The following is a 54,005-nucleotide window of genomic DNA, read 5'->3' as shown; positions in this document are numbered from 1 at the left end:
ATCCGGGACAACCGGAATTTGCCCCATAAATAATTCCAAGCATCTGATTTATATCAATAAAACTTATTCTCTATTTCTGCGACATTGCGCGACACATGGCACGAAACGATCCTTCAACGACCAAGGCTACCCGGTTTCCGGTCGGGTATCCCATGGCCCCGATACATACCGAATGCTCACGGCCTGACCGAACCGGCATGTGGAAACATGGGGCGATGTTTTCCGTGGCCTGCAGGGCCTATACCGGTGCCTGCATGATCTTCCGGCATTTTGCAAAACCGCTGAAACCACGCTAAACACCTGCGAGTACAACGCCATAACCCAAAGGGCACCCGATGGACCCACGCCTGCGCCTGCGCCATCTGCGCTGCTTTCTGGAAACGGCTCGGCTGGAAAGCCTGAGTGCTGCGGCAATCGCCTTGCATGTGTCGCAGCCTGCGGCGTCAAAAACCATTCGCGAGTTGGAAGACATTCTTGGCGTCGCGCTGTTCGACCGCACAGGCCGCCGTTTGGTTCTGACACCATCGGGCAAGCTGTTCCAGCAACATGCAGGCGGGGCGATGCTGGCGCTGGAACGCGCCCAAAGCCTGGCGCGCAACGCACCTGAACGTGTCACCAGACTGGTGGTCGGCATTCTGCCCACCGTCGCAACAGATGTATTTCCGCGCGCAGCACTGGCCTTTCGTCAGGATATGCCAAACTGCACCTTGCGTGTAAGCACCGGGCCGAACTGGTTGCTGCTGTCGCAACTGCGCGAGGGATCGCTTGACCTGACGATCGGGCGCATGCCCAACCCCGAACAAATGACCGGGCTGGCGTTTCAGCAGCTTTATGCAGAACAGGTGGTGCTGGTGGTGCGCCCCGACCACCCACTGACCCGAAGTGGCGCAACTGCCGACGGCTTGGGCAAATTTCCACTGCTGTTACCGCCAAGCGGCGCGGTCATTGCCCCGGCGGTGCGGTCCTACCTGCTGAGCATCGGGTTGCAGCATGAACCCGCCGCGTTTGAAAGCGTGTCGCTGGCGTTCGGGCGCAAGGTGGTGCAACTGTCAGATGCGGTCTGGTTCATTTCCGCAGGCGTGGTGGAAGATGAAATCCGTCAGGGCAGTTTATGCGCGCTGGAACTGGGAACCAGCCTGATGGCAGGGCCAGTAGGCATTTGCACTCGCGCTGATACCCCGCCTACCCCAGAAAGCACCGCGATGATGCACGCCTTGCAGGGCCTGTTTCCGGTGTCGGACGCCAGCACCACCTGACCGCGCCTAGGCCCCGCCACCCGCCAGTTGCACCATGATCCGCGCCTGTGCCGCCAAATGCGCAATCTGCCCCGGCAGCAAAGAACAGCGCCCCTTCGCAAGGGCGCATATCCGCACTGGTGTCGCATCATCATCCGCCACCCGCAACCAGAAGCCCAGTTCCGCCAGCGCTATGGTTACTTGCATGAATAGCGGCGCAATATCGCGCGGGGCAGAAGCCGTCACGCCACGCAGGTCCGTCCATTCGCGCAATGCATCATGCAATATGTCGCCATTCAAGGTATCGGCAATCTGGCCGATCCATGCGGCAAATGCATCCGCCTGAACACCGCCGCCATGGCTCAACCCGCGTGTCGCAAGTGTGGCTGCGTGAATGCCATTCGCGCCTTCGTAAATCGCACAGATACGGGCATCGCGATAGGTTTGTTCAACACGGTATTCGTGCAAGTAGCCATAGCCCCCCAATACCTGCACCGCCAGTTCGGCGGCCTGTGTTCCCGCATCGGAGCCGCAGACCTTGGCAACCGGGGTCAGGAAATCCGCCAGCGCCTGGTTGCCGGTTTCCAATGCCACCAACGCAGAATGCGTCAGCGCACGCGCGGACAGGGCCAGCGCATCGGCCTCGTCGATCATGCGGCGCACATCGGCATGTTGATCCAGCGTGACCGCCTGCCCGTCCGCACCACGTCCCTGCACCCGCCCTGCCGCATAGGCAGATGCAACCGCATGCGCGCGCGCCGCATGGGCCACCCCCTGCAAGGCAACGTCCAGACGGGCATGGTTCATCAGCGTGAACATGGCCGCCAGCCCCTGTCCCGGCGCACCGATCAGTTCACCTTGCGCGCTGTCAAACGCCATCTGGCATGTGGGCGAGGCATGCAGACCCATCTTTTCTTCAATCCGCGTGACACTCACGGCGTTGCGCACCCCATCCGCCAGCACGGCAGGACAGGCAAACAGGCCAAGATCCCTGGTTCCGTCAGGGCCAGTGCGCGCCAGGACCAGATGCAGGATATTCCCGCTCAGGTTCTGATCCCCGCCAGAGATGAAGATCTTTTCACCCGTGACACGCCAGCCCTGCGCGGTGCTTTCCGCCTTCGTGCGGATGGCAGACAGGTCCGACCCCGCGCCGGGTTCTGTCAGGCACATGGTTGCCAGCCAGTCACCGGACACCAATGGCGGAATGAACCGCGCCTGCTGATCGGCACTGCCGAAATGCATAAGCAAACGGATGGCACCGGGCACAAGCCCTGTCACCATCTGCAGGGAATGGCACGCGCCCGAAAATATTTCCGATGTTGCGGCCTGAACAGCCGCACCCATTCCCTGCCCGCCAAATTCTTCCGGCGCGGTCAGGCCCAGCCAACCATCATCCGCCAGATCACGAAATACCGCGTCGAACCCGTCAGGCATAAATACGCGGCCATTGTGCAAACGGCACCCCTGTCGGTCGCCCGCCTCATCCAGCGGCGCAATGCGCCCTTGGGCGAATGCCGCAAAATGCCGGGTTATTTCGGCCGTCAGCGTGCCATCCCAATCGGGAATGCGGGCGGCACCGGCGAATTCAAGCGACCACAGAATGTCATCAACAGGCGCTGCAAACGGGAGCATTGCCAATGTCCTTATTTGGGGGCCAGACGAACGGCGCTGTCCAGGCGAATGATTTCGCCGTTCAGAATGGGGTTTTCGACGATCTGCTGCACCAGCATGGCAAATTCGTCAGGGTGCCCAAGGCGCGACGGGAAGGGCAGGCTTGCTTCCAGCGATGCGCGGATTTCGGGCGTTAGTCCCGCACTCATCCCGGTTTCAAACAGGCCCGGTGCGACGGCCATGACGCGAATGCCCACCCGCGCCAGTTCGCGCGCGGCAGGCAGGGTCAGCGACGCAACGCCGCCCTTGGACGCGGCGTAGGCCGCCTGTCCGATCTGCCCGTCCTGCCATGCCACAGATGTCGTGTTGACGATTACGCCGCGCGCGCCGTCGTCATCAACCGGGTCCATGGCGGCCATGCCCTTGGCGGCATGCGACAGCACGATATAAGTGCCCAGCAGATTGACGCGCAGTGTGCGTTCAAACAGGTCAATCGGCAGGTCGCCATCACGTGGCAGAATGCGCGATGCCGTGCCAATGCCTGCGCAATTCACCACAATGCGCGGGGCGGCACCAAACGCGGCTTCGGTTGCCGCGAACGCTGCGGCCACACTGGTCGCGTCCGACACATCTGCTGCGACCGCCAGGCCCCCGATTTCCGTTGCGACCTGTTCCGCAGCGTCCATGCTGCGGTCAAGTACGGCAACCTTCGCGCCCGCTGCGGCCAGCCTGCGCGCCGTTGCCGCCCCCAGACCGCTGCCGCCACCAGTTACCAATGCAATATTTTGTGAAATTTCCATCTTAACCTCGTCAGAAAAGTGGTGTGCCGGATCACCTTGCCATACGCGCCCGGTATGGCAGGATCACCCGCATGAAGGCGCGCAGACAGACGCATGCCAGCCGCTGCGGGCGTGAATGAACAAGACCCAAACCCTCACCATTGTGAACTGTTACCAAAGGTAACTATCAGTCAAATCTGCTACTTGCAATAACCAAAACAAAACCGCTCGGAACCCGGTTCACCTGCGCGAGGCGATCACCCAATCAAAAAGGCCCCCCGACATGCAGCGGGGGGCCTGAGCGCAGGAATTTGTTGTCAGATCAGTTCGGAATATCCGAAGTGATCCCTTCAACATAGAAATCCATCGTCAGCAAATCGCCATCTGATGCAACTTCGCCATCAGCCAGCCAGGGCGTGCCGTCCTGTTTGTTGATGGGGCCGGTGAAGGGATGGTATTCACCTGCGGCGATGGCGGCGATCATGTCTTCTGCTTCTGCACGCACATCTTCCGGAATGGTGTCGCTGAACGGGGCAAAGCCCACCATGCCATCGACAATCCCGTGCCAGACATCACCGGCTTCCCAGGTGCCGTCAATCACAGCCTGCACCCGTTCGATGTAATAGGGTGCCCAGACATCCAGAATGCCGGTCAGGTGCGACTGCGGGGCGAAGGCCGACATGTCAGACGCCTGACCAAAGGCAAAGATACCTGCATCCTGCGCCACGGTCAGAGGGGCGGTCGAATCGGTGTGCTGCATGATGATATCCGCGCCCTGTTCGATCAGCGCTTCGGCTGCGGCGGCTTCTTGTGCGGGATCATACCAGCTATAGGCCCAGACCACATTGAATTCGACATCCGGGTTCACGGCCTTGGCATGCAGATAGGCCGAATTGATGCCCATGATCACTTCGGGAATCGGGAAGGACGCGATGTAGCCCACCTTGTTGGTCTGGGTCATCTTGCCAGCGATATGCCCGATAACAGCGCGCCCTTCATAGAAGCGTGCGTTATACAGGCTGACATTGTCGGTTTCCTGAATATAGCCGGTGGCATGTTCAAAGGCGACATTCGGGAACCGTGCGGCAACCGTGTTCATGTCCGGCCCATAGCCAAAGGATGTTGCGAAAATCAGGTCTGTGCCCGACAGCGCCATTTGCGTCATGACGCGTTCAGCATCGGCACCATAGGCAACATTCTCGACATAGGAAGTCTCAATCGCATCGCCGAATTCTTCTTCAAGCGCAATGCGTGCCAGATCATGGGTATAAGTCCAGCCATGATCCCCCACGGGGCCAATATAGACGAAGCCGACCTTGGTCGTGTCGGCAAATACCGGGGCGGCAAGGGTCGCGCCCAGCACACCGGCAGTCAGAAGTTTTTTGAAGCTCATTTCTCGAAGTCTCCCTGTTGGCAGCGAAATTATGACCTCAGCTAGAGGCATGGAAAGGCCGGTTCAGCGACCCGGGTGCATTCAGACTCCCGCGTGCTTTACCCGACGAAATTATGACGAGCACAAGAATGGTTATCAGGTAGGGCGACATTGACAAGTACTCCACCGGGATTCGCACGCCGGCGGCCTGCAAATTCAGCTGCAACACGACCACACCGCCAAACAGATATGCGCCCGCCATGGCCCGCCACGGACGCCAGCTGGCAAACACGACCAGCGCAAGTGCGATCCAGCCTGCGCCCACGGTCATGCCTTCGGTCCATTGCGGCACGCGGATCAGTGACAGATACGCCCCCCCAAGCCCTGCGCAGGCCCCGCCAAACATGATGGCCAGCACCCGCACGCGCTTGACATGATAGCCCAGACCATGCGCCGCATCATGGTTTTCACCCACCGCACGCAGGATCATGCCGGCGCGGCTGTATTTCAGGAACCACCAGACCGCGCCGACCAGTGCAATTGTCAGGTATACCACAATGTCATGCGAAAACACCGCACGCCCCAGAAACGGAATATCCGACAGCAGGCCCAGATCCAGCTTTGGCGTGCGTGGCGGTGTGATGCCCACGTATTTCTGCCCGATCAGCGCCGACAGCCCCAGCCCGAACAATGTCAGCGCAAGGCCGGAGGCCACCTGATTGGTCATCAATGCCTGTGTCAGCAACGCAAACAGCAATGACAACGCCATCCCGCCCAGCGCCGCACCGATGAAGCCCATCAGCGGGCTGCCCGAATTCACCGCGATGATGAAACCCGTCACCGCACCGATGATCATCATCCCCTCAACGCCAAGGTTCAGCACGCCCGCCTTCTCGACGATCAGCTCGCCAATGGCTGCCAGCAGGATGGGCGTTGCAGCAACCATCAGCGCCGCGACCAGCACGGCCGGATTGATTGACCCAAGAATCATGTCCGCACCCCTTTGGACAGCCGCAGCCGGTAATTGGTCTGGAAATCCAGCGCCAGCAGGAAAAACAACAGCATCCCCTGAAACACCTGGATCGCCGCACCGGGCAATTGCAGAATCATCTGCCCCAGTTCCCCGCCGATATAGGTAAGCCCCAGCAACAACCCTGCCAGCACAATGCCAATCGGGTTCAGTCGGCCCAGAAAGGCCACGATGATCGCCGTAAACCCGTAGCCCGTCGCGAACTCAATGCGCACCTGACCACCCGGCCCGGATACTTCAAACATGCCTGCAAGCCCGGCCAGCGCGCCCGAAATCCCCAGACAGATGACCACCAGCCGCGCAGGCGACACACCCGCGAACCGCGCAGCCCTTGGGGCCTGACCGGCAAGCTGGACATGAAAGCCCAGCATGTGCCGCGTCATCATGACATAGGCAAAGATGACAGCAATCAGCGCGGCAACGACACCCCAGTGAATGCCGGTATTGGCGAAAAGTTCTGCGTTATGCGCGGCCTCATAGCGGCGCAGATCGCGTGAGCCGGGAAAACCTGCAATGTCGGGGTTACGCATCACCCCCAAAGCCATCGCGGCCAGTATTTTTTCGGCAACATAGACCAGCAGCAGCGACACAAGGATTTCATTCGTATTGAAGCGGGTTTTCAGAATGGCCGGTATCATGGCCCACAAGAAGCCACCAAACGCCCCCGCCAGCACCATCAGCGGGAAAATATACCACCCCGGCGCGGGAAAGAAGGCCAGCGCGACACCGGCGCCGAACAGCGCGCCCATGATATACTGCCCTTCAGCGCCGATATTCCATATATTGGCCTTGAACCCGACAGCCAGCCCCACGGCAATCAGGATCAGGGGCGCTGATTTGATCAGCAGTTGCGGGCGCGAGTAGCTGCCGAACGTGTCAGAGAAGATGGGATCAAAGAAAATAAGCCGGATGGCGACCACGGGATCCTTGCCCAGCATCGCGAACATGACCGCGCCCGCAAGCATGGTCAGCACGACCGCCAGAAACGGGTTGGCAATGCGCCAGAACTTTGACGGCTCCTTGCGCTTTTCCAGCCGGATCATGCGCTTGCCTCATGTGCAACATGCATATCGCCCGCGCCCCCCATCATCAGACCAATATCTTCCACACTCAGTCCCTTGGCCGGGCGCGTATCTGTCAGCCGCCCTTCGTTCAGGGCAGCGAAACTGTCTGAAATTTCCAGCAGTTCATCCAGATCCTGACTGATGACCAGTACCCCCGCGCCCTTGCCCGCCAGATCCAGCAGCGCCTGCCGGATGGTCGCTGCGGCAGCGGCATCCACGCCCCATGTCGGCTGGTTCACGATGATGACATCGGGATCAAGTTCGATTTCGCGACCAATGACGAATTTCTGCAGATTCCCGCCCGACAGCGCCCGTGCCAGCACATGCGGCCCCGGTGTGCGCACATCAAACCGCGCGATGATGTCGCGTGCGAAACTTTCCGTTTTGCGCCAGTCGATGAAGCCATGTTTTGCCAGCCCCTTGCGGCGCGACGCCGACAACAACGCATTTGCGGTCAGGCTCATATCAGGCGCGGCAGCATGGCCAAGACGTTCTTCGGGGGCAGCCACAAGCCCCAGCAAACGCCGTCCGTTCGGCCCCAGATGCCCGACGGGTTTGCCTTTCAGCTGCACCCGCACTGACGGGGCGGGCAATTCACCTGACAGCATCAGCAGCAATTCATCCTGACCATTCCCCGCCACACCCGCGATGCCCAGAACTTCGCCCTTACGCAGGGTGAAGCTGACATTCTTCAGCGACGTGCCGAACGGATTATTCGATGCCAGCGACAGGTTATCGACCTGCAACACCACATCGCCCTTGGGCTTGGCCGGGCGTTCGGGCGGTGTCAGAACCTGCCCCACCATCAATTCCGCCAGTTCCCGGGCGGATTTTTCGCGCGGGTCACATGTCGCCACCTTGCGCCCGCCACGCAGGATCGTGGCTTCATCGCATAGCGCGCGGATTTCTTCCAGCTTATGCGAAATATACAGAATGGCAGTCCCTTCTGCCGACAATTTGCGCAGGGTCAGGAACAGGATATCCACTTCCTGCGGGGTCAGAACCGATGTCGGTTCATCCATGATCAGCAGCTTGGGATCCTGCAGCAGGCAGCGCACGATTTCCACGCGCTGGCGTTCACCTGCCGACAATTCGCCCACCAGTCGCGCGGGATCAAGCGGCAGGCCATATTCTTCGGACACGTCGCGGATGCGCTGCGCCAGATCACGCAGAGGCGGCGGGTTTTCCATGCCCAGCGCGACATTCTCGGCCACGTCCAGCGCGTCAAACAGGCTAAAATGCTGAAATACCATCGCCACGCCATTGCGCCGGGCCTCTGACGGTTTGGCGGGGGCGAAGGGTTTTCCGTGCAAGTGCATCCGTCCCTTGTCGGGTTTGACGAGGCCATAGATCATTTTGACCAATGTGGATTTGCCCGCGCCATTCTCGCCCAGAAGCGCATGCATCTGCCCTTCGCCAATTTCAAAGGACACGTCATCATTGGCAACAACACCGGGATAAGCCTTGGTAAGCCCGTCAAGCCGCAGCAAAGGCGCGCGCATTGGCATTTCTCCTTCCTGTGTTGTCGGAGCGCTTGTTCCAGCGTTTTCCCGTGGTAAAGAAAAGCTGCAAGCAGGTGCCGTGGCAAGCAGAAATTATGTTCGGTCTGTCGAAACTGCTTCAATGCAACATATATAATCAACGCCTTAACACGCCGGATCACACCCCAAGATAGCGGTGCTGCAAATCTGCAGTTAAACCGTCCGGCGCCCCTTGCCAGATCACGTGCCCACGATCAAGAATAACACTGGCATCCGCAAACGGCAGGATTTCAGACAGCGTTTTATCCACCAGCAGAATGGACAATCCATCCCCGCGCAGCCGGGTGATAGCTGCCCAGATTTCGCGACGGATGACCGGGGCCAGCCCTTCGGTTGCTTCATCCAGAATCAACAATCGCGGGTTGGTCATCAATGCGCGCCCGATGGCCAGCATCTGTTGTTCACCCCCTGACAGGCTGACCGCATACTGGTCAGCGCGTTCGCGCAGGCGGGGAAACAGGCGCTGCACCTGCGCCATGTCCCAGCGACCGGGACGCGCCGCCGCAATCAGGTTTTCACGGACGGTCAGGTTGGGAAAACACCGCCGCCCTTCAGGGACCAGCCCGATGCCCAGACGCGCGGCGCGGAAGGATGGCCAGTTGCTGATATCCTGCCCTGCAAAGATCACGCGCCCCTTGCGCAAGGGCAGCATGCGGCAGGCAGCGGAAATCGTGGTCGTCTTGCCCATGCCGTTGCGGCCCATCAGCGCCACCGCCTGCCCTTCGTCCACCTGCAGGGTCACGCCATCCAGCGCCTGTGACGCGCCATAAAATACGTGCAGGTCTTCAAGTTGCAAAAGCGCGGTCATGTCGCAGGCTCCTCGCCCAGATAGGCGGCGCGCACCGCCGGGTTTGCACGGATTTCCGCAACCGTCCCTGTGGCAATAACGCAGCCATAGACCAACACCGAAATGCGGTCCGCCAGCCGGAACACTGCATCCATGTCATGTTCGACAAGCAGGATGGGCGCTTGCTGTTTCAGTTCCTGCAGGAATGTCACCAGCCGCGCCGTGCCTTCGGCCCCAAGCCCCGCCATTGGTTCATCCAGCAGGAAACACTGCGGGTTCAATGCCAGCGCCACGGCTATTTCCAGCAAGCGCCGCTCGCCATGGCTTAGGAATGCGGCCGCGACCGATGCGCGCGGCACAAGGCCCACACGCGCCAGCATGTCGCGCGCCGCGCTTTGCAAACCACGGTCCAATGCCACAGGGCGCAGAAAACGATAGCTGTGGCCCTGCTTCGCCTGAAGCGCCAGCATCACATTGCGCAGCGCCGAATATTCAGGGATCAGGGATGATACCTGAAAGCTGCGCGCCAGTCCCAGCCGCGCCCGCTGCGCGACAGACAGCCCGGTTATGTTCTGCCCCGCCAGCCAGACACTGCCCGCTTCCGGCGCGATCCTGCCCGAAATCAACCCCATCAGCGTGGTTTTACCTGCACCATTGGGACCGATAAGCGCGTGAATTTCACCGCGCCGCAGGGTCAGGGACACATTGTCGGTGGCTTTCAGCGCCCCGAAATTCCGGCACAAGCCGCGCAATTCCAGCACCGGATCATCCATGCCGCGCCCGTCCCGCAATCAGCCCGATCAGCCCGCCGCGCGCAAACAATACCACCGCCAGCAACACAAGACCCAGCCACAGTTTCCAGTGCTCGGTCACGCCACCGAAAAACACTTCGAACCCCACCAGGATCGCTGCACCGGCAACCGGGCCGAACAACCGCCCGACGCCACCCAATATGATGATGACGATCAACTCACCCGACATGGTCCATGCCATCATCGCCGGACTGACAAAGCGTGTCAGATCCGCCATCATCGCGCCGGCAAGGCCCGTGATCATCCCCGACAGAATAAACGCCGTCAGCCTGATGCCGAAGGGTGAAATGCCGACCGCCGCCGCACGGTCCGGGTTTTGCCGGATGGCCATTAGTGCCGCGCCAAACCGCGCCGCGCGCAGTAGGGCGAAAACCAGCAGCGCCGCCATCAACACAGCATAGGCGATCAGGAACAAATCCCATGGGCGGTTGGTGTTCATGCCCGGGAACTGGTTGCGCATGAATATGGGCAGGCCATCCTCGCCGCCATAAGCGGGCCATGACAGTGCAAAGAAGAACCCCATCTGCGCAAAAGCAAGCGTGATCATGATGAAGAAAATGCCCGATGTGCGCAGCGACAACGCGCCCACCACAGCGGCAACACCCCCGGATACCAGCATGGCAATCGCCCAGACCGGCAGCATCTGGTTGGTGCCGGGCAATCCCAGAACGGGCGTGCCATTGAACGCATGATGCGCGGCAATACCCGCAACATAGCCACCAATACCCAGATACAGCGCATGCCCGAATGACACCATACCCCCCAGCCCCAGCGCAATGTTCAGGCCCACCGCCGCAATTGCCAATATGGCAACGCGGGTGGCGAGTGTAATAATGAACGGCTCCCCTGCTATCCACGCCCAAAGCGGCACCACGAACAATGCCAGCGCCAATGCGCTATTCAACAGCCATTCCCTGCGCGCGCTATCCATGGGCGGGAAACAGTCCTTTGGGCCGGAAAATCAGGATCAGCGCCATCAGCAGATAGATCAGCATTGATGCCAGCGCGGCGCCCACACCCATCGCCTGTGATGTGTCCAGAAACAGCGCAAAGGCGCGGGGCAACAGGAACCGGCCCATCGTGTCGATGACACCCACCAGCAATGCGCCGACCATCGCGCCCTTGATCGACCCGATACCGCCAATGACGATCACAACAAACGCCAGAATCAGTACCGGTTCGCCCATACCGACCTGTACCGATTGAATCGCGCCCACCAACGCACCCGCAAGCCCCGCCAACGCGGCCCCGAGCGCGAAAACAACCGTATAAAGAGCGCGGATATTCACCCCCAGCGCAGCAATCATTTCACGGTCCGATTCGCCTGCGCGAATGCGGATACCTAGTCGGGTTTTCGCGATCAGTAGCCACAAGCCCAGCGCCACGGCCAGCCCAAACCCGATCAGCGCCAGCCGGTACAGTGAATAATCGACGATGCCCAGCCTGACAGTGCCGCGGAAAAGATCAGGCACGTTCAGATATAGCGGGAACGGCCCGAAAATCATGCGCACGCCTTCCGACAGGATCAGGATAAGCGCGAATGTCGCCAGCACCTGATCCAGATGGTCACGGTCATACAGCCTGCGGATAACCACAACTTCAATCAGCGCGCCCGCAGCGGCGGCGGCGGCAATTCCGGCCAGAAGCCCAAGCCAGAAATTGCCCGTCGCGCCCGCCACAGCCGCGCATAGAAACGCGCCGATCATGTAAAGTGACCCATGCGCAAGATTGATCAGCCCCATGACGCCGAAAACCAGTGTCAGTCCGGCCGACATCAGAAACAGCATCAGCCCGAATTGCACACCGTTCAGCAACTGCTCGAGCACAAGCGCGAGTGTCATGGAAAGCCTTTTGCGGAAGGGCAAGTAACCCCGGTCGGCGCCGGGGTTAGTTTGCGTGTTTTACATGTTGCAGTTTTCGCCATGCACATCGGCATGCGCTTCAAACGCGGTTCCCACAATACGGTTGGTGATTTCGCCGTCCACCTCGACCACTTCGCGGATATAGACCCGTTGAATCGGGTGCTGGTTCGGGCCCCATGCAAAGTCACCGCGCACTGAATCGAAATCGGCCTCCAGCAGGGCGTCGCGGAATGCAGCTCGGTCACTGACATCCGCCTTGGCCGCGGCAGACAGGATCAGATTCGCCGTATCAAACCCCTGACTGGCATAAAGCGACGGGATACGCCCGAATTCCGCGCGAAACGCCGCAACAAATTCCTGATTGGCCGCGTTGTCCAGATCAGGCGACCATTGGCTTGCATTGAACACGCCCAGCGCGGCGGACCCGACAGCGGGCAGAATGTCCTGACTGAATGTGAACGCAGCCGAAACAATTGGCAGATCCAGGCCAGATTGTTCATACTGGCGCATGAAGCTGATACCCATGCCACCGGGCAGGAAGATGAAGATGGAATCCGCACCCGATGCACGGATCTGCGCCAGTTCGGCAGCGTAATCGGTCTGGCCCACTTGGGTGAACAGCTCGCCCGCCAGTTCCCCCTCATAGTAGCGTTTGAACCCGTTCAGCGCATCGGTGCCTGCGGGGTAATTCGGGGCCATGATGAAAGTGTTCTGATAGCGCAATTCATTGGCATATGCGCCAGCACCTTCGTGCAACATATCATTTTGCCACGCGACATTGAAATAATTCGGGTGACAATTCGCCCCTGCCAGCGCCGAGGGGCCAGCATTCGGCGACAGATACAGGATATCCTGTGCGACCGCAGACGGCACCACCGCCATTGCCAGATTGGACCAGATGATACCGGTCAGAATGTCCACACGTTCAGACTGAATCATGCGTTCAGCAATCTGCACAGCAAGTTCGGGGCGTTGCGCGTCATCTTCGATCACCAGACGGATATTCTGCGCGTCTGCCATGTCCAGTGCCAGTTGGAACCCGTCGCGCATATCGACGCCCAGCCCGGCACCACCGCCCGATAGTGTTGTGATCATGCCCACGCTGACAGTATCGGCCTGTGCCATGGTGGCAGCGCCCGCTGCCAATGTTGCGGCAAATACCGCATGTTGGAATACCTTCATTCGTTCCCGTCCCCCTGTTTATCTGGTCTTTGGCGACAGTCTTGCGCAAGGCCGCAGGAAAAGTAAAGTTCCCGTAACCGTTTGGCGGAATTTCACAACCCGCGGCGTTCGAACCGGAACCGCATCAGGGGAACCGGCAGGGCCGAACGAAACCGGCCTATTGCGGACACCCAAAGGCGCGGAGCAAAGGCCGCAACCGCCCGCAAACGGGATATTTCGTCCTGATCTGATCAGCCGCTAGCCCTCGGGCAGTTGCAGCAAGGCGCGGGTCAACATGCTGTCCGCGTGTTCCAACCCGTCAATGACGTTGAAATGGTGCAGCCCTTCATCAACGACCAACCGGACAGGCGTGCCGCAACGCGACCACGCCTCGCGCAGCAGCGCGGATTGGCGCAGGAATTCCGGCCTTTCATGCCCGCCGACCCACACCGTCACTGCAACCCCGCCCAAGGGGCGCAACAAGGCGGGGCTTTCGCTTTGCGCGGTCTGGTCGGTCAGGCCCAGCGTGGTATTCATCGCGGTCATCTGCAAAGGGCGCAGATCATGCAAACCGGAAATCGACAGCACATGGCGCATGCGCGCGCGCACATCTGGCGGCAAGGGCGTATCGTCACAAACCATACGGGTGACCAGATGCCCCCCTGCTGAATGGCCCGACAGCATGATGGGACCGACCACATGCCGCGCGATTTCAGTGATCGCACGGCCAATCTGACCGGTCATCTGGTCAATGCGGGCATTTGGCGCCAGCGTGTATTGCGGCAACGCAACCGCCCATCCCCGCGCCAACGCCCCTTGCGCCAGATGCGACCATGAGGATTTGTCAAAAGCCATCCAGTAGCCGCCATGCACGAAGACCACTGCCCCTTTGGGCGGGGTGTCGGCAGGCAGGAACAGGTCAAACGCCTCGCGCGGGGGGGTGCCATAGCGCAGATCAAGGCGCGCATCCTGCGCGGTTTCACGAAACGATCGCGCGCATGTGGCCCAGGCATCAGTGAAACTGCCTGCCTGATCAATATAGGGCCGGTTGGCAAATGCGTCGTCCCAGTCAATACCTGTGTGGTCCTGCATGTCTTCGCCTTGTTCCATTCGCCAAGATCCATTGCGCGCCGTGCGTGAACCGCAAGCTACAAGGATCGGTGCGACCCGCGCAACCCTTGCCATCTGCGATGCTGCAACCCCATGGTTTCAAACGAACTGCGACCGCATATCCCGTGACATGTTGAACGCCTGCGGTTATGCAGCTACCATGCACGGGCGCTGTATCCGACCGGGTGGCGCGCAGATCCGCGCGGTTTTGCCAGCACGGATATCAGCAGTACAGGACACCCCCTGATGGATACCAGTTTTGCCTCTATCTTCTATGAAATAGCGCTGCTGGTGCTGCTTGCGTCGGTCGTGGGCTTTTTCGGGTTGCTGGCCCGGCAGCCATTGGTCGTGGCCTTTATTGCAGTCGGGGTTCTGGCGGGGCCGGATGCGTTGGGACTGGTCTCTTCCACTGATTTCATTGAAACCCTCAGCCAGATTTCCATTGCGGTCCTGCTGTTTCTGGTCGGCCTGAAACTTGACCTTGGCCTTGTGCGCAATCTGGGCAAGGTCGCGGTGGCCACCGGGCTGGGGCAGGTCACATTCACCGCGTTCTTTGGTTTCCTGATCTGCCTTGCGCTGGGGCTTGATGCGGTCACGTCACTCTACATCGCAATTGCCCTAACGTTTTCGTCAACGATCATCATCGTCAAGCTGTTGTCGGACAAACAGGAAATCGGTGCCCTGCATGGCAAGATCGCATTGGGGTTCCTGATTGTTCAGGATATTTTCGTTGTTCTGGCAATGGTCACATTGTCGGCGCTGGGTGTCGGCATGGGCGACGAGGCCGGGTCGATTACAGATATCGCGCTGGTCTTTGCGGGCGGGGCGGGCATGGTGGTGTTTGTCATCCTGTTCATCCGATATGCGGCCGAACCCCTGCTGAACATGATTTCACGCTCGCCCGAACTGATGGTCATTTTTGCCGTGGGCTGGGCCGCCAGTCTGGCGGCGGCAGGTGACGCGCTTGGCTTTGGCAAGGAACTGGGCGGGCTGCTGGCAGGGGTGTCGCTGGCGTCTACGCAATACCGCGAAGCAATCAGTTCCCGTCTTGCCAGCCTGCGCGACTTCCTGTTGCTGTTTTTCTTCATCAACCTTGGGGCGTCACTGGACCTGTCAACGCTGGGCGACCAGATCGGTCCGGCGATTGTGCTGTCGCTGTTTGTGCTGATCGGCAACCCGCTGATCGTTCTGGCGATCATGGGGTATATGGGATACCGCAGGCGCACGGGTTTTCTGGCCGGGCTGACCGTTGCGCAGATATCGGAATTCTCGCTTATCTTCATGGCAATGGGCATTACCATTGGCCATGTCGGACAAGGCGCAATGGGGCTTGTGACGCTGGTAGGGTTGGTGACAATTGCCTTGTCCGTCTACATGATCACTTGGTCGCACAAACTGTATGAAATCTGCGAGCCTTGGCTGGGCATGTTCGAGCGCCGCAATGCCCACCGCGAGAACGAAGATACCGCAGCCGATGCGCTGGACCGGAATTATGATTTCGTCATCTTCGGGCTTGGCAGGTATGGGTGCCGTATTGGCCAGCGCCTGCATGAACAGGGGTTCAGGGTCCTGGGTATCGATTTTGACCCCGAAGCCCTGACAAACTGGCGCAGGATGGGGTTGAGCGCCGCGTTTGGCGACGCGACCGATCCGGAATTCGTGGCACATCTGGAACTGGGCGCTGTCAAGGCGGTGGTGTCAGCGGTCCCGCGCGAACGTGGCAGCCTGACAGAAACGGACCCGCAGCTTGCGCTGTTGCATGGTCTGAAATCCGCCAATTACGCTGGCAAGGTTTTCCTGTCCGTGCAGCAAATGGCAGAAGCCGAGGATTTGCTGAAGCGCGGGGCGAGTGTCATCCTGAAACCCTTTGATGATGCGGCGGATTACGCGGTCAGGCAACTTACCAAAGCGTGACCCCCGTCCATTTCCCTTGTCTGCATTCATGGGCTGTGCAAAATACTGCACATGATAAATACCCCTGCCACATCGCGCCCCCTGCTTGGCGTTTTCTGGATGCTGGTTACAGGCATTTGCTTTGTGGCGGTCACGGCGCTGGTCAAATACTTGGGCGATGACATGCCTGCGGCGCAATCAGCGTTTATACGCTATGCGCTGGGGCTTGTGTTCCTGCTGCCGATGCTGCCATCGCTGCGCGCACTGACCCTCACGCGCAGCAATATGACCGTATTCACCTTGCGCGGATTTCTGCATGCCCTGGGGGTTATCCTGTGGTTCTATGCCATGACCCGTATTCCATTGGCCGAAGTCACGGCAATGAACTACTTGTCACCCATCTATGTCACGCTGGGCGCGGCCCTGTTTCTGGGCGAGAAACTGGCCATGCGGCGCATTCTGGCGGTTCTGGTGGCGTTCATCGGCGCGCTGGTAATCCTGCGCCCCGGTCTGCGCGAAGTGTCCAGCGGGCATATTGCCATGATCGGAACAGCGATTCTGTTCGCTGCATCCTATTTGATGGCCAAGCGCATGTCGGATCAGGTGAATGCTGCTGTGGTGGTGGGGATGTTATCCATCACTGTTACTATTTTTCTGGCACCATTTGCATGGGCGGTCTGGGTGCCGCCCACATGGACACAGATATTCTGGCTGTTCTGGGTCGCAGCGTTTGCCACCGGCGGGCATTTTGCGATGACGCTGGCCTTCGCCGCAGCGCCCATCACGGTGACGCAACCGGTCACTTTTCTGCAACTGGTATGGGCCGTGTTGCTGGGCGCGATCGCATTTGGCGAAAACGTTGACCTGTTTGTCATTCTGGGCGGCGGCGTCATTATGGGGTCGGTACTGTTCATCACATTGCGCGAGGCGCAGTTGCGCCAGCAGACCAGACGCGCAGAGGCCGCGCCCACCCATCCAGGGGCGGGCGCGAAACAAGGGCCTACAATTCTGCCATAACCTCGTCCGAGATTTCAAAATTCGCGGTCACATTCTGAACATCGTCGTCATCTTCCAACGCATCGATCAATTTCATAAGTGTCCGGGCGCCGTCCAGATCCAGCTCCGTGGTGGTTTGCGGCTTCCAGACCAGCTTGGTGCTTTCAGACTCGCCCAGTGCATCTTCCAGCGCGGATGACACGGCACCAAGGTCGGTATCAGCGCACCAGATCACGTGCCCGTCCTCGTTGCTTTCGACATCTTCTGCGCCCGCATCAATTGCCGCCAGCAACACAGTATCCGCGTCGCCGACACTGGCCGGATAGACAATCTGGCCTTTGCGGTCGAACATGAATGCAACCGATCCGGTTTCCCCCAGATTGCCGCCGTTCTTGGAAAATGTGGACCGCACGTTGGATGCCGTGCGATTGCGGTTGTCGGTCATTGCCTCGACAATAACGGCGACCCCGCCCGGCCCATAGCCTTCATAGCGGATTTCATCGTAATTCTCGGCATCGCCGCCCTGCGACTTCTTGATCGCGCGTTCGATATTGTCCTTGGGCATTGAAACGGCCTTGGCCTCTTTCACGGCCAGACGCAGGCGCGGGTTCTTGTCCGGGTCCGGGTCGCCCATCTTGGCGGCCACGGTAATTTCCTTGGACAGTTTGGAAAAAAGCTTCGCGCGCACCGCATCCTGACGGCCCTTGCGATGCTGGATATTGGCCCATTTGGAATGGCCTGCCATCTGTGAACTCCGGAATTATGCTGGTTGTCGGGTTCTCTTAGTCCAGGGCGCGGGGCCGAGGCAAGCCCTGCGCTGGGGTATGCAGCAAAGCAGCGCCCAATAAAAACGCCCGCGAATGCGGGCGCTTTCATTACATTGGCAGCGATTCAGGCTGCGCGCGACACCAGAACATCGCTGACCTGCTTTTGTGCAATCACTTCATCACCACCGGCAACAGCGGCAACTTCGCGGGTCAGACGTTCCAGCGCAGCTTCATACAACTGACGCTCGGAATAGGATTGTTCGCGCTGGTCATCATTGCGGTGCAGGTCGCGCACCACCTCTGCAATCGCCAGAAGATCGCCGGAATTGATTTTCTGTTCATATTCCTGCGCCCGGCGCGACCACATGGCCCGCTTGACACGTGCCTTGCCCTTCAGGGTTGCAAGCGCTTTGTCCACGATCTCAGGCGAGGAAAGCGACCGCATGCCGACTGTGGCGGCCTTGTTGGTCGGCACGCGCAATGTCATCTTTTCCTTTTCAAAGGAAATGACGAAAAGTTCCAGTTTCAGACCGGCAATTTCCTGTTCTTCAATAGAAATGATCTGTCCGACCCCATGGGCAGGATAGACAACAAATTCATTCGGGCGAAACTCGGACTTTTTCGATTTGGACATTCAGCTTTTCCCTTCAGGCCCCCATGTCACACAAAAAGAAACACGTCAGGAAAATAATTCCCTGAAGCATCTGCAAATCGCGGACAAAAAAACGGCAGGTGACAGCGCTGCCGGTTCGGGACGGTTTCATCTTGTATTGATTCTATATCACAAAATTGCCGCGAATCAAAGCGACTTGATCAAATGCCCGCAAATATCAGGTAAAAACGCCGCGATAGTGCCACGCGGGCCTTATCCACCTTCACCGGGGTTTTCGGAAAAATACTTGGTGCGCTTATCCGGTTCGCCGTCGCGGTCCGTTGCTTCGGGAAGCGGGTCTTTCTTGGTGACGATGACAGGCCACATTTCCGAATATTTGCGGTTGAACTCAACCCAGTCTTCCATGTCAGGCTCTGTATCAGGCCGGATGGCATCTGCGGGGCATTCGGGTTCGCATACGCCGCAGTCGATGCATTCATCCGGATGAATAACCAGCATATTCTCGCCCTCATAGAAGCAATCGACAGGGCATACTTCCACGCAATCGGTGTATTTGCAGGCAATGCAGTTGTCGATCACCACATATGTCATCAGATCCGGTCCTTCTGTCTGAACGTCACCCCTGCCGCCTATGACGGGCAGAGTGTCGAAGGGGACATAATCCAGCGCTTGCGATCAATCAAGCCGATCTGGTGCAGATGCGGCAAATCGACGACGGTCGCGCTTATCTGGCCGCCCGCCAGCAACAGGCACAGGGCGCGACAGGTCTTTGGGTGGGGGCGGTGGTGACAGATCTTCGTACAAGGACTGCGCTTCAGGTGCGGGGCCACGGCGCGTGCCACAATCCAGCACACGCACCACCACCACCCGCGCACCCAATGAAAAGCTGAGCACGTCATCTGCACCCACCTTCACCGCAGGTTTCGACACCGGCACTGAATTCACCCGGAAACCCGGACCGGACACCAGTTTGACGGCCAGCGACCGGGTTTTGACAAAACGGGCATGCCACAGCCATTTGTCCAGACGAATCGTTTCGCGGGACATGGCAGCGGGCACGCGCGATCACTCCTTGGTTTTCAGCCCCATAAGCGCGGCTGCAAAAGGATTGTCGGGATCGATGCGGTCGGATTTGCGGGGACCGGCGCTGTAATCGCGGGGCTTGTTTTCGGGTTTCTTGCCCTTGGGCTTGCCGCCTTTAGGTTTTTGTCCCTGCGATTTGCGCTGATCATTGCGCCCGTCCTGTTGCGGTTTGCGCGCAGGGGCGCGCGCGTCACGCCGCGGGCGGGGTGCCCAGGTGAAGGTATAGAACACCTCATGCTGTTCTTCGGGCGCTTCGGCCTGCGGCTGGGGTGTTGCCTGCGCAGCTTCTTCGGCATCTGGCGTGTCGGCGGGGGCGCTGTCGGGCGTCACGCTTGCAGACAGGTCATCATCCCCTTCTGCGGGCGGTTCCACTGTATCCGCGGCCGCGTCAGCAGGTTTGGCGGGTGCCGGAGCCGGTTTCACCTTCACGCGCTCGCCCTTTTCGGCAGCGTAGCCCAGCCCCTGCATCATGTCAGCGAACTGTTCCAGCGTGGTGCCGGTAATCGACAGCATGTCAGGCGTTGCTTCAAACCCGGCACGGCTATCACAGGCGCGCAGCAGATCTGCCAGCCGTTCCAGCATGTCGATGCGAATCGCGCGCGCACCGGCTGGACGATAGCCCGACATATTGTAATGCGCGGTTGGTATTTCCGGCAGATGCGGGATGGTTACCAGACCGGCGGGCGGGCTTTCGGGGAATTCATCCAGCCCTTCAGCCAGCGATTTCAGCACCAGCCGCAACCGCGTCGGCGCGGGTTTCAACAGCAACGGCAGAAAAACGGTATACTGGCCGAATCGCACCCCATGCTTGCGCAACATTCCGCGCGCATCCTGATCCAGCGCCTTGATGTCCTGCGCGATCTGTTCACGCGGGATAACGCCCATCGCCTCTACCAGCTGAAAGGCCACGCCGCGGGCCAGCCCCGACAGGGTTTCATCGCGCGACATGTTCAGAAGCGGTTCAAACAGCGCCGCGATCTTGCGATCCATGAAATGCTGCAGGCGGCGGCGCACCTTTTCGGCCACGTCATGGCCCGCTTCATCATCGACGAATGCGGTGATCTGCGGGCGCATGGCGTCATCGCCCTTGACCAGCTTGCCGACAGCCGTATCGCCCCACATCAACCCACCCTGTTCGGTGAAGTCGAATTCAGTATCGGGGGCATTATAGAATTTGTCTGCCCGCAGATGGAACAGCGGTACCAGCGCGGAAAGCGACGCCTGACGCAATGTCTTTGCCTCGTCCGGGCTGTCGGTCTTGTCCTGACGGAAGCGGAACCCTTCCAGCCGTCCGATCAGTTCGCCCTCAACGGTCACTTCGCCCTTGTCGTTCACCTCAGCCACAAGGCTCTCCTTCTGCTTCAACCGCCGCATCAACACCGAGGTGCGCCGGTCAACAAATCGCTGCGTCAGCCGGTCATGCAATGCATCCGACAAGCGGTCTTCTACAGCGCGCGTCGCCCCGCGCCAATGCTTTTCGTCATCGACCCAGCCCTTGCGCTGCGCAATATATGTCCATGTGCGAATATACGCCAACCGGCGCGACAATGCATCAATATCCCCATCAATGCGATCAATGCGCTGGATATTGCGCGCAAGCCAGTCGGTATCGATGCGCCCGGCGCCTTGCAGGAATTCAAACACCTGCGTCAGCAGACCAGCATGTTCAGCCCCTGAAATGCCACGAAAATCCGGTATGCGGCACACATCCCACAGCAAGCGCACATCCGGCGGGCCAGTCAGCCGGTCCAGCGTTTCGGGTTGTGCGACAAGGGTTTTCAGCGCGGTCAGGTCATCAGCATCGCGGGCACGGGTCAGCCAGTCATTCTGCGTCTGCCCTTCAAGCGAGGCAATAAGCCGCGCCACTGTCCCGAATTCCAGCCGCGCATTGCGCCATTGCAGTTTGCGCACCGGCAGGAATTCATGATTCTCGATCGCAGTGATCACTTCATCAGCCAAGGGCCGCGCTTCGCCTGTCACACCAAAACTGCCGCTGGTCTGGTAGCGCCCGGCGCGGCCTGCAATCTGGGCCAGTTCATCCGGGTTCAGCGGGCGCATGCGGCGGCCATCGAATTTATGCGTGGCCGAAAAGGCCACATGCTTGATGTCCAGATTCAACCCCATGCCAATCGCATCAGTCGCCACCAGAAAATCGACATCGCCATTCTGATACAGCGCCACCTGCGCGTTGCGGGTGCGCGGCGACAGCGCCCCCATGACGACAGCGCAGCCGCCCTTCTGTCTGCGAATCAGTTCGGCAATGGCATAGACATTTTCAACACTGAACCCGACAATCGCGCTGCGCGGCGGCATGCGGCTGATTTTCTTTGACCCTGTATAACTTAGTTGCGACAGACGTTCGCGCCGCTGGAACTGTACGCCCGGAACCAGCGCGGCGATCGCCGATCGCATCGTGTCTGACCCCATGAACAGCGTTTCATGCAGGCCCCGCGCATGCAGCAGCCGGTCGGTGAACACATGCCCGCGGTCAGCGTCTGCACAGAGCTGTATTTCGTCCACGGCAACGAAATCGGCGCCAATCTCGACCGGCATCGCCTCGACGGTGCAGACCCAGTATTGGGTGCGGTCGGGAACGATACGTTCTTCGCCGGTAATAAGGGCCACGCAATCGGGGCCACGCAGGGCAAGAATGCGGTCATAGACTTCGCGCGCCAACAGGCGCAGCGGCAGACCGATAACCCCCGTCCTGTGGGCAAGCATACGTTCAATTGCGTAATGGGTCTTGCCGGTATTGGTCGGGCCAAGCACGGCAACCACGCGCGCATTTGCGCGAATATTCATCCGCCAACCCCCGGCTTGCACCCCTGCCCTGTCAGAGAGAGGTGCCCTGCAGCTTCCGCGTGAGCCGCTCCAGCGCCGCTTTTACGTCACGGCGATGCGGATGTATAGCCGCCGCCGCTTCCCATGCGCGGCGGGCATCATCATGACGTTCAAGGTCTTCCATGATACGCCCAAGCCCGATAAGGGCCGCGAAATGATGCGGATTGCGTGCCAGTGTTTCGCGTATGTCATTCAGCGCAAGGCCATAGTTCCTCGCCATGAACCAGGCCGTGGCGCGCGCATTCCAGCCTTCGGCGAAATCCGGGGCATGGTCGATAAGGGCGGAAAAATGATCAATAGCTGCAGCCGCATCGCCGCGTTCCAGCGCATCGCGCCCTCGCTGCAGCAATAAATCCGCGCTGGCAGACCCCGACCGCGACCATTCGCGGAAAACCTGCCGTTCAACGCGCTGCCAGTTTTCCAGATCAGGATCGCGCAACTGTTCCAGCAATTCCGGGACATCACCACCATGTGTGTCCGCCGCCGCAGCAGGGGCAAGCAACACAAATGCCGCAACGACAGGATTGAGAATGTTTCGCTGAATGGTCATAGTACGCAGTGTAACGCATCGCAGCAGTATTTCCACTGCCCGGCGATCACAAATCGGAGCAAAACATGAGCGACATCCTGACCCACGCAATTGCCGCATTGTCAGACAAACTCGGGGACGGGTTTGAGGGCAGCGCAAAATTCCGGATCGAAGGCGAGGGCAGCATTGTCGTTGATGAATCGGGCGTGCGCGAAGGCGATGACGACACCGATGTGACCATGATTGCCAGCGCGGAAACATTCCAGGGCATTATCGAAGGGGACGTAAACCCGACCATGGCCTTCATGTCCGGCAAACTGAAGATCGAAGGGAATATGGGCATGGCGATGAAGCTTGGCGCAGCACTCAGCTAAGGCTGATGACCCCCGCCCCCTTTCACGCAGAAATTGCTGATGCCCCCCCTCCTGAAAGGGTGGTGTGGGCGCAGGCCGATGACGACACGCGCATACGGCTGGCCTTATGGCCCGCCGGTCCGCGCGGCATGGTGGCCATTTTTCCCGGCCGGACTGAAGTAATCGAAAAATATGGCCGCATCGTCACCGACCTTGCCGGTCGGGGGTATGGCGCGGCAGTGATTGACTGGCGCGGGCAGGGGCTGTCCGACAGGTTGCGTGACACGCCCCTGTTGGGTGACGTCCCTGATTTTGCGGATTTTCAACGCGATGTTGCTGTTTTCCGGCAGTTTCTGGACTTGCATGCCCCTGATGCCCAACGCTTTGTGCTGGCGCATTCGATGGGTGGCTGCATCGCATTGCGGGCGCTTGTGAATGGCTTTCCCGCGCGCGCCGTGTCCTTCAGCGCGCCAATGTGGGGTCTGCCCCTGAGCAACACCCTGCGCTGGATGATCGCGGTATCGCGCCCCACATTGGGTTTGACAAAACTGGTCCTGCGCGAAGTGCCCGGCGCAGGGATAGAATTCCGGCTGTGGGAAAATTCATTCGATAACAACGACCTGACCAGCGACCGCGCCACCTATGAATGGATGCAGCGGCAGGTTCAGGCCCACCCCGAATTGCGGTTGGGGGCACCATCGCTGCGCTGGCTGATGGCCGCACTGGCTGAAACGACCGCCCTTGCCGGATCACCATCGCCCGCAATGGCGGCCTATTGCGGGCTGGGCACGCGCGAACGCGTTGTATCAGACGATGCCATCCATGCGCGGATGGCCACATGGCCGCAAGGGCAACTGGACATGTTTGACGGTGCCTTGCATGAACTGATGATGGAACGTCCGGCAGCCCGCGGGCGATTTCTGGACCAGACATGCGCGACATTCGACGCCGCGCAACCCTGATATGTTGCGATAAGTTGTTCGCCGCGTCTATATCGCCCGAAATCCAGCCAAAGGGAACGACATGACACTGAAAATCTATGGGATCAAAACCTGTGACACATGCCGCAAGGCCCGCAAGGCCCTGCCCGATGCGCAATTCCACGACATGCGTGAAAGCCCGCTGGACAGCGCAACGATCGCACGGTTTCTGGACGCTTTCGGGGATGCATTGGTCAACAAATCATCGACCACCTGGCGCGGATTATCCGACGACGACAGAAACCGCCCTGCCGCAGACCTTCTGGCCGGGCATCCCACATTGATGAAACGCCCGGTCATCGACACGGGAAGTGCTGTATTTCTGGGCTGGAAACCGGATGTTCAGGCCGCGCTTGGGGTCTGAACACGGGTCGCACGCCCTTTCCCCTGCGCGCCGCAGCGGCAAGGGAAAGGGCCTGTGCCGCTACAGCAGTTTCAGATCACTCGCCGATTCACGGCCGTCCCGCCCGGCGCTCAGTTCATATGCAATCTTCTGGTTGTCGGCCAGACCGGTAAGGCCCGCACGCTCCACCGCAGAAATATGCACGAATACGTCCTTGCCGCCCCCGTCAGGTGCGATAAAACCGAATCCTTTGGTGGTGTTGAACCATTTGACTGTGCCTGTGGGCATCTGTTCACTCCGCATTTCTGTCCCTTGGCGGAATTGCCTTCGGGTCGTTCAGCCAGGTCTTCTAGTGCCGGCTGCGAAAACAGAGGCGGTCGTAGAAAGTCTGTCATCCCAGCCTGATCCTGCCATATGCGGGTTAAAACGCAAGAGTTTTGCGTATATGTGACAGGCATGACGGCCAAATGACCAATTTTTCAGAAGGATGCCTGATTATGCGTAACGCGGCTTTGGTACTGGGCCTTATCGGCGGACTTTGGGGCATGCTGATCGGCTTTTTCAGCTTCGGGTACACGGATTTGCTGATTCGCTATCCCGAACTTGCCGATATCACGGGCGGCGTGGCAAATATGGGCCTGATCCGCGTGATGAGCCTTGTTGCGCCGGTTCTGGCCATCGCGGGCGGCGCTATGGCGCGGTCGTCAAATGTGGTGGGCGGGGTTTTGCTGCTGATTTCCTGCATTGGCATGTATGTCACATTCGGCTTTGGTGTTTTCACCATGTTCCCCATTTCCATGTGCGCGCTGGCCGGTATTCTGGCCCTTTCCGCACGCCAGCCGGACCCGCATTGACCCGCCCCGATGGTATAAAGCCTTGACTTTCGGGCGCATGCCCCCCATTTGCAACGCACCTACAACTTGCCGCGTGAGCATTCGATCCGTTGTGGGCAGGGCATGAGGCCCGACCATTGCTTCCCGACATCACGCGTGGGGGGCGGCGCATCCGACATGCGCCCCCAAACCCGCCCCTGCCCTGTCAGGGGCACTACGCCTGTGCGGACAGGCCGTGAGAGGACTGATTTTGACTGATTTTACCATGTTCGGGCTGCGCCCCGTGCTGATGACAAGCCTTGAAGCCCAGGGCTTCGGCACCCCAACCCCAATTCAGGCCCGCGCGATCCCGATGATCATGCAAGGCCGCGACATTCTGGGGCTTGCCCAGACCGGCACCGGCAAAACGCTGGCCTTTGGCCTGCCTGTCATGCATGCGCTGCTGGGCAGCGAACGCCCCGCACCCAAAACCACAAGCGCGCTGATCCTTGCGCCGACGCGCGAACTGGTTACCCAGATTGCGACAACACTCGATGGCTTTGCCCGCAAGACCCCGCTGAAGGTTCAGCGCGTTGTCGGTGGCGCGGGCCTGAACCCGCAAATCCAGAAACTGGCCAAGGGCTGCGATATTCTGGTGGCGACACCGGGCCGTCTGCTTGACCTGCTGGAACGGCGCGCGCTGACCCTGCACGCAACGCAGATGCTGGTTCTGGACGAAGCTGACCAGATGCTTGATCTGGGCTTTATCCATGCGCTGCGCAAAATCGCGTCGCTGTTGCCGAAGGAACGCCAGACGCTGATGTTCTCGGCGACGATGAACAAGCAGATGAACGAAATCGCAGATGCCTATCTGGACCGCGCTGAGCGCATTCAGGTATCCGCGCCGGGCCGCCCCGCCGACAAGATCGACCAATCCGTGCATTTTGTGCCTCAGGGTGACAAGGCGCGCGTGCTGGAAGGGTATCTGAAAACCCATCCCGACGAACTGGCGCTGGTGTTTTCACGCACCAAGCACGGTGCCGAAAAACTGATGAAGCTGCTGAACGACTGGGGCATTCCGACCGGGTCGATTCATGGCAACAAAAGTCAGGGGCAACGCGAACGCACATTGCAGGGCTTCCGCGAAGGCAAGGTCAAGGTTCTGGTCGCAACCGATGTTGCGGCACGCGGCATCGATATTCCCGACATGCGCCATGTCTATAACTATGACCTGCCGGAAGTGCCGGAAAACTACGTTCACCGCATTGGCCGCACAGCCCGCGCAGGTGCGACGGGTCGCGCCATCGCGTTTTGCGCGCCCGCCGAAATGGGCGATCTGCGCGCCATCGAAAAACTGATGCGGATTGAACTGGCTGTAGCCGGTGGCACACCATGGGCCGATGATCTGGCAGGCCCGGCGCGCGCAGCAGCGCGGAAACGTGGTCCGCAGCGTGGTGGTGGCCGCCCGCAGCAACGCGCCGGCGATGAAGGGCAAAACCGCAAACCGCGCCAGAAAAGCTTTGGCAAGCGCACGGGACCGGGCAAACCCGCCGGGCAATCCGGCGGCAAAGACCGTCACCGCCGGTCAGCTTGATCCAATACAATCAGGGGCGCAAATTGCGCCCCTTTTTCGTATCGCGTGCCCGTCAGGCATTCAGAACGGAACCGGGGCCGCTATCGTCATGCTATGCCCCGTCGCCGGGTGTTTCAGCCGCAAGGATTGCGCATGCAGCATCAGTCGCGGATATCCAAGCGCGTCCCCGGTCGCATATAGCGTATCCCCCAGAATGACATGCCCGATGGCCAGCATATGAACGCGCAGCTGATGGCTGCGCCCGGTCAGCGGCGTCAGACGCAAGCGCGATGCACCCTCTTCATGGCGGATCAGTTTCCAGTCCGTCTGGGCGGGGCGCCCGGTGTCGTGGCAGACTTTCTGCAACGGACGGTTGGGCCAGTCCACAATCAAGGGCAGGTCCACATGCCCTTCGGTCCCGTCAACATGACCTGCGACACGCGCGATATAATACTTGCGGGTCTTGCGCCCCTCAAACTGCTGCCCCAGATGGGCTTGTGCGGCAGATGTGCGCGCGAAAACCATAACCCCCGATGTATCCAGATCCAGCCGATGTACCAACAGGATGTCAGGGTAAATCCGCGCCAGACGGCTAATCATGCAATCCGCCTTGTCCGGCCCCCGGCCGGGCACGGATAACAGGCCCGCGGGTTTATCGACAAAAACGACATCCTCATCCTGATGCAGGATCACTGGCGCGTCGGGGGGCGGGGCGTAAACAAAATCTGACATGCGCCAGACCATGGCGCAGCAAGGCCCTGCAGCACAAGGGGCATTCCTGCACCACGGCGATCAAATGCCACTTGCCTGATACCGACAGGCGGTGCTACGCATTAGGTACTCATCACAAGGATTTTATCTCATGCGTATGTCCGCGATCCCGACACTTATTGCATTTGCGGGCAGTCTTGCCCTTGCCCCTGCCGCCATAGCCCAATCCCTGATCGACGCGGGCGATGTCGATGCCATAGCCAATATCGCGCGCGGCTACGGGTCCGCCACCATCCAGTCCGACAATGTCGGGGATCCGCAGATCCTGGGTCGGATTGACGGGGTTATGTATACGGTCAATTTCTATGGTTGCACCAACGGGGCAGATTGCACGACGGTTCAGTTCCGGGCGGGCTGGAAAAACCCCGGTGACATCACACTTGACGACATGAACCTGTGGAATCAGGACAAGCGCTTCGGCAAAGCCTATCTGGACTTTGAAGACGATCCTGTCATCGAATGGGACGTAAACCTGTTCGGTGGTGTCAGTACGCAAAATCTGGACGACACCTTCGATTGGTGGCGCATCGTGCTAGAGAATTTCACCGCGGATTATTTCTGACGGGCATATGCCCGATCTGCCGGTTTGCGCGACCTACAGATCGAAGGTCGCGAAAACTGGCGCGTGGTCGGATGGTTGTGTCCAGCCGCGTGCATCCCGCAGAATGCGCGACCCGTGCCCTGCCGCCGATATGTCACGACTGGCCCAGATGTGGTCCAGCCGACGCCCCTTGTCCGCAGCGTCCCAGTCGCGCGCGCGATAGGACCACCACGAATATAGCTGCCCTTCGGGAATATCCGCGCGGGTGATATCCACCCATGCGCCGGATTCCTGCGCATCCGCCAGATGCGCCACCTCGATCGGGGTATGGCTGACCACTTTCAGAAGCTGCTTGTGCGACCAGACGTCATCTTCACGTGGTGCGATGTTCAGATCACCCACCAGAATCGATTTTTCGGGCCGGTTTGCGCCAAAATGGTCGCGCAATTCTGTCAAGTAATCCAGCTTGTGACCAAATTTTTCATTCACGGTGCGATCAGGCACATCGCCGCCTGCCGGAATATAGCAGTTGTGAATGATGACCCCGTTTTCCAGCCGCGCTGCCACATGCCGCGCATCGCCCTTTGTGCACCAGTCGATATGCCCCGCATCCGCCAGCGGCAGGCGCGACAGGATGGCAACCCCGTTATACCCTTTCTGCCCGCGCGCGGCCCAATACCCGTAGCCCGCCTGCGCAAACAGATCGAATGGAATCATGTCTACAGGGCTTTTGCATTCCTGCAGACACAGGATATCGGGCGCTTCTTCGCGCAGCAATTTCAGAACCAGTTCAGCGCGCAGCCGAACAGAATTGATATTCCAGGTGGCAAGGGTAAAGGGCATGGTAAACTCCGGCTGATTGCCCCTTCATGCACAGTGCAGGCCCGCGCGACAACCCTGAACCGCAAAGAAAAAGGTCCGGACATAATGTCCGGACCATCAGGGAGGGAGGGAGGAGAGAAAGAAACAATCGCTTCTGTATGCCAGTATTGCCGCCAATATGGGCAACAATAAGGCAGTTTCTCAGTGTTCAGGCTGCCAGACGATACCCGCCCGATTCCGTCACCAGCAGGCTTGCATTGGACGGATCAGGTTCAATCTTCTGGCGCAGGCGGTAGATATGGGTTTCCAGCGTATGCGTGGTGACCCCGGCGTTATAACCCCACACTTCGTGCAGCAGCACATCGCGCGGAACCACCCCTTCGGGCGCGCGATACAGGAATTTCAGGATATTGGTTTCCTTCTCCGTCAGGCGGATCTTGCGCTCATTCTCATCGATCAGCATTTTCTGCGCGGGCTTGAACAGATAGGGTCCAAGCTGGAACACCGCATTTTCCGACTGTTCGTGCTGGCGCAATTGTGCGCGCAGGCGGGCCAGCAGAACCGGCAGTTTGAACGGCTTGGTGATGTAATCATTCGCGCCCGAATCCAGCCCCAGAATGGTGTCTGCATCCGAATCATGTCCTGTCAACATGATGACCGGTGACTTGAAACCGGCCTTGCGCATGCGTTTGCACAATTCGCGGCCATCCGTGTCAGGTAAACCGACATCCAGAATCGCCAGATCAAACTGGCCGGTGCGGACCTTGTCCATCGCCTCGGCACCGTTCGCGGCCTCGAACACATCGAATTCGTCGGTCATGACAAGTTGTTCCGACAGCGCTTCGCGCAGATCGTCATCGTCATCAACCAACAGCACCTTGTTCAGCTTGGGCATTGAATATCCTCCAGTTCTTTCTCTCTCATAAATGTGAGGGCGTATTGCCAAGGACAAGATTTGCTACAACAGACTCACGCGGACGTGTCGGATGCGGGCAATATGTTTCAATTTCCCTGACATCGGTCTATGTGAAAGACGACAGCGAAGCGGAATAGCGCATGATACTTGGCCTGACACCGGTGGAACTGATTAACCGCGCCCGCGCGGATTTGCGGTTGGGGGTGCCTGTCATCCTGCGTGACGGCCCTGCAGCCGCAATTATTCTGGCCGCCGAAATGGCCACACCCGCACGACTGGCAGAATTGCAGATGCTGGGGCCGGCGCTGGTGCTGGCACTGACACGCCACCGTGCCGACACGCTGAAGGCCCGCGCCTATGATGGCGATCTTGCGCGCGTTGTCGTGCCCGCAGGCGCGCAGGTAGGCTGGATACGCGCGCTGGCGGATCCGGCAGATGACCTGCGCCACCCGATGAAGGGACCGTTGCGCACCGAACGCGACGGCGCGGCCGATTTCCATCGTGCGGCCCTTGCACTGGCGAAATCTGCGCAGCTACTGCCTGCCGCACTGGTCCTGACACTGGACACTATCGCAGCAGTGGAAAACGCGGGCCTGACCGAACTGCCGATTGCAGAATTGAACACCGCATTGGCAAGCGAAACACAGCTGTCAGCCGTCATCAGCGCGCGCCTGCCCATGGCCGCCGCACAAGCGGGCCGCGTGCATATTTTCCGCCCGCGTGATGGCGGGGTTGAACATTATGCAATCGAAATCGGCCAGCCGGACCGCAGCGCGCCGGTTCTGGCACGATTGCATTCGGCGTGTTTCACTGGCGATGTGCTGGGCAGCCTGAAATGCGATTGCGGACCGCAATTGCAGGCGGCACTGACGCAGATGGGGCGCGAAGGGGCCGGTGTTCTGCTATATCTGAATCAGGAAGGGCGCGGTATCGGGCTGGCCAACAAAATGCGGGCCTATTCCTTGCAGGATCAGGGTTTCGACACGGTAGAGGCAAACCACAGGCTGGGATTTGAAGATGACGAACGTGATTTCCGCATCGGCGCTGCATTGCTGCGCAAGATGGGTTTTCAACAGGTGCGGCTGCTGACCAATAACCCGCGCAAGGTGGACATGCTGAATGACCACGGCCTGAGCGTCATCGAACGTGTCCCGCTGCGCGTGGGCGAAACGGATGAAAACCGCGCCTATCTGGCCACAAAAGCCGCAAAGTCAGGGCATTTGCTGTGACGCGCTACGATATGGTTCTGACGCGGCAGGGGTTGCGTTTCATGGGGCGGATGTGGCCCTGCACCATCGGTCGCGGCGGCGTGCGCCATGACAAGCACGAAGGCGATGGTGCAACACCCACAGGCGTTCATCGGCTGGTGGGCATGCTATACCGGCCCGACCGGATTGCGCGACCCACGGACTGGGCAACGCCCATTGGCCCGCGCGACCTGTGGTCGGATGATCCCGCGCATGAAGATTATAACCTGATTGTGCGCGCGCCCTATCCGTTCAGTCACGAAGCACTGCGCCGCGCGGACCCGTTATATGATCTGGTCATTCTGACGGATTGGAACTGGCCCCACGCGGAATGCGGGCGTGGGTCGGCCATCTTCATCCATCAATGGCGCAGGCCAGGCTTCCCCACTGCCGGATGCATTGGCCTGTCGCGCAACAGCCTGCACAGGATTGCGCCGCTTATCCGGTATGAAACGCGCCTGATCGTGCCAGGCACGCTGGCAGGCTGAACGCTTACAGCGGTTGCTGCACCGCATAGGCTTTGCGCAGTACATCCGGGTCGTTATGGTGCAACTCAACAGTGGTGACGCCGGGAAGCTGCGCAAAATCCTGCATCAGGCGGTGTGGATGCCAGTTGCGGCTTATCCCTTCCAGTCCGGGAAGCTGCTGCAATATCCCCGATGTAGAAATAGCACATCGCGCCGAACCAACAGGTCCGGCCTGCTGCACAAGCGCCATCGCCTGTGCAGCAACGTCCGGGGTTACCCGCAGGCGCTGGACCACGGCATAATGCGATTCCCGCACATGGCTAAGAAAGAATGACGCGCCAACCGCAGGCGTCATCCCGTAATGCACATCATTGCGTTCGGGGGCGGCATCCAGATGCCAGCTTCCGGCAGGGTCGAACAAAACCCGTTCCGCACCATTTATGAACAGCGCCGTATGATGCCCGTTCCCGGACTGATGATGCATGATGGTCACAAGGGTCAGTTCCGGCGCACCGCCATGCACATGGCGCGCTGCAGCGACAGCTTCATCGCTGGCCCAGATTTGCTGGCCCCCGCAGGCGGTCAAAAACAGGAACGCGAATACCAGAAACGCAGCAGGAATTGCGCCCTGACGTCGGCCCAAGGGCATAACATTTACCGGCATCCACAACCTCATTTACAAATACGGAACCCGCAATTACCGGGCACGCTGCCGTCAGGCATTTGCCAGGGCAAGGAAGATCAGCGCCGCGATGGAAATCGCGGCGACCCAGACTGAATACCGGATAAAGCCCGCGAAGGTCTTTTCCTGTTCCCGGATATCCATTTTACCATGCTCATGTTCGGCCATCGGGTGCTCCTGTTCGTTGGATTCCGGTTTTCGATATAATATCGCAGGCGATCTGTCACCCCCGCTTCAACACCGATTGATACCCGTATTTCAGACCGCCTGCCACAACCAGACACCATCTTCGCCCATCCAGCGCCGCGCCCGCCCCGTAGCGGTAAGGTGGTTCAGATGCGCAACAGCTTCGACCAGCGCCAACCCATAGACCGCGCCCGTAATCTCGCGCTTGAACAGGGGTCCGAAGCACGCACCCGCCTTGCGCGGTTCGGACAGATGCTGATGCAGGCGATTCAGCGCGCCAATGTGGTTTTCAATCATCTGATTCAACCGCAATGGCAAACCGGTAAAAGGCAGCTTATGCCCCGGCAGAACCAGTTGGTCGTCGCGCGCAAATTCCTTAAACCGCACGCAACTCGCCAGCCATTCGGCAACCGGGTCAGCATCCGGTTCGGTCGCATAGACCCCCAGATTGGCTGAAATAGATGGTAGCAACTGGTCCGCGCCCAGAACCAGATTGCAGCTTTGCGACCACAGGGTAATCTGGTCCGGGGCATGCCCCTGCCCCAGACGCACCACCCAGTCCCGCCCGCCAGCATGCAGCACGTCCCCGTCTGCCACCCGGTGATACCCCAATGGCAGCGGCGCAACGCGATCACAGAAATTGAACGGCCGTTCCTGCGCACGCTGCGCCAGAACGCCCGGTTCCATGCCCGAACGCTTCCAGAATTCCAGTGTTTCCGGGTTCGGGCGGTGCTGCTCATCCAGCACCATCATCCGCGCCATCAGCCATGCGGTGCGGCTGGTCCACAGGTTTGCGCCCTGCGCCTGAAACCAGCCCGCAAGGCCAATATGGTCAGGGTGATGATGGCTTGCGATAACCCGCCGGACGGGCTTGCCCTGCAATGGCCCGGCCAGCAGGCTGGCCCAGGTATCGCGCGTGGCCGTGTCATCAAAGCCGGTGTCGAACAGGGTCCAGCCATCGCCGTCATCCAACACAAAGGCATTCACATGATCAAGCGCCATCGGCAGGGCCAGCCGCAGCCAGAACACCCTGTCCGCAACGCAAGTCACCTGCCCCGCAGGGGGTGGCGTTGGAAACGGGTAGCGCAAGCCTGATCTGCTCATATGCCCCATCAAGCGGCCAGATCGTCATCGGACAAGGCATAAAGCACCTTCGCGCCCGCCCGCGCCTGCATCAGCAAACCCGCATGTTCCGGCAGAATACGCTGGATGAACACCCGCGCCAGCATCTGGCGGGCATTGTCCCCTTCGATGGCAGCTTTCAGGTGGAAATGCGCACCAAGAACACGCGCAAAAGCCCGCAAATACGCCGCGCCCCCTGCCGCACGGTCTGTCATATCCTGTGCAACCAGCCATTCGGTTGTTTCGCGCAGGCTTTCGGCGGCCTGCCAGACATCATCGGCCAGATCAGGGAAAGATGCGCGCGCGGATTCGGCGAAATCCTCGACTTCCTGCAACAGCCGGAAGGCCGCTTCACCGCCATCCATCATCTTGCGCCCGACAAGGTCCATGGCCTGAATCCCGTTCGTTCCTTCATAGATCGCGGTCACCCGCACATCGCGCAGATATTGCGCAGCGCCTGTTTCCTCTATGAACCCCATGCCACCATGAACCTGGATGCCGGTGCTTGCAACCTCGATCCCGGTATCGGTGCCCTGCGCCTTGGTGATGGGGGTCAGAAGCGCCGCACGCGCCGCCCATTCATCAGCCCCGGTGGCGCGCGCCATATCAATTGCAACACTGTTGGCCAGCGCAATGGCGCGGGCGGCAAATATCTCGGCTTTCATCATCGACAACATGCGCCGGACATCCGCATGTTCAATGATGGCCCCTGCCGCGTTCTGCGGCGTGCGACCCTGCCTGCGTTCGCGCGCATAAGCAAGCGCGTGCTGGAATGCACCTTCGGCAGCACCAATCCCCTGCACGCCCACGCCTACGCGGGCATTGTTCATCATGGTGAACATCGCAGCCATCCCCTTGTTGGGGGCGCCCACCATCCAGCCAATGGCATTGTCATATTCCATCACCGCCGTGGGCGACCCATGCAGGCCCATCTTGTGTTCCAGTGACACCACCCGCAAGCTGTTGCGCGCACCAAGGCTACCATCGGCATCCGGGATGATTTTCGGCACCATGAACAGGCTGATCCCTTTTGTGCCTTCCGGCGCGCCCGGCAGTCGGGCAAGGACCAGATGGCAGACATTTTCAGCCATGTCATGATCGCCCCAGCTGATGTAGATTTTCTGCCCGGAAATGCGGAAACTGCCATCCGGCTGCGGCTCTGCCTTGCTGCGCAGCGCGCCGACATCACTGCCTGCCTGCGGTTCGGTCAGGTTCATTGTGCCGGTCCATTCGCCTGAAATCAGCTTCGGCAGGTACAGCGCCTTCATCCAGTCATCAGCATGGTGTTCCAGCGCCTCTATCTGGCCCTGCGACATCAGCGGGCACAGTTCCAGCGACAAACAGGCCGAGGACATCATGTCATTGAGCACCACAGCCAATGTCTGCGGCAGGCCCATGCCGCCATATTCGGGGTCTGCAGCAATACCCAGCCAGCCGCCTTCGGCAATGGCACGGAACCCGTCCGCATAGCCGGGCGCAGTGCGCACGATGCCGTTTTCCAGCCGGGCGGGGTTCAGGTCACCCGCGCGTTGCAGCGGCGACATGACTTCTTCGCACAGGCGCGCGGCTTCGGTCAGAATGGCAGTCGTCGTTTCCGGGCTGGCTTCGGCAAAGCGATCGGTCCGGCGCACCTGATCAAAGGCAACGATATGGTCCAGTAGAAAATCGAAATCCTGAAGCGGGGCACGATAGGGCATGGGGCCTCCTGACAAGGTGCTGTATCCTGTTGCGGGTGCGGCGGCGCTTGGCAAGGCACGCCATGCACCCTATGAACGCTGTTCTAGCCCGCCGCAGCGGATTCCCAAACAAGGACGCCACGTCACAACATGACTTCGCAATGCGATCAGACCGAAATACTGGATGCGACGCCCGCAGGCATTTCCCGCGCCGGCACCATTCTGCGCGGCGGCGGACTGGTCGCTATTCCCACGGAAACCGTTTATGGGCTGGCAGGCGATGCGCGCAATCCCGCAGCGGTCAGCGCCATTTTTGCGGCCAAGGGGCGGCCTGCGCATAACCCGCTGATTGTCCATGTTGCCGATCTGGACATGGCACTGGCACTGGCGCGGCCGGACACAACCGCGCGTGCGCTGGCGCAGCATTTCTGGCCCGGTGCCCTGACGCTGGTTGCGCCGTTGCGGGACGGGCACGGGCTGGCCCCTGCGGTGACGGCGGGCCTGAATACGGTTGCGCTGCGTATGCCCGCGCATCCCGCAGCGCAGGCATTGCTGGCGGCATTCGGCGGGCCGGTAGCCGCACCTTCGGCGAACCCGTCCGGCCAGATCAGCCCGACAACCGCCGCGCATGTCATGGCAGGTCTGTCGGGGCGCATTGCGGCAGTTCTGGATGGCGGGGCATGCCCGGTCGGCGTGGAATCCACCATCATCGGCACGGATGACACAGACCGCACCGTCGTGCTGCGCGCGGGTGGCATCAGTCCCGAAATGATGGCCGATGTGCTGGGCTATATGCCTGTACCAGCGCAGGTAACCAGCATCACGGCCCCCGGACAGCTGGCATCACATTACGCCCCGCGCGCGTCCGTGCGCCTGAACGCGCGCGCGCCCGAAGGTTCTGAAGTCTGGATAGGGTTCGGCCCGGATTGCGCAGGTGCGGATTTCACCCTGTCCGCCAAGGGCGATCTGGCCGAGGCCGCATCGCAGCTTTTCGCGATCCTGCACAAGGCCGACGCCACAGGCCGACCGATTGCCGTGGCCCCTGTGCCGGAACACGGGCTGGGGCTGGCCATCAATGACCGGCTGCGCCGCGCCGCAGCCCCACGCGAAATCTGACGCCGCGCGCCCAGCCTATACCTGCTGGCATTCATCCAGAATAGTGCGGAACAATCGCACGGCAGGCGCGATCAATGCATCCGGAAAATCGTAATCCGGGTTGTGCAGGCTAGGAACATCCAGCCCTGCACCCAGAAAGAACAATGCCGTGCGCGCTGTGGCGCTGAACGCCCCGAAATCCTCTGATGCGCGCATGGGCAAGGTGAAATCCCCCGGTGGCATGTCCAGTTTTGCTGCGGCACGCGCCACAATGGCGGCGGCGGCGGGGTCGTTTATACTGGCGTTGAAATGGTCATGGCGACTGATCCGCACATCCAGCCGGTATTGGCGGGCAAGCGTTTCGGTCAGCCCGCGCAATTCCCGCTCAAAGGCGTCCAGCGCAGGGTCGGTGATTGTGCGCAGGGTTATCCAGAGTTCCGCCTGTGCAGGGGCAATTCCGAACGCTGGTTGTCCCATGTTCAGATGGCACAGAGTCGCAAGCCGCCCATCCTGCCCCGGCTGAAACTGCTGAACCCATGCCAGCAACTGCTGCAGGACCGGCGCAGGCGATTGGCCCGTTTCCGGCTGGGCAGCATGGGCTTCGCGCCCGTTTAGCCGCAGCCGCAGCCCCACCGATGCACATGCCGCAGGCCCCGCCGCCACGGCCAGATGCCCCAGCGCCAGCCCCGGCATGTTATGCAGTGCGAACGCCCAATCCGGGCGCAAAGGGGTAAAGCGCGGGTTGGCCAGCACCGCGCGCGCGCCCTCGCCGGTTTCCTCGGCGGGTTGAAACAACAAGATAACGCGGCCTGCGCGCGGTGGATCATCCGCCAGATTGCGTGCCAGCCCCGCCAGTATCGCCATATGCCCGTCATGCCCGCATAGATGCGCCACGCCCTCCCTGCCCGAACGGTGGAAAATATCGCCGCGTTCCTGTATCGGCAGCGCATCCAGTTCGGCGCGGAACATGACGGTCAGTCCGTCCTCTGGCCCCTCAAAGATTGCGGCCACACCATGCCCGCCCAGACCATCCACGATCCGGGCGGGGCCGCATTCGTGCAAAAAGGCAGTAATCCGGCGCGCTGTCGGCCCCTCGTTCCCTGACAGGTCCGGATGGCGGTGCAGATCGTGGCGCAGGCGGACAAGGGGGTCGGTCATAGGGGCACTTTCACGATGGTCTGCATATGTTTCAGGCAAATGACCATTGTTGTCCAGTCCGGACATATTGCGCCATCGCGGGTGAAAGCCGACAGCGTTAAGCCCATATTCACCGATGAACCCGATAGTATTGCACAAGCATCAGTCAGGTTGGTTTGTAGCAATAGAATGGCCACTCGTCTTTCAGATCAGGTCATACGGGAACGTCGTGCGCGTTTGCGCGCGGAACGTCTGCTGGAACACGCCCGGATGGAATTGCGCGCTGCCAATGACCGCCTGAAAGCCCATGCGTTCAACCTGTCTGACCAGATTATTGAACAGCGTGCCGAATTGCAGGATATGCGCAGCATTGCTGAAGAACTCGCAGGGAAAAATACACAGGCTTCTCAGGAATTGCAGATTGCACATTCCGTTGCGGATCTGGCCGATATGCGGTTGCGCGAAGCCATCGAAACCATCGCCGATGGCTTCGCCGTTTTTGACAACGCGCAGAAGCTGGTTCTGGCAAATCAGGCTTATCTGAGCGTCTTTGACGGGTTTGCAGAAGTCACGCAAGGTATCGGATATAACCGCATTCTTGAAATCTGCGCCTATGAAGGGCTGGTCGATCTGCAAGGCGCGGAATCCGGGGAATGGGTGCAATCCATGCTGGCACGCTGGGGAAAACCCCAAATCACACCGCTTGAAATGCATTTTACCAATGGAATCAGTGTGCGGCTGATGGACCGGCGCGTGCCCAATGGCGATTTTGTCAGCCTTGTGCGCAATATCACGCGCAGCTTGCGCTATCAGGCGGAACTGATCGCGGCACAGGCGCAGGCCGAAACCGCGGCGCAGGCCAAATCCGCGTTTCTTGCGAATATGAGCCATGAAATACGCACACCAATGAACGGCGTCGTCGGCATGGCCGAGCTTCTGGCGGAAACCCGGCTTGACAATGAACAGCGCATCTATGCCGAAACCATACGCAACAGCGGGCAGGCGCTGGTCACCATCATCAATGACATTTTGGATTTCTCCAAAATGGATGCTGGCAAGATGGAATTGCATCCGGAAATATTCGATCTGGAAAAAACCATACATGAAGTTCTGACATTGCTGGCACCTGCGGCGCGCGGCAAACTGATAGAACTTATTCTGGACTATGACATCTTTCTGCCGCGCCAGTTTCACGCCGATCCGGGCCGTGTGCGGCAGGTGCTGACAAATCTGATTGGAAATGCCGTCAAGTTCACCGAAACCGGTTATGTGCTGGTGCGCGCCCTGGGTGTCAGTAAATCCGCAGAGCACCAGCTTATCCACATAACGGTTGAGGATACCGGCATCGGTATTTCGCCAGAAGACCGCGAACATGTCTTTTCCGAATTTCAACAGGTCGAAGACGCATCAAACCGACGGTTCGAGGGGTCGGGGCTTGGCCTTGCGATTTCAAGACGCATCGTCGAAATGATGGGGGGGAATATCTGGCTTGAATCCGAACCGGGTGTCGGTTCTTGTTTCGGGTGTTCACTGAATCTGGAAATCGCGACAGAGGCAAGCCATAGCTTCCCGCCCCCATTACCATCGCAGTTGAACCAGATCCTGCTGATCAGCGATCATCTGATCAGCCGCGCAATTCTGGAACGACATTTTCAGTCTGCGCGAGTCAGGATCCTGACAACCACGCAATCCCAGCCCGCAATCCGCTTGCTGGCGCAGCACAAAGTTGATCTTGCGCTTATCGACCAGGACCTGACATCCGATGATCCTATGCATATTGTCCGCGCCATTCACGAAAACGCCCCCGGATGCCCCATGATCATGTTGTGCTCGGCCATGGGGGAACATACTGAATTTTCCGCAACCGGTGTTCCGCTTCATCCACTGCCCAAGCCGCTTTTATGGCGGGACGTCGCGCTGGCCATCTGCGGGATTTTCACAGAAGCCGCGCCGCCGGGCAAGGAAAGCGCCCCCGCCAACCAACCGCAAATGCGCCTTGCGCCGCATGTCCGGCAGCTAAAGGTGCTATACGCCGAAGATAATGCAACCAACCGGCTGGTTTTCGGCAAAATGCTGAAAGGGCTGGATCTGGAACTGCAATACGCTGTGAACGGGCGCGAGGCGGTCGAAAAATTCACATCCATGCAGCCCGACATTATCTTTATGGATGTATCCATGCCTGAAATGGACGGGCGAGAAGCGACGCGCCACATACGCGCCATGCCCGAAGGGCAGGCTGTGCCGATTATTGCCCTGACCGCGCATGCGCTAAGCGAAGAAACAGAAAAAATGCTTGCTGCGGGCATGAGCGAGGCACTTACCAAACCCTTGCGCAAGTCGGCCCTGATCGACGCCATCCAGCGCCACAGCCCGGATATGAACCCGCATCATATGGCGCGTATGAAAACCGGCCTGTCCGGCCCTGACGCTTCCGGATCGAACGCATAGCCCGCAGTGGTGAAATCACTCAAATCAGCCGGGTCTTGCAGCCGGTTTTCAAGAATATAGCGCGCCATCGCACCCCGCGCTTTCTTGGCATAGAAACTGACAACCTTCGGGTCGTCCCCATCGCGGGTTTCCATGAACACAGGTGTGATCACGCGCAAGTCGAGATGCGCCAGATCGACGGCACCAAAATATTCCTGCGATGCGCAGTTCACCAATATCCGCGTCCGGGCCGCTTCGGCTGCGGCATTCAGTGCGTCCGAAATCCGGCTGTCCCAATAGTCATACAGGTTTTTCCCATGCGCCCCGGCAAGGCGGCTGCCCATTTCCAGACGATAGGGTTGCAACGCATCGAACGGGCGCAACAGGCCGTATAATCCCGAAAGGATACGCAAATGCCCATACGCCCAGTCCAGCGCATCCGCGTCCAGCGAACGCGCATCCAGCCCGGTATAGGTGTCACCCGCGAAACCATAAATGGCGGCGCGCGTTTGCTCCGGTGCGGGATCGGCAGAAAACACTGCCAGACGATCCATGTTCAGTTCGGCCAGTTTGTCGCTAATATGCATCAGCTTCTTCAGACCATCCGCGCCAAGCCCGTGCGCAAGCTGCGCCAGTTCGGCGGCCTTGTCCTGAAACAGTGGTCTGGTCAATGGGCGCGGTTGCCCGGTGACGGACCAATCCAGCTTTTTCGCAGGGGACAAGATCACAAGCATGGAAACCCTTTCCGATAATCAGCGCCTGACTACCTAGCCAAAGGCGGGGATTTGTCCAGCCAGCATTGTCGTAAATGGTTGCCCTTCCTGCGCCCAACCCCTAGTTTCCCCGTAAACCCAAGCACGAGGCAAAAAATGCTGTCCCTGATCCAGATTATTCTGCTTGTTCTGAACGTGGCACAATTCATCATCCTTGCGCATATTATCCTGAGTTGGCTGATAAATTTTCAGGTTCTGAGTCTGAATTCACCTGTCGTTGGCTCTATCTGGGATGGGCTGAACCGGCTTCTGGAACCCGCCTACAGCCGTATCCGCCAGTTCATGCCCGATCTGGGCGGCATCGACCTTGCACCGCTGATTGCATTGCTGATCATCTATGGCCTGCGTATCATTCTGATCAACAATATAGGCATGTTCGTCTGACGTAACATGCAGACAGATATCAGCGACACACCTGAAACCCTGCTTGCGCGCGTTTTCGGCTTTCCGGATTTTCGCCCCGGTCAGGCCGAAATCGTCGAGGCCGTGCGCCAGGGGCAGGACACGCTGGCGATAATGCCTACAGGCGGCGGCAAGTCGCTGTGCTTTCAGTTGCCTGCGCTGTGTCGCGACGGGCTGACATTGGTTATTTCCCCACTGATCGCGTTGATGCGCGATCAGGTGCGCGGTCTGCAGGAAGTTGGTGTTGCTGCGGGCGCGCTGACATCCGGCAATACCGAAGCAGAAACCGATGCAGTCTATTCTGCCCTTGCGCAGGGGGCGCTGAAACTGCTGTATATCGCACCCGAACGACTGGCATCGGCCGGGACAATCGACATGTTGCGCCGGGCCGGATGCAGCCTGATTGCGGTGGATGAAGCGCATTGCGTCAGTCAATGGGGCCATGATTTCCGCCCCGATTACCTGCGTATCGGCGAATTGCGCCGTACACTGGACGTGCCCCTTGCGGCGTTTACAGCCACAGCAGATGCCGAAACCCGCGCCGAGATTATCAAGCGGCTGTTTGGCGCGGGCAGTCCGAAAATCTTTCTGCGCGGGTTTGACAGGCCAAATATCCGGCTGAATTTCATGGTCAAGAACCGCCCGCGCGACCAGATACTTGCCTATGCGCAGGCCCGGCGCGGCCAATCCGGTATCGTCTATTGTGCGACCCGCGCGCGGACCGAGTCCATTGCGCAGGCCTTGTCAGATGCGGGCCATAACGCGCGCGCCTATCATGGCGGAATGGACGCGCATACCCGCCGCATGGTCGAAGAACTGTTCCAGCGCGATGATGACCTGATCGTGGTTGCCACAATCGCCTTTGGCATGGGCGTGGACAAGCCTGATATCCGCTGGGTTGCCCATGCCGATCTGCCCAAATCAATCGAATCCTACTATCAGGAAATCGGCCGGGCCGGGCGCGACGGGGCACCCGCTGATACAATGACCCTGTTCGGACAGGATGACATCCGGCTGCGCCGCGCCCAGATTGACGAAAGCCCGGCCCCCGTAGAACGCAAATCCGCAGACCATGCGCGCCTGAACGCCCTGCTGGGACTGGCCGAAGCGACCGCATGTCGCCGTCAGGTGCTGCTGTCCTATTTTGGCGAAGTGTCATCGCCTTGCGGTAATTGTGACCTGTGTACCACCCCTGCCAGGCTGTTTGACGCGACCACCCCGGTGCGCAAGGCGCTGTCCGCCATTCTGCGCACTGGTGAAAACTTCGGGGTCGGGCATCTGGTCGATATTCTGACCGGCACGGCAACCCCGAAGGTGCGCGATCGCGGGCATGACCAGTTGCCGACCTTCGCGGTTGGCAAAGACCTTAGCCGTGCGAAATGGCAAGCAGTGTTCCGCCAGATGATGGGCCGGGATCTGGTGCGCCCGGACCCCGAACGCCACGGCGCGCTGCGCATGACCGAAGCGGCACGCCCCATTTTGCGCGGCGACGCCGAAATTCACCTGCGCGAAGACAGCATAAGCACCGCGCGCGATGGTCCGGCGCCGAAGATGCTGGTATCCGAAGAAGATGCGCCCTTGCTGTCGGCGCTGAAGGCAAAACGTCGCGCGCTGGCGGAAGCAGCCCGTGTGCCCGCTTATGTCATTTTCACGGATCGCACGCTGATCGAAATGACGGAACGTCGCCCTGACAGCATGGATGCCATGGCCCAGATTACCGGAGTAGGTGCCACGAAGCTGGAACGCTATGGTGCCGCCTTCCTGCAAGTCATCACCGGTGACACGCCCGCGCCCCACCACCCGGCCCGCCGCAAATTAGCCGGGCGCGATGCGGGCGCTGTCTATGACGACATCGCCGATCTTGTACGCGAACTGGAACGCGGTGCGGACGGCACGCAGAAATTGCTGACACTGTCGCCCGGGACGCTGCGCGCCATCGCCGAGAACAAGCCCGCGACGCTGGCCGCGCTGACGCGGATCAAAGGGATGGATGATGGGCGCGTCGTGCGTTTTGGTGACGCCATCCTCTCGCGCATTCACGCGATGTGACGCCACGGCGCGCCTTGACCCGCCTGGAACCGCAGGTCAGGCTTTGCACCAAAAGGAGCGCCAGAAATGTACCCCTTCCTGCGTTTTGCCAAAGAAGCACTGAAATACCGCAACGCCCCTAAACTGGGCTTGCTGGAAACGCATGTGTCATATCACCGCTGCTGGCCGTGGGATCTGGATCCATGGGCGGAACTGAACAATGGCCGCACGCTGACATTGTATGATCTGGGGCGCATCCCGATGGCCATGCGCACGGGCCTGACAGACGTGCTGCGGCGCAATCGCTGGGGCATTACCGTTGCGGGGAACAGCACGCGCTATCGTCAGCGTATCCGTGCATTTGAACGGTTCGAGCTGCGCAGCCGGTGCATGGGTTGGGACGCGCGGTTCATCTATGTTGAACAAAGCATGTGGAAGGGGGAGGTCTGCGCAAATCACATCCTCATCCGGTCCGCATTTACCAGCGCGCAAGGGATAGTCCCACCTGCAAAGGTGGTCGAGCATCTGGGCCATCGCAACGAAAGCCCGCCCCTGCCCGGCTGGGTTCAGGCATGGATTGCCGCTGACAGCGAACGGCCATGGCCACCTTCTCGGGACTGACAACGCGCGTGTGCCAGAAAATGAAACCGCCCCGCATTCACATGCGGGGCGGTTTTAATTCTTTCAACAGGGCGTGAAGCCCCTTATCCGCGTTCTTCGATGATCTCGACCAGATGCGGGATCTTGGCAACCATGCCGCGAACGGATGGTGTATCTTCAAGTTCACGCACGCGATGCATCTTGTTCAGGCCCAACCCTTTCAGGGTTGCACGCTGTACAGCGGGGCGACGGATCGGTGACCCGATCTGTTTGACCACGATGGTTTTCGACATGTCCATTGCTCCCCTTACGCGTCTGCGGTTTCAGCTTCGGGCTTGCGCAGGATCTCGGCCACTTTCTTGCCGCGACGCTGTGCCACCTGACGCGGGCTTGCAGAATTGCGCAGCGCATCGAATGTTGCCCGAACCATGTTATAGGGGTTCTGGCTGCCTTGCGACTTTGCCACAACATCCTGAAGGCCCAGCATCTCGAACACGGCGCGCATCGGACCACCGGCAATGATACCGGTCCCCGGAACTGCCTGACGCATGATCACCTTGCCAGCGCCATGACGTCCTTCGATGTCATGATGCAGGGTGCGACCATCGCGCAGCGGCACGCGGATCATCTGACGCTTGGCTTGTTCGGTAGCCTTGCGAATTGCTTCGGGCACCTCTTTGGCCTTGCCTTTGCCGAAGCCCACACGACCACGCTGGTCACCAACCACGACAAGTGCAGCAAAGCCGAAGCGTTTGCCGCCCTTTACGGTTTTCGACACGCGGTTGATCGCGACCAGACGATCGGCGAATTCCGGGGTTTCATCGCGTTCGCGACGGTCCCGGCGGTTATCTCTTTCTGCCATAATCGTCTCCTCAGAACTTCAGGCCGCCTTCACGTGCAGCGTCGGCCAGGGCCTTGACTTTACCGTGAAAGATGAAACCGCCGCGGTCGAAATAGCATTCCTCGATGCCGACGGCTTTCGCACGTTCGGCAATCGCGGCGCCAACCTTGGCAGCAGCGTCCTTGTTGTTGACACCCACGACACCAAAATCTTTTTCCAGCGTCGAGGCCGAAGCCAGCGTGACGCCGTTCACATCGTCGATCAGCTGAACGCTGATGTTCTTGTTTGAACGGTGCACGGACAGGCGCGCACGCCCGTTGGCCAGTTTCTTCAGTTTGTTCCGAACGCGCAGGCGGCGTTTTTGGAACAGCTTATGCTTTGTGTTCGCCATCTTTCGCGCCCTTACTTCTTCTTGCCTTCCTTACGGAAGATATACTCATCCTTGTAGCGGATACCTTTGCCCTTATAGGGTTCAGGTGAACGCCACTTGCGGATATTTGCTGCAGTTTCACCAACCAGTTGCTGGTCAATGCCTTCAATGATGACTTCGGTCTGCTTCGGTGTGGAAACAGTCACACCTGCCGGAACCTCGAAGATCACTTCGTGGCTATAACCCAGCGAAAGTTTCAGATCCTTGCCCTGCATCGCGGCACGGTAACCAACACCGACCAGTTCCAGTTCCTTCTTGAAACCACCGGTCACACCTTGCGCAAGGTTCGCAACCATCGAACGGGTCATCCCCCATTGCTGACGTGCGCGTTTGGACAAACCACGCGGTTTGACAGTGACAACATTGCCATCAAGGATGATATCCACATCATCGCCAGCGGTGAAGCTGCGGGAACCTTTCGGCCCCTTGACTTCAATAGTCTGGCCCGACACCTGCGCTGACACACCCGAAGGCAGTTCAACAGGCTTTTTGCCAATACGAGACATTTCAGCCCTCCTCAGAACACGCGGCAGAGCACTTCGCCACCAACATTGGCGGCCCGTGCTGCTGCATCGGACATGACACCTTTGGGCGTCGAAACGACAGAAATACCCAGACCGTTACGGACTTGCGGGATTTCCTGCACACCGGAATAGACGCGGCGACCGGGCTTGGAAATGCGCTTCAACTCACGGATAACCGGCTGGCCATCTGCATATTTCAGCGAAATTTCCAGTTCAGCATGCCCGGAAGCTGCAGTCACATTCTCATAACCACGGATGTAGCCTTCTTCCTTCAGCACATCCAGAACCCAGGCACGCAGCTTGGACGCAGGGGTGCGCACGGTAGACTTGCCACGCATCTGTGCGTTGCGAATGCGCGTCAGCATATCGCCGAGAGGATCGTTCATCGACATCTTGCGATCTCCTTACCAGCTCGACTTGACCATGCCCGGAATCTGACCCTTGGAGGCCAGATCACGCAGCGCGATCCGCGACAGTTTCAATTTACGATAGTAAGCCTTCGGACGGCCTGTCAGCTGGCAGCGGTTGTGCAGGCGGGTCTCTGACGAATTCCGCGGCAGCTTTGCCAGTTTCAGGTTCGCCTTGAAGCGCTCTTCCATCGGGCGTTCGGCGTCGGCAGCGATTGCTTTAAGCTCAGCACGCTTGGTGGCATATTTCGCCACCAGCTTCTGACGCTTCTTTTCGCGCTCGACCATTGCTTTTTTAGCCATTTGATCTCTCCCTCTCGCGTCAGCTATTGAAGGGCATGTTGAAAGCTTTCAACAGCGCCTTTGCTTCCGCGTCGGTTTTCGCGGTGGTGCAGATGATCACATCCATGCCCCAGACTTCGTCGATCTGATCGAAGTTGATTTCCGGAAACACGATATGTTCCTTGATGCCCATGGCATAGTTGCCACGACCGTCAAATGACGTGCCTTTCACACCGCGGAAGTCGCGCACGCGCGGCAGGGCGATGGTGATCAGGCGGTCAAGGAATTCATACATGCGCGCACCACGCAGGGTGACCTTCACGCCCAGCGGCATTTCTTCACGAACACGGAACCCCGCGATCGAATTGCGCGCTTTGGTGATGACAGCCTTCTGGCCAGCAATCGCGGTCAGATCAGCCTGCGCCGATTTGATTTTCTTGCTGTCCTTGACGGCTTCGCCGATGCCCATATTCAGCACGATCTTATCGAGCTTGGGGATCTGCATGTCGTTCTTATAGCCGAATTCTTCTTTCAGCGCCGCGCGAATCTGGTCCTTGTAGACCGACTTCAGGCGGGGGGTATAGGTGGCTGCGTCAAGCATCAGATCGCCTCCCCGGTTGTTTTGGCGAAGCGCACTTTCTTGTCGTCTTCCATACGGAAGCCAACGCGTGTGGCCTTGCCGTTCCCATCAACCAGCGCCAGATTGGACAGATCAATCGGCATAGCTTGTGGCACACGGCCGCCCTGGCTGTTCTGGCTTTGCTTGGTGTGACGGATCGAAATGTTCAGCCCGTCAACCACGGCTTTGTTGTCCTGAGGCATGATACGGCTGATTTCGCCGGTCTTACCCTTGTCCTTGCCAGTAAGAATGACGACCTTGTCGCCTTTTTTCAGTTTCGCAGCCATCACAACACCTCCGGCGCGAGCGAGATGATCTTCATGAAGTTCTTCGCGCGCAACTCACGCACCACCGGCCCGAAAATACGGGTGCCGACCGGTTCGTTGTTGTTGTTCAGAATGACAGCAGCGTTGCGGTCAAAACGGATTGCGGTGCCGTCTTCGCGACGGACTTCTTTTGCGGTGCGCACGACGACAGCTTTACGCACGTCGCCTTTTTTCACGCGGCCCCGCGGGATGGCTTCCTTGACGGACACCACGATGATGTCGCCGACCGACGCATAGCGTCGTTTGGAACCGCCCAGAACCTTGATGCACTGCACCCGGCGTGCGCCGGAGTTGTCAGCTACATCCAGATTGGTCTGCATCTGGATCATTTGGTTGCTCCCGACCTTTGGGCATCTTGCCCAGGGTTTCGATAAGTCCGGAAAAGCGTGACCTTATGCCGAAGCTTCGGTCACAACCTCCCAGCGCTTGGTTTTCGAAATTGGCGCACATTCGCTGATGCGAACCGTATCACCAATCTTGAACTGGTTCAGCGGGTCGTGGGCACGGTATTTCTTCGTGCTACGAACCGTTTTCTTCATGACAGGGTGCGTGAAGCGGCGCTCTACCAGAACCGTTACGGTCTGATCGTTCTTGTCGCTTGTCACTTTGCCTTGCAGTATGCGTTTGGGCATGTGCCAGCTCCTTAATTCGCCGCCGCTTCGCGGGCTTTTTCGTTGAGGATGGTCGAAACGCGCGCAGCGTCACGACGGACCTTGCGGACACGTGCAGTGTTTTCCAACTGGTTCGTTGCCTTCTGGAAGCGCAGGTTAAACGCTTCCTTCTTCAGCGATACCAGTTCGTCACGCAGCTGGTCCGGCGTTTTCGAACGTAGTTCTTCGGCTTTCATGGCCATTTCCTTCAGTCAACAATCACCGGAGAGCCCCCTGTGACAGGGTCACCCTGATTCCCGGCGGAGGTGGATGAGCGTGCCGTATAGGCGTATAGCTAGCTCAATGCAATAGCCCGGCAGAAGGGATGTCGGAAATAACATGAATAGTTATCCGAAAATCCGCGTTTCGTGTTAAGCTATTATACCTAACTTAGTGATTATGGAGATCATCAATGAGCATAAAAACCAGTTTTGTTTTCGGAGTATCTTGTTGCTGCTTGTTTACTTTCACATCTGAATCTCAAGCGCTGACATGTGTAGCCACCGGCAGCGGAAAAGTTTACTGTGGTACTGTCATCATCCAAGAAGCAAAGCTGTGCAGCGATCCCACTGGAACAAAATGTGAAGGTCAAATCAAAGTGCAGGATTTAGCGGAAGCGCTATTGATGGCTGTCGAAGAGGCTGATGCTTCGGAGTAAGTTAAAAAACTGAATATTTTAAGAGAACGGGCGGGTTTTACCCCGCCCGAGCAGTATTACCAGTCCTCGCGAACCACAACGCGCGTCTTGATCGGCAGCTTCATTGCCGCCAGACGCAGTGCTTCACGGGCGATGGCGTCGTTCACGCCGTCGATTTCGAACATCACGCGGCCAGGTTTGACCTTCGCTGCCCAGAAATCCACCGACCCTTTACCTTTACCCATCCGTACTTCGGTTGGCTTTGAGGTGACGGGGACATCGGGGAAAATCCGGATCCAGACACGGCCCTGACGTTTCATGTGGCGCGTCATGGCACGCCGCGCTGCTTCGATCTGGCGCGCGGTAATGCGTTCTGGCTCAACAGCTTTCAGGCCATAGCTGCCAAAGTTCAGGTCAAACCCGCCCTTTGCGTCGCCTTTGATGCGGCCCTTGTGCTGTTTGCGGAACTTGGTCCGTTTCGGTTGCAACATGGTGTCTCTCCTTCAGTCGGATCAGCGACGCGGGCGCTGTGCGCCGCCGCTGTCCTGAAGTTCCTGATGCCGGCGGTCACGGGCCTGCGGATCATGTTCCATGATCTCACCCTTGAAGATCCAGACCTTCACACCGATGATGCCATAAGCCGTGTGGGCTTCGGAATGCGCGTGGTCAATATCTGCACGCAGCGTATGCAGCGGCACGCGCCCTTCGCGGTACCACTCCGTCCGCGCAATCTCGGCACCGCCAAGACGACCCGCCAGGTTCACACGGATACCCAGGGCACCCATGCGCATTGCGTTCTGCACGGACCGTTTCATCGCACGGCGGAAGCTGACACGACGCTCCAGCTGCTGGCAGATGCTTTCTGCCACCAATTGTGCATCCAGTTCCGGCTTGCGGATTTCAACGATGTTCAGATGCAGATCTGACGATGTCAGATTGGCAAGCTTCTTGCGCAGCGTTTCAATATCGGCGCCTTTTTTGCCGATAATGACGCCGGGACGTGCAGTGTGAATCGTCACGCGGCATTTCTTATGCGGACGTTCAATAATCACGCGGCTGATGCCTGCTGCCTTGCATTCATCCTTGATGAAATCACGGATCCGGAGATCCTCCAGCAACAGATCGCCGTAATCCTTGCTTTCAGCGAACCAACGGCTGTCCCAGGTGCGGTTCACCTGAAGGCGCATACCGATCGGATTAACCTTCTGACCCATTATGCTTGCTCCTCGACCTGGCGAACCGTGATGGTCAGCTCTGAAAACGGCTTCATGATCTTGCCAAAGCGGCCCCGTGCGCGCGGGCGACCGCGTTTCATCACAAGGTTCTTGCCGACCCAGGCTTCCGCAACGACGAGTTCATCGACGTCCAGACCGTGATTGTTTTCAGCGTTGGCAATCGCCGACTGAAGACATTTCTTGACGTCAGCAGCGATACGCTTCTTGGAGAAGGTCAGATCGCTCAGTGCCTTGTCAACCGCCTTACCGCGGATCATTGCCGCAACAAGGTTCAGCTTCTGCGGCGAGGTGCGCAGCATGCGCGCCTTGGCCATGGCCTCGTTTTCGGCCACGCGGCGCGGATTTTTCTCTTTACCCATGGCTTACTTCCGTTTCGCTTTTTTGTCGGCCGCATGCCCGTAATAGGTACGGGTCGGTGAATATTCACCGAACTTCTGGCCGATCATGTCCTCGGTCACATTCACGGGAATGTGCTTCTTGCCGTTATATACACCAAAAGTCAGCCCGACGAACTGGGGCAGAATGGTGGAACGGCGGGACCAGATCTTGATAACTTCATTGCGACCCGATTCGCGCGACTTCTCGGCCTTTTTCAAGACGTAAGCATCGACGAAAGGGCCCTTCCAAACTGAACGTGCCATGGATTAGCGACCCTTCTTCTTCGCGTGACGTGACCGCAGAATATACTTGTCGGTCTGCTTGTTGGAGCGCGTCTTGCGACCCTTGGTGTCCTTACCCCAGGGCGTAACCGGCGTGCGGCCCCCTGAAGTGCGCCCTTCACCACCACCATGCGGGTGATCGATCGGGTTCATGGCAACACCACGCACCGACGGACGCTTGCCCTGATGACGGGTGCGACCGGCCTTGCCGAAATTCTGGTTCGAATTGTCAGGGTTCGACACGGCACCAACCGTGGCAAAGCATTCCTGACGCACCAGACGCAGCTCACCCGACGACAGACGGATCTGCGCGTAGCCGCCATCACGGCCGACGAACTGTGCATAGGTGCCCGCAGCGCGTGCGATCTGGCCGCCCTTGCCCGGCTTCATTTCGATGTTGTGAACGATCGTACCAATGGGCATGCCCGAAAACGGCATTGCGTTGCCCGGCTTGATGTCGGCCTTCGCGGATGCGATCACCTTGTCACCAATCGCCAGACGTTGCGGTGCCAGGATATATGCCTGCTCGCCATCGTCATATTTGATCAGCGCAATAAAGGCAGTGCGGTTGGGATCGTATTCAATCCGTTCAACAACAGCCGGAACGTCAAGCTTGTTACGCTTGAAATCCACGATACGATAAAGACGCTTTGCGCCACCGCCAATGCGGCGTGCAGTGATCCGTCCGGTGTTGTTCCGACCGCCCGATTTCGTCAGACCCTCAGTAAGGGATTTGACAGGGCGACCTTTCCAAAGCTCCGAACGGTCGATCAGAACCAGCCCACGCTGGCCCGGCGTCGTCGGCTTATACGACTTGAGTGCCATGCTTTCTGTCTTCCGTCAGCTCTGGACCAAAAAGGTCCGGTTTCAGTCAGTCTGGCGCAAGCTTAGCGCCAAATAACCAGCGGCCCCGATTGCGCCGGGGCCGCTGAGTCGTTCAGTCCTTTATCAAAGGCCAGTCGAAACGTCGATAGCATTTCCCTCTTCGAGGGTAACATATGCTTTCTTGACGTCCTTGCGCCGACCCGCGATGCCGCGGAAACGCTTGGTCTTACCTTTGGTGATCGTGGTGTTGACCGCCTTGACCTTCACACCAAAGATGGCCTCAACGGCATCCTTGATCTGGGGTTTGCTGGCATCAATGGCCACTTCGAACACCACGGCATTCGCTTCCGATGCCATGGTCGCTTTTTCAGTGATGACCGGCTTGCGGATCACGTCGTATTGGGTTGCTTTCACGCTCATGCCAGTCGAGCCTCCAGTGCTTCAAGGCCCGCACGGGTGATGACAAGCGTATCACGCCGCAGAATGTCATAAACATTCGCACCGATCGACGGCAGGACATCAACACCCTCAAGGTTGCGGGCGGCACGGGCAAAATTCTCATTCACCTCTGCGCCATCGATGATCAGGGCCTTTTTCCAGCCCATATCCTTGACAGCCTTGGCCAGAACCGCGGTCCTGGCATCGGCCATTTCGGTCGTGTCCAGAACCACCAGCTTGCCGCTACCAGCCTTCGCCGACAATGCCAGCTTCAGACCAAGTGCACGGATTTTCTTCGGCAGGTCGAACGCATGGCTGCGCGGGGTCGGGCCTTTGTACACACCACCCTTGCGGAAGATCGGCGCATTACGGTCACCGTGGCGTGCGCCGCCGGTGCCCTTCTGGCGATAGATCTTCTTGGTGGAATAGCTGGTTTCCGAACGGGTCTTTACCTTGTGGGTACCAGCCTGGGCTTTCGCCCGCTGCCAGCGCACCACACGGTGCAGGATGTCGGCGCGCGGCTCAAGGCCAAAGATGGCCTCATTGAGCTCGACCTCACCGGCAGTGCCTGCCTGCAGATTGACAACGTCGAGTTTCATCTCACTCGCCTTCCTTCTTATCGGCATCGATCGAAGCTTCGGCCTCTTGCAAAGCGGTTTCCTGCTCTGCGGCTTCTGCTTCCAGTGCGGCCTGACGTGCGGCTTCTTCCTCGGCGGCGGCGGCGGCGCTGGCTTCTTCAGCGGCCTTGCGTGCAGCATCGGCAGCCGATCTCAGCGCGGCGGGCAGAATCGCGTTCTCAGGGAAGGGCTTCTTCACCGCATCCTTGATCGTCACCCAGCCACCTTTTGAACCCGGCACAGCACCCTTGACCATGATCAGGCCGCGGTCACTGTCGGTTTTGACAACCTGCAGGTTCTGCGTGGTTACGCGCGCAGCACCCATATGCCCGGCCATTTTCTTGCCTTTGAACACCTTGCCAGGGTCCTGACACTGACCGGTGGAGCCGTGCGAACGGTGGCTGATCGACACACCGTGGCTGGCCCGCAGACCGCCAAAGTTGTGGCGCTTCATCGCACCTGCAAAACCTTTACCAATCGATGTGCCCGCGATGTCAACGAACTGACCTTCGAAATAATGATCGGCGGTGATTTCCTCACCGATTTCGATCAGATTCTCAGGGCTGACACGGAACTCAGCCAGTTTGCGCTTGGGCGCAACATTGGCTTTGGCGTAATGGCCACGCATCGGCGCGGACACACGCTTGGCTTTCGCGGCGCCAGCACCAAGCTGAACAGCCGTGTAGCCATCCTTGTCAGCAGTGCGTTGCGACACGACCTGCAAACCGTCGAGTTGAAGGACTGTGACGGGAATTTGCCGCCCGTCCTCCATGAACAACCGGGTCATCCCCAGTTTTTTTGCGATAACTCCAGAGCGCATTGTCCTGGCTCCTTACACTTTGATCTCGACATCCACCCCGGCAGCGAGATCGAGCTTCATCAGCGCGTCAACGGTCTGCGGGGTCGGATCGACGATGTCGAGCAAACGTTTATGAGTACGGATTTCCCATTGGTCGCGCGATTTCTTGTCGATATGCGGACCACGGAGAACCGTGAATTTTTCGATCTTGTTCGGCAGCGGGATGGGCCCGCGAACCGTTGCGCCCGTACGCTTGGCAGTATTGACGATTTCCTGTGTGCTGGCATCCAGAACACGGTAATCGAATGCCTTAAGCCGGATGCGGATATTCTGACCTTGCATTGTCTTGTCCTCGGCTGGGAGGGGCGCGGTCACCCGCGCACCCTGCCTGCGTTTCGATTACTCGATGATTTTCGCGACGACGCCGGCGCCGACGGTACGGCCGCCTTCGCGGATGGCGAAGCGCAGTTTTTCTTCCATGGCGATGGGCGCGATCAGTTCAACCACGAATTTCAGGTTGTCGCCCGGCATCACCATTTCCGTACCTTCGGGAAGCTGCACCATGCCGGTCACATCCGTCGTGCGGAAGTAGAATTGCGGACGGTAGTTCGCAAAGAACGGCGTGTGGCGGCCGCCTTCTTCCTTGGTCAGGATATAGGCTTCGGCTTCGAATTTGG

Annotated in this window: 66 protein-coding genes; 17 read left to right on the top strand and 49 right to left on the bottom strand. The window is 59.2% G+C overall.

The window, feature by feature from the left end:
* Positions 1-335: 335 nt before the first annotated feature.
* On the top strand, positions 336-1,256 hold the full coding sequence (gene pcaQ, locus PUT78_RS00330) for a pca operon transcription factor PcaQ (RefSeq protein ID WP_274349997.1): 921 nt from the start codon (positions 336-338) through the stop codon (positions 1,254-1,256).
* A 6-nt stretch (positions 1,257-1,262) separates the two neighbouring features.
* On the opposite strand, the gene PUT78_RS00325 is transcribed toward pcaQ, so the two are convergent.
* From PUT78_RS00325 to PUT78_RS00270, 12 genes are all read right to left on the bottom strand, one after another.
* On the bottom strand, positions 1,263-2,867 hold the full coding sequence (locus PUT78_RS00325) for an acyl-CoA dehydrogenase family protein (RefSeq protein WP_274349996.1): 1,605 nt from the start codon (positions 2,865-2,867) through the stop codon (positions 1,263-1,265).
* An 11-nt stretch (positions 2,868-2,878) separates the two neighbouring features.
* Positions 2,879-3,646 (bottom strand): SDR family NAD(P)-dependent oxidoreductase, encoded by a 768-nt coding sequence (locus PUT78_RS00320; protein ID WP_274349995.1) that lies wholly within the window; start codon positions 3,644-3,646, stop codon positions 2,879-2,881.
* Positions 3,647-3,947: 301 nt separating this feature from the next.
* A complete protein-coding gene (locus tag PUT78_RS00315; RefSeq protein ID WP_274349994.1) occupies positions 3,948-5,018 on the bottom strand; it encodes a BMP family ABC transporter substrate-binding protein in 1,071 nt (356 codons plus the stop codon).
* Between the two features lie 37 nt (positions 5,019-5,055).
* A complete protein-coding gene (locus PUT78_RS00310) occupies positions 5,056-5,988 on the bottom strand; it encodes an ABC transporter permease (protein ID WP_274349993.1) in 933 nt (310 codons plus the stop codon).
* Positions 5,985-7,070, bottom strand: a complete 1,086-nt coding sequence (locus PUT78_RS00305; RefSeq protein ID WP_274349992.1) for an ABC transporter permease — start codon at positions 7,068-7,070, stop codon at positions 5,985-5,987. Before PUT78_RS00305 ends, PUT78_RS00310 begins: the two co-directional genes overlap by 4 nt.
* Positions 7,067-8,593: an ABC transporter ATP-binding protein gene (locus PUT78_RS00300; protein WP_274349991.1), complete on the bottom strand. Its 1,527-nt coding sequence runs from the start codon at positions 8,591-8,593 to the stop codon at positions 7,067-7,069. Before PUT78_RS00300 ends, PUT78_RS00305 begins: the two co-directional genes overlap by 4 nt.
* 157 nt (positions 8,594-8,750) lie before the next feature.
* Positions 8,751-9,440 carry an ABC transporter ATP-binding protein gene (locus PUT78_RS00295; protein ID WP_274349990.1) on the bottom strand — a complete coding sequence of 230 codons (690 nt, stop codon included), beginning with the start codon at positions 9,438-9,440 and terminating at the stop codon, positions 8,751-8,753.
* The gene (locus tag PUT78_RS00290; RefSeq protein ID WP_274349989.1) at positions 9,437-10,192 is read right to left on the bottom strand and encodes an ABC transporter ATP-binding protein; all 756 of its coding nucleotides are present in this window, start codon (positions 10,190-10,192) and stop codon (positions 9,437-9,439) included. The genes PUT78_RS00295 and PUT78_RS00290 overlap by 4 nt, the downstream gene beginning before the upstream one ends.
* A complete protein-coding gene (locus PUT78_RS00285) occupies positions 10,185-11,162 on the bottom strand; it encodes a branched-chain amino acid ABC transporter permease (protein WP_274349988.1) in 978 nt (325 codons plus the stop codon). The genes PUT78_RS00290 and PUT78_RS00285 overlap by 8 nt, the downstream gene beginning before the upstream one ends.
* A complete protein-coding gene (locus tag PUT78_RS00280; RefSeq protein WP_274349987.1) occupies positions 11,155-12,072 on the bottom strand; it encodes a branched-chain amino acid ABC transporter permease in 918 nt (305 codons plus the stop codon). Before PUT78_RS00280 ends, PUT78_RS00285 begins: the two co-directional genes overlap by 8 nt.
* Before the next feature lie 60 nt (positions 12,073-12,132).
* Positions 12,133-13,275: an ABC transporter substrate-binding protein gene (locus PUT78_RS00275; protein WP_274349986.1), complete on the bottom strand. Its 1,143-nt coding sequence runs from the start codon at positions 13,273-13,275 to the stop codon at positions 12,133-12,135.
* 237 nt (positions 13,276-13,512) lie between these two features.
* Positions 13,513-14,346: an alpha/beta hydrolase gene (locus PUT78_RS00270; RefSeq protein ID WP_274349985.1), complete on the bottom strand. Its 834-nt coding sequence runs from the start codon at positions 14,344-14,346 to the stop codon at positions 13,513-13,515.
* A 264-nt stretch (positions 14,347-14,610) separates the two neighbouring features.
* Here PUT78_RS00270 and PUT78_RS00265 point away from each other — a divergent pair, with 264 nt between their 5' ends.
* A complete protein-coding gene (locus tag PUT78_RS00265; RefSeq protein WP_274349984.1) occupies positions 14,611-16,278 on the top strand; it encodes a cation:proton antiporter in 1,668 nt (555 codons plus the stop codon).
* 51 nt (positions 16,279-16,329) lie between these two features.
* Positions 16,330-17,274 carry a DMT family transporter gene (locus PUT78_RS00260; RefSeq protein WP_274349983.1) on the top strand — a complete coding sequence of 315 codons (945 nt, stop codon included), beginning with the start codon at positions 16,330-16,332 and terminating at the stop codon, positions 17,272-17,274.
* On the opposite strand, the gene PUT78_RS00255 is transcribed toward PUT78_RS00260, so the two are convergent.
* From PUT78_RS00255 to PUT78_RS00230, 6 genes are all read right to left on the bottom strand, one after another.
* Positions 17,258-17,998: a YebC/PmpR family DNA-binding transcriptional regulator gene (locus PUT78_RS00255; protein ID WP_274349982.1), complete on the bottom strand. Its 741-nt coding sequence runs from the start codon at positions 17,996-17,998 to the stop codon at positions 17,258-17,260. The two genes, PUT78_RS00260 and PUT78_RS00255, sit on opposite strands and share 17 nt — an antisense overlap.
* Positions 17,999-18,144: 146 nt before the next feature.
* On the bottom strand, positions 18,145-18,654 hold the full coding sequence (locus PUT78_RS00250; RefSeq protein WP_274349981.1) for a CarD family transcriptional regulator: 510 nt from the start codon (positions 18,652-18,654) through the stop codon (positions 18,145-18,147).
* 231 nt (positions 18,655-18,885) lie between these two features.
* On the bottom strand, positions 18,886-19,224 hold the full coding sequence (gene fdxA, locus PUT78_RS00245) for a ferredoxin FdxA (RefSeq protein WP_274349980.1): 339 nt from the start codon (positions 19,222-19,224) through the stop codon (positions 18,886-18,888).
* A gap of 84 nt (positions 19,225-19,308) precedes the next feature.
* Entirely contained in the window at positions 19,309-19,680 is a 372-nt protein-coding gene (locus tag PUT78_RS00240) for an RNA-binding S4 domain-containing protein (protein ID WP_274350459.1), read from the bottom strand.
* 18 nt (positions 19,681-19,698) lie between these two features.
* Positions 19,699-22,518 (bottom strand): helicase-related protein, encoded by a 2,820-nt coding sequence (locus PUT78_RS00235; protein ID WP_274349979.1) that lies wholly within the window; start codon positions 22,516-22,518, stop codon positions 19,699-19,701.
* A gap of 31 nt (positions 22,519-22,549) precedes the next feature.
* Entirely contained in the window at positions 22,550-23,107 is a 558-nt protein-coding gene (locus PUT78_RS00230) for a tetratricopeptide repeat protein (RefSeq protein WP_274349978.1), read from the bottom strand.
* A gap of 65 nt (positions 23,108-23,172) precedes the next feature.
* Here PUT78_RS00230 and PUT78_RS00225 point away from each other — a divergent pair, with 65 nt between their 5' ends.
* From PUT78_RS00225 to PUT78_RS00215, 3 genes are all read left to right on the top strand, one after another.
* Positions 23,173-23,460 (top strand): SCP2 sterol-binding domain-containing protein, encoded by a 288-nt coding sequence (locus PUT78_RS00225; protein WP_274349977.1) that lies wholly within the window; start codon positions 23,173-23,175, stop codon positions 23,458-23,460.
* A gap of 5 nt (positions 23,461-23,465) precedes the next feature.
* Positions 23,466-24,401, top strand: coding sequence for an alpha/beta fold hydrolase (locus PUT78_RS00220; RefSeq protein ID WP_274349976.1), 936 nt, complete (start codon positions 23,466-23,468; stop codon positions 24,399-24,401).
* Between the two features lie 61 nt (positions 24,402-24,462).
* Positions 24,463-24,783 (top strand): arsenate reductase family protein, encoded by a 321-nt coding sequence (locus PUT78_RS00215; RefSeq protein WP_337994650.1) that lies wholly within the window; start codon positions 24,463-24,465, stop codon positions 24,781-24,783.
* A gap of 60 nt (positions 24,784-24,843) precedes the next feature.
* On the opposite strand, the gene PUT78_RS00210 is transcribed toward PUT78_RS00215, so the two are convergent.
* Entirely contained in the window at positions 24,844-25,050 is a 207-nt protein-coding gene (locus PUT78_RS00210; protein ID WP_274349975.1) for a cold-shock protein, read from the bottom strand.
* 209 nt (positions 25,051-25,259) lie between these two features.
* Here PUT78_RS00210 and PUT78_RS00205 point away from each other — a divergent pair, with 209 nt between their 5' ends.
* Complete coding sequence (locus tag PUT78_RS00205) at positions 25,260-25,616, top strand: hypothetical protein (RefSeq protein ID WP_274349974.1); 357 nt, start codon at positions 25,260-25,262, stop codon at positions 25,614-25,616.
* Positions 25,617-25,845: 229 nt separating this feature from the next.
* On the top strand, positions 25,846-27,168 hold the full coding sequence (locus PUT78_RS00200; protein WP_420793431.1) for a DEAD/DEAH box helicase: 1,323 nt from the start codon (positions 25,846-25,848) through the stop codon (positions 27,166-27,168).
* 60 nt (positions 27,169-27,228) lie between these two features.
* Here the strand turns inward: PUT78_RS00200 and PUT78_RS00195 are convergent, their stop codons facing one another.
* Complete coding sequence (locus PUT78_RS00195) at positions 27,229-27,879, bottom strand: pseudouridine synthase (RefSeq protein ID WP_274349973.1); 651 nt, start codon at positions 27,877-27,879, stop codon at positions 27,229-27,231.
* A gap of 130 nt (positions 27,880-28,009) precedes the next feature.
* Here PUT78_RS00195 and PUT78_RS00190 point away from each other — a divergent pair, with 130 nt between their 5' ends.
* The gene (locus PUT78_RS00190) at positions 28,010-28,480 is read left to right on the top strand and encodes a YbjN domain-containing protein (protein ID WP_274349972.1); all 471 of its coding nucleotides are present in this window, start codon (positions 28,010-28,012) and stop codon (positions 28,478-28,480) included.
* Positions 28,481-28,513: 33 nt separating this feature from the next.
* Here PUT78_RS00190 and PUT78_RS00185 read toward each other — a convergent pair whose 3' ends face one another.
* Positions 28,514-29,302 carry an exodeoxyribonuclease III gene (locus PUT78_RS00185; RefSeq protein WP_274349971.1) on the bottom strand — a complete coding sequence of 263 codons (789 nt, stop codon included), beginning with the start codon at positions 29,300-29,302 and terminating at the stop codon, positions 28,514-28,516.
* A 187-nt stretch (positions 29,303-29,489) separates the two neighbouring features.
* Positions 29,490-30,176, bottom strand: a complete 687-nt coding sequence (locus PUT78_RS00180; RefSeq protein ID WP_274349970.1) for a response regulator transcription factor — start codon at positions 30,174-30,176, stop codon at positions 29,490-29,492.
* A 161-nt stretch (positions 30,177-30,337) separates the two neighbouring features.
* Here PUT78_RS00180 and ribA point away from each other — a divergent pair, with 161 nt between their 5' ends.
* Positions 30,338-31,426 (top strand): GTP cyclohydrolase II, encoded by a 1,089-nt coding sequence (ribA, locus tag PUT78_RS00175; RefSeq protein ID WP_274349969.1) that lies wholly within the window; start codon positions 30,338-30,340, stop codon positions 31,424-31,426.
* Complete coding sequence (locus tag PUT78_RS00170) at positions 31,423-31,932, top strand: L,D-transpeptidase family protein (protein WP_274349968.1); 510 nt, start codon at positions 31,423-31,425, stop codon at positions 31,930-31,932. The genes ribA and PUT78_RS00170 overlap by 4 nt, the downstream gene beginning before the upstream one ends.
* A 4-nt stretch (positions 31,933-31,936) precedes the next feature.
* Here the strand turns inward: PUT78_RS00170 and PUT78_RS00165 are convergent, their stop codons facing one another.
* From PUT78_RS00165 to PUT78_RS00150, 4 genes are all read right to left on the bottom strand, one after another.
* Positions 31,937-32,575, bottom strand: a complete 639-nt coding sequence (locus tag PUT78_RS00165; protein WP_274349967.1) for a hypothetical protein — start codon at positions 32,573-32,575, stop codon at positions 31,937-31,939.
* A 51-nt stretch (positions 32,576-32,626) separates the two neighbouring features.
* The gene (locus PUT78_RS00160) at positions 32,627-32,761 is read right to left on the bottom strand and encodes an aa3-type cytochrome c oxidase subunit IV (RefSeq protein ID WP_274349966.1); all 135 of its coding nucleotides are present in this window, start codon (positions 32,759-32,761) and stop codon (positions 32,627-32,629) included.
* Between the two features lie 90 nt (positions 32,762-32,851).
* Positions 32,852-33,883, bottom strand: coding sequence for an MBL fold metallo-hydrolase (locus PUT78_RS00155; RefSeq protein ID WP_274349965.1), 1,032 nt, complete (start codon positions 33,881-33,883; stop codon positions 32,852-32,854).
* 8 nt (positions 33,884-33,891) lie between these two features.
* Positions 33,892-35,598 (bottom strand): acyl-CoA dehydrogenase, encoded by a 1,707-nt coding sequence (locus tag PUT78_RS00150; RefSeq protein WP_274349964.1) that lies wholly within the window; start codon positions 35,596-35,598, stop codon positions 33,892-33,894.
* A gap of 129 nt (positions 35,599-35,727) precedes the next feature.
* On the opposite strand from PUT78_RS00150, the gene PUT78_RS00145 reads away from it, so the two are divergent.
* Positions 35,728-36,693: an L-threonylcarbamoyladenylate synthase gene (locus tag PUT78_RS00145; protein WP_274349963.1), complete on the top strand. Its 966-nt coding sequence runs from the start codon at positions 35,728-35,730 to the stop codon at positions 36,691-36,693.
* Positions 36,694-36,708: 15 nt separating this feature from the next.
* Here the strand turns inward: PUT78_RS00145 and PUT78_RS00140 are convergent, their stop codons facing one another.
* Complete coding sequence (locus PUT78_RS00140) at positions 36,709-37,830, bottom strand: amidohydrolase (RefSeq protein WP_274349962.1); 1,122 nt, start codon at positions 37,828-37,830, stop codon at positions 36,709-36,711.
* A gap of 168 nt (positions 37,831-37,998) precedes the next feature.
* Between PUT78_RS00140 and PUT78_RS00135 the strand changes: the two genes are divergently transcribed.
* Complete coding sequence (locus tag PUT78_RS00135; RefSeq protein ID WP_274349961.1) at positions 37,999-40,257, top strand: hybrid sensor histidine kinase/response regulator; 2,259 nt, start codon at positions 37,999-38,001, stop codon at positions 40,255-40,257.
* Here the strand turns inward: PUT78_RS00135 and yaaA are convergent.
* Complete coding sequence (gene yaaA / locus PUT78_RS00130) at positions 40,197-40,970, bottom strand: peroxide stress protein YaaA (RefSeq protein WP_274349960.1); 774 nt, start codon at positions 40,968-40,970, stop codon at positions 40,197-40,199. The two genes, PUT78_RS00135 and yaaA, sit on opposite strands and share 61 nt — an antisense overlap.
* Positions 40,971-41,105: 135 nt before the next feature.
* On the opposite strand from yaaA, the gene PUT78_RS00125 reads away from it, so the two are divergent.
* From PUT78_RS00125 to PUT78_RS00115, 3 genes are all read left to right on the top strand, one after another.
* Positions 41,106-41,393 (top strand): YggT family protein, encoded by a 288-nt coding sequence (locus PUT78_RS00125; RefSeq protein WP_274349959.1) that lies wholly within the window; start codon positions 41,106-41,108, stop codon positions 41,391-41,393.
* 6 nt (positions 41,394-41,399) lie between these two features.
* Positions 41,400-43,460 carry a DNA helicase RecQ gene (gene recQ / locus PUT78_RS00120; RefSeq protein ID WP_274349958.1) on the top strand — a complete coding sequence of 687 codons (2,061 nt, stop codon included), beginning with the start codon at positions 41,400-41,402 and terminating at the stop codon, positions 43,458-43,460.
* A 66-nt stretch (positions 43,461-43,526) separates the two neighbouring features.
* The gene (locus PUT78_RS00115) at positions 43,527-44,060 is read left to right on the top strand and encodes an acyl-CoA thioesterase (protein WP_274349957.1); all 534 of its coding nucleotides are present in this window, start codon (positions 43,527-43,529) and stop codon (positions 44,058-44,060) included.
* Positions 44,061-44,143: 83 nt separating this feature from the next.
* On the opposite strand, the gene rpmD is transcribed toward PUT78_RS00115, so the two are convergent.
* The 11 genes from rpmD to rpmC form a co-directional block, all read right to left on the bottom strand.
* Positions 44,144-44,332, bottom strand: coding sequence for a 50S ribosomal protein L30 (rpmD, locus tag PUT78_RS00110; protein WP_274349956.1), 189 nt, complete (start codon positions 44,330-44,332; stop codon positions 44,144-44,146).
* Positions 44,333-44,346: 14 nt separating this feature from the next.
* Positions 44,347-44,901, bottom strand: coding sequence for a 30S ribosomal protein S5 (gene rpsE, locus PUT78_RS00105; protein ID WP_274349955.1), 555 nt, complete (start codon positions 44,899-44,901; stop codon positions 44,347-44,349).
* Between the two features lie 10 nt (positions 44,902-44,911).
* Positions 44,912-45,271 (bottom strand): 50S ribosomal protein L18, encoded by a 360-nt coding sequence (gene rplR / locus PUT78_RS00100; RefSeq protein WP_274349954.1) that lies wholly within the window; start codon positions 45,269-45,271, stop codon positions 44,912-44,914.
* An 11-nt stretch (positions 45,272-45,282) separates the two neighbouring features.
* The gene (rplF, locus tag PUT78_RS00095; RefSeq protein ID WP_274349953.1) at positions 45,283-45,816 is read right to left on the bottom strand and encodes a 50S ribosomal protein L6; all 534 of its coding nucleotides are present in this window, start codon (positions 45,814-45,816) and stop codon (positions 45,283-45,285) included.
* A gap of 11 nt (positions 45,817-45,827) precedes the next feature.
* A complete protein-coding gene (gene rpsH / locus PUT78_RS00090; RefSeq protein ID WP_274349952.1) occupies positions 45,828-46,226 on the bottom strand; it encodes a 30S ribosomal protein S8 in 399 nt (132 codons plus the stop codon).
* A gap of 12 nt (positions 46,227-46,238) precedes the next feature.
* Positions 46,239-46,544: a 30S ribosomal protein S14 gene (gene rpsN, locus PUT78_RS00085; protein WP_274349951.1), complete on the bottom strand. Its 306-nt coding sequence runs from the start codon at positions 46,542-46,544 to the stop codon at positions 46,239-46,241.
* A gap of 19 nt (positions 46,545-46,563) precedes the next feature.
* On the bottom strand, positions 46,564-47,124 hold the full coding sequence (gene rplE / locus PUT78_RS00080) for a 50S ribosomal protein L5 (protein WP_274349950.1): 561 nt from the start codon (positions 47,122-47,124) through the stop codon (positions 46,564-46,566).
* Positions 47,124-47,429, bottom strand: coding sequence for a 50S ribosomal protein L24 (gene rplX, locus PUT78_RS00075; RefSeq protein ID WP_274349949.1), 306 nt, complete (start codon positions 47,427-47,429; stop codon positions 47,124-47,126). The genes rplE and rplX overlap by 1 nt, the downstream gene beginning before the upstream one ends.
* Positions 47,429-47,797 carry a 50S ribosomal protein L14 gene (gene rplN / locus PUT78_RS00070; protein WP_179907310.1) on the bottom strand — a complete coding sequence of 123 codons (369 nt, stop codon included), beginning with the start codon at positions 47,795-47,797 and terminating at the stop codon, positions 47,429-47,431. The genes rplX and rplN overlap by 1 nt, the downstream gene beginning before the upstream one ends.
* A gap of 63 nt (positions 47,798-47,860) precedes the next feature.
* Positions 47,861-48,100: a 30S ribosomal protein S17 gene (gene rpsQ / locus PUT78_RS00065; RefSeq protein ID WP_274349948.1), complete on the bottom strand. Its 240-nt coding sequence runs from the start codon at positions 48,098-48,100 to the stop codon at positions 47,861-47,863.
* A gap of 11 nt (positions 48,101-48,111) precedes the next feature.
* The gene (gene rpmC / locus PUT78_RS00060; RefSeq protein WP_274349947.1) at positions 48,112-48,315 is read right to left on the bottom strand and encodes a 50S ribosomal protein L29; all 204 of its coding nucleotides are present in this window, start codon (positions 48,313-48,315) and stop codon (positions 48,112-48,114) included.
* A gap of 215 nt (positions 48,316-48,530) precedes the next feature.
* Here rpmC and PUT78_RS00055 point away from each other — a divergent pair, with 215 nt between their 5' ends.
* Positions 48,531-48,776, top strand: a complete 246-nt coding sequence (locus PUT78_RS00055; protein ID WP_274349946.1) for a hypothetical protein — start codon at positions 48,531-48,533, stop codon at positions 48,774-48,776.
* Positions 48,777-48,832: 56 nt separating this feature from the next.
* Here PUT78_RS00055 and rplP read toward each other — a convergent pair whose 3' ends face one another.
* From rplP to PUT78_RS00005, 10 genes are all read right to left on the bottom strand, one after another.
* Complete coding sequence (gene rplP, locus PUT78_RS00050; RefSeq protein ID WP_274349945.1) at positions 48,833-49,246, bottom strand: 50S ribosomal protein L16; 414 nt, start codon at positions 49,244-49,246, stop codon at positions 48,833-48,835.
* Positions 49,247-49,267: 21 nt separating this feature from the next.
* Complete coding sequence (rpsC, locus tag PUT78_RS00045) at positions 49,268-49,969, bottom strand: 30S ribosomal protein S3 (protein ID WP_274349944.1); 702 nt, start codon at positions 49,967-49,969, stop codon at positions 49,268-49,270.
* Positions 49,969-50,349, bottom strand: a complete 381-nt coding sequence (gene rplV / locus PUT78_RS00040; RefSeq protein ID WP_274349943.1) for a 50S ribosomal protein L22 — start codon at positions 50,347-50,349, stop codon at positions 49,969-49,971. The genes rpsC and rplV overlap by 1 nt, the downstream gene beginning before the upstream one ends.
* A 3-nt stretch (positions 50,350-50,352) precedes the next feature.
* The gene (gene rpsS / locus PUT78_RS00035) at positions 50,353-50,631 is read right to left on the bottom strand and encodes a 30S ribosomal protein S19 (protein ID WP_071469573.1); all 279 of its coding nucleotides are present in this window, start codon (positions 50,629-50,631) and stop codon (positions 50,353-50,355) included.
* A gap of 3 nt (positions 50,632-50,634) precedes the next feature.
* Entirely contained in the window at positions 50,635-51,474 is an 840-nt protein-coding gene (rplB, locus tag PUT78_RS00030) for a 50S ribosomal protein L2 (protein WP_274349942.1), read from the bottom strand.
* 123 nt (positions 51,475-51,597) lie between these two features.
* Entirely contained in the window at positions 51,598-51,894 is a 297-nt protein-coding gene (locus tag PUT78_RS00025) for a 50S ribosomal protein L23 (protein ID WP_274349941.1), read from the bottom strand.
* Positions 51,891-52,511: a 50S ribosomal protein L4 gene (gene rplD / locus PUT78_RS00020; RefSeq protein WP_274349940.1), complete on the bottom strand. Its 621-nt coding sequence runs from the start codon at positions 52,509-52,511 to the stop codon at positions 51,891-51,893. The genes PUT78_RS00025 and rplD overlap by 4 nt, the downstream gene beginning before the upstream one ends.
* Position 52,512: 1 nt before the next feature.
* Positions 52,513-53,349, bottom strand: a complete 837-nt coding sequence (rplC, locus tag PUT78_RS00015) for a 50S ribosomal protein L3 (RefSeq protein ID WP_274349939.1) — start codon at positions 53,347-53,349, stop codon at positions 52,513-52,515.
* Positions 53,350-53,361: 12 nt separating this feature from the next.
* Positions 53,362-53,670, bottom strand: a complete 309-nt coding sequence (gene rpsJ / locus PUT78_RS00010) for a 30S ribosomal protein S10 (RefSeq protein ID WP_071797400.1) — start codon at positions 53,668-53,670, stop codon at positions 53,362-53,364.
* Positions 53,671-53,727: 57 nt separating this feature from the next.
* Positions 53,728-54,005 (bottom strand): EF-Tu C-terminal domain-related protein (locus PUT78_RS00005; RefSeq protein WP_476453961.1); only part of this gene is annotated, 278 nt, incomplete at its 5' end.

Origin of the sequence: Roseinatronobacter alkalisoli (assembly GCF_028745735.1) — a bacterium.
GTDB classification, from domain to species: Bacteria; Pseudomonadota; Alphaproteobacteria; order Rhodobacterales; family Rhodobacteraceae; genus Roseinatronobacter; species Roseinatronobacter alkalisoli.
This window is presented reverse-complemented; position numbering and strand designations above follow the sequence as displayed.

Excerpts from the sequence above, each read along its gene's own strand:
- pcaQ (WP_274349997.1), top strand. The coding sequence starts at position 336 with ATGGACCCACGCCTGCGCCTGCGCCATCTGCGCTGCTTTCTGGAAACG.
- PUT78_RS00325 (WP_274349996.1), bottom strand. The coding sequence starts at position 2,867 with ATGCTCCCGTTTGCAGCGCCTGTTGATGACATTCTGTGGTCGCTTGAA.
- PUT78_RS00320 (WP_274349995.1), bottom strand. The coding sequence starts at position 3,646 with ATGGAAATTTCACAAAATATTGCATTGGTAACTGGTGGCGGCAGCGGT.
- PUT78_RS00315 (WP_274349994.1), bottom strand. The coding sequence starts at position 5,018 with ATGAGCTTCAAAAAACTTCTGACTGCCGGTGTGCTGGGCGCGACCCTT.
- PUT78_RS00310 (WP_274349993.1), bottom strand. The coding sequence starts at position 5,988 with ATGATTCTTGGGTCAATCAATCCGGCCGTGCTGGTCGCGGCGCTGATG.
- PUT78_RS00305 (WP_274349992.1), bottom strand. The coding sequence starts at position 7,070 with ATGATCCGGCTGGAAAAGCGCAAGGAGCCGTCAAAGTTCTGGCGCATT.
- PUT78_RS00300 (WP_274349991.1), bottom strand. The coding sequence starts at position 8,593 with ATGCGCGCGCCTTTGCTGCGGCTTGACGGGCTTACCAAGGCTTATCCC.
- PUT78_RS00295 (WP_274349990.1), bottom strand. The coding sequence starts at position 9,440 with ATGACCGCGCTTTTGCAACTTGAAGACCTGCACGTATTTTATGGCGCG.
- PUT78_RS00290 (WP_274349989.1), bottom strand. The coding sequence starts at position 10,192 with ATGGATGATCCGGTGCTGGAATTGCGCGGCTTGTGCCGGAATTTCGGG.
- PUT78_RS00285 (WP_274349988.1), bottom strand. The coding sequence starts at position 11,162 with ATGGATAGCGCGCGCAGGGAATGGCTGTTGAATAGCGCATTGGCGCTG.
- PUT78_RS00280 (WP_274349987.1), bottom strand. The coding sequence starts at position 12,072 with ATGACACTCGCGCTTGTGCTCGAGCAGTTGCTGAACGGTGTGCAATTC.
- PUT78_RS00275 (WP_274349986.1), bottom strand. The coding sequence starts at position 13,275 with ATGAAGGTATTCCAACATGCGGTATTTGCCGCAACATTGGCAGCGGGC.
- PUT78_RS00270 (WP_274349985.1), bottom strand. The coding sequence starts at position 14,346 with ATGCAGGACCACACAGGTATTGACTGGGACGACGCATTTGCCAACCGG.
- PUT78_RS00265 (WP_274349984.1), top strand. The coding sequence starts at position 14,611 with ATGGATACCAGTTTTGCCTCTATCTTCTATGAAATAGCGCTGCTGGTG.
- PUT78_RS00260 (WP_274349983.1), top strand. The coding sequence starts at position 16,330 with ATGATAAATACCCCTGCCACATCGCGCCCCCTGCTTGGCGTTTTCTGG.
- PUT78_RS00255 (WP_274349982.1), bottom strand. The coding sequence starts at position 17,998 with ATGGCAGGCCATTCCAAATGGGCCAATATCCAGCATCGCAAGGGCCGT.
- PUT78_RS00250 (WP_274349981.1), bottom strand. The coding sequence starts at position 18,654 with ATGTCCAAATCGAAAAAGTCCGAGTTTCGCCCGAATGAATTTGTTGTC.
- fdxA (WP_274349980.1), bottom strand. The coding sequence starts at position 19,224 with ATGACATATGTGGTGATCGACAACTGCATTGCCTGCAAATACACCGAT.
- PUT78_RS00240 (WP_274350459.1), bottom strand. The coding sequence starts at position 19,680 with ATGTCCCGCGAAACGATTCGTCTGGACAAATGGCTGTGGCATGCCCGT.
- PUT78_RS00235 (WP_274349979.1), bottom strand. The coding sequence starts at position 22,518 with ATGAATATTCGCGCAAATGCGCGCGTGGTTGCCGTGCTTGGCCCGACC.
- PUT78_RS00230 (WP_274349978.1), bottom strand. The coding sequence starts at position 23,107 with ATGACCATTCAGCGAAACATTCTCAATCCTGTCGTTGCGGCATTTGTG.
- PUT78_RS00225 (WP_274349977.1), top strand. The coding sequence starts at position 23,173 with ATGAGCGACATCCTGACCCACGCAATTGCCGCATTGTCAGACAAACTC.
- PUT78_RS00220 (WP_274349976.1), top strand. The coding sequence starts at position 23,466 with ATGACCCCCGCCCCCTTTCACGCAGAAATTGCTGATGCCCCCCCTCCT.
- PUT78_RS00215 (WP_337994650.1), top strand. The coding sequence starts at position 24,463 with ATGACACTGAAAATCTATGGGATCAAAACCTGTGACACATGCCGCAAG.
- PUT78_RS00210 (WP_274349975.1), bottom strand. The coding sequence starts at position 25,050 with ATGCCCACAGGCACAGTCAAATGGTTCAACACCACCAAAGGATTCGGT.
- PUT78_RS00205 (WP_274349974.1), top strand. The coding sequence starts at position 25,260 with ATGCGTAACGCGGCTTTGGTACTGGGCCTTATCGGCGGACTTTGGGGC.
- PUT78_RS00195 (WP_274349973.1), bottom strand. The coding sequence starts at position 27,879 with ATGTCAGATTTTGTTTACGCCCCGCCCCCCGACGCGCCAGTGATCCTG.
- PUT78_RS00190 (WP_274349972.1), top strand. The coding sequence starts at position 28,010 with ATGCGTATGTCCGCGATCCCGACACTTATTGCATTTGCGGGCAGTCTT.
- PUT78_RS00185 (WP_274349971.1), bottom strand. The coding sequence starts at position 29,302 with ATGCCCTTTACCCTTGCCACCTGGAATATCAATTCTGTTCGGCTGCGC.
- PUT78_RS00180 (WP_274349970.1), bottom strand. The coding sequence starts at position 30,176 with ATGCCCAAGCTGAACAAGGTGCTGTTGGTTGATGACGATGACGATCTG.
- ribA (WP_274349969.1), top strand. The coding sequence starts at position 30,338 with ATGATACTTGGCCTGACACCGGTGGAACTGATTAACCGCGCCCGCGCG.
- PUT78_RS00165 (WP_274349967.1), bottom strand. The coding sequence starts at position 32,575 with ATGCCGGTAAATGTTATGCCCTTGGGCCGACGTCAGGGCGCAATTCCT.
- PUT78_RS00160 (WP_274349966.1), bottom strand. The coding sequence starts at position 32,761 with ATGGCCGAACATGAGCATGGTAAAATGGATATCCGGGAACAGGAAAAG.
- PUT78_RS00155 (WP_274349965.1), bottom strand. The coding sequence starts at position 33,883 with ATGAGCAGATCAGGCTTGCGCTACCCGTTTCCAACGCCACCCCCTGCG.
- PUT78_RS00150 (WP_274349964.1), bottom strand. The coding sequence starts at position 35,598 with ATGCCCTATCGTGCCCCGCTTCAGGATTTCGATTTTCTACTGGACCAT.
- PUT78_RS00145 (WP_274349963.1), top strand. The coding sequence starts at position 35,728 with ATGACTTCGCAATGCGATCAGACCGAAATACTGGATGCGACGCCCGCA.
- PUT78_RS00140 (WP_274349962.1), bottom strand. The coding sequence starts at position 37,830 with ATGACCGACCCCCTTGTCCGCCTGCGCCACGATCTGCACCGCCATCCG.
- PUT78_RS00135 (WP_274349961.1), top strand. The coding sequence starts at position 37,999 with ATGGCCACTCGTCTTTCAGATCAGGTCATACGGGAACGTCGTGCGCGT.
- yaaA (WP_274349960.1), bottom strand. The coding sequence starts at position 40,970 with ATGCTTGTGATCTTGTCCCCTGCGAAAAAGCTGGATTGGTCCGTCACC.
- PUT78_RS00125 (WP_274349959.1), top strand. The coding sequence starts at position 41,106 with ATGCTGTCCCTGATCCAGATTATTCTGCTTGTTCTGAACGTGGCACAA.
- recQ (WP_274349958.1), top strand. The coding sequence starts at position 41,400 with ATGCAGACAGATATCAGCGACACACCTGAAACCCTGCTTGCGCGCGTT.
- PUT78_RS00115 (WP_274349957.1), top strand. The coding sequence starts at position 43,527 with ATGTACCCCTTCCTGCGTTTTGCCAAAGAAGCACTGAAATACCGCAAC.
- rpmD (WP_274349956.1), bottom strand. The coding sequence starts at position 44,332 with ATGTCGAAAACCATCGTGGTCAAACAGATCGGGTCACCGATCCGTCGC.
- rpsE (WP_274349955.1), bottom strand. The coding sequence starts at position 44,901 with ATGGCAGAAAGAGATAACCGCCGGGACCGTCGCGAACGCGATGAAACC.
- rplR (WP_274349954.1), bottom strand. The coding sequence starts at position 45,271 with ATGGCGAACACAAAGCATAAGCTGTTCCAAAAACGCCGCCTGCGCGTT.
- rplF (WP_274349953.1), bottom strand. The coding sequence starts at position 45,816 with ATGTCTCGTATTGGCAAAAAGCCTGTTGAACTGCCTTCGGGTGTGTCA.
- rpsH (WP_274349952.1), bottom strand. The coding sequence starts at position 46,226 with ATGTCGATGAACGATCCTCTCGGCGATATGCTGACGCGCATTCGCAAC.
- rpsN (WP_274349951.1), bottom strand. The coding sequence starts at position 46,544 with ATGGCTAAAAAAGCAATGGTCGAGCGCGAAAAGAAGCGTCAGAAGCTG.
- rplE (WP_274349950.1), bottom strand. The coding sequence starts at position 47,124 with ATGCTTGACGCAGCCACCTATACCCCCCGCCTGAAGTCGGTCTACAAG.
- rplX (WP_274349949.1), bottom strand. The coding sequence starts at position 47,429 with ATGGCTGCGAAACTGAAAAAAGGCGACAAGGTCGTCATTCTTACTGGC.
- rplN (WP_179907310.1), bottom strand. The coding sequence starts at position 47,797 with ATGATCCAGATGCAGACCAATCTGGATGTAGCTGACAACTCCGGCGCA.
- rpsQ (WP_274349948.1), bottom strand. The coding sequence starts at position 48,100 with ATGCCCAAACGCATACTGCAAGGCAAAGTGACAAGCGACAAGAACGAT.
- rpmC (WP_274349947.1), bottom strand. The coding sequence starts at position 48,315 with ATGAAAGCCGAAGAACTACGTTCGAAAACGCCGGACCAGCTGCGTGAC.
- PUT78_RS00055 (WP_274349946.1), top strand. The coding sequence starts at position 48,531 with ATGAGCATAAAAACCAGTTTTGTTTTCGGAGTATCTTGTTGCTGCTTG.
- rplP (WP_274349945.1), bottom strand. The coding sequence starts at position 49,246 with ATGTTGCAACCGAAACGGACCAAGTTCCGCAAACAGCACAAGGGCCGC.
- rpsC (WP_274349944.1), bottom strand. The coding sequence starts at position 49,969 with ATGGGTCAGAAGGTTAATCCGATCGGTATGCGCCTTCAGGTGAACCGC.
- rplV (WP_274349943.1), bottom strand. The coding sequence starts at position 50,349 with ATGGGTAAAGAGAAAAATCCGCGCCGCGTGGCCGAAAACGAGGCCATG.
- rpsS (WP_071469573.1), bottom strand. The coding sequence starts at position 50,631 with ATGGCACGTTCAGTTTGGAAGGGCCCTTTCGTCGATGCTTACGTCTTG.
- rplB (WP_274349942.1), bottom strand. The coding sequence starts at position 51,474 with ATGGCACTCAAGTCGTATAAGCCGACGACGCCGGGCCAGCGTGGGCTG.
- PUT78_RS00025 (WP_274349941.1), bottom strand. The coding sequence starts at position 51,894 with ATGAGCGTGAAAGCAACCCAATACGACGTGATCCGCAAGCCGGTCATC.
- rplD (WP_274349940.1), bottom strand. The coding sequence starts at position 52,511 with ATGAAACTCGACGTTGTCAATCTGCAGGCAGGCACTGCCGGTGAGGTC.
- rplC (WP_274349939.1), bottom strand. The coding sequence starts at position 53,349 with ATGCGCTCTGGAGTTATCGCAAAAAAACTGGGGATGACCCGGTTGTTC.
- rpsJ (WP_071797400.1), bottom strand. The coding sequence starts at position 53,670 with ATGCAAGGTCAGAATATCCGCATCCGGCTTAAGGCATTCGATTACCGT.